47 protein-coding genes and 1 pseudogene (2 of these 48 only partly in view) are annotated in these 57671 nt (G+C 45.0%); 26 read left to right on the top strand and 22 right to left on the bottom strand.

Annotated elements, in window-relative coordinates; genetic code table 11:
• Positions 1 to 1848, bottom strand: partial view of a hypothetical protein gene (locus ABMY42_RS05105; protein WP_349266082.1) — the 5' portion only. It extends 387 nt beyond the left edge of the window; 1848 of the gene's 2235 nt are visible here — the first part of the coding sequence; its start codon is at positions 1846 to 1848; the stop codon falls past the left edge of the window.
• A gap of 628 nt (positions 1849 to 2476) precedes the next feature.
• On the opposite strand from ABMY42_RS05105, the gene ABMY42_RS05100 reads away from it, so the two are divergent.
• The 6 genes and pseudogenes from ABMY42_RS05100 (at position 2477) to ABMY42_RS05075 (ending at position 8251) form a co-directional block, all read left to right on the top strand.
• On the top strand, positions 2477 to 4369 hold the full coding sequence (locus ABMY42_RS05100; RefSeq protein WP_005450160.1) for a methyl-accepting chemotaxis protein: 1893 nt from the start codon (positions 2477 to 2479) through the stop codon (positions 4367 to 4369).
• A gap of 265 nt (positions 4370 to 4634) precedes the next feature.
• Positions 4635 to 5363, top strand: a complete 729-nt coding sequence (gene artP, locus ABMY42_RS05095; RefSeq protein ID WP_101905864.1) for an arginine ABC transporter ATP-binding protein ArtP — start codon at positions 4635 to 4637, stop codon at positions 5361 to 5363.
• An 88-nt stretch (positions 5364 to 5451) separates the two neighbouring features.
• Positions 5452 to 6183 (top strand): arginine ABC transporter substrate-binding protein, encoded by a 732-nt coding sequence (locus ABMY42_RS05090; RefSeq protein WP_005443853.1) that lies wholly within the window; start codon positions 5452 to 5454, stop codon positions 6181 to 6183.
• Between the two features lies 1 nt (position 6184).
• The gene (gene artQ, locus ABMY42_RS05085; protein WP_005388570.1) at positions 6185 to 6874 is read left to right on the top strand and encodes an arginine ABC transporter permease ArtQ; all 690 of its coding nucleotides are present in this window, start codon (positions 6185 to 6187) and stop codon (positions 6872 to 6874) included.
• Positions 6871 to 7539 carry an arginine ABC transporter permease ArtM gene (gene artM, locus ABMY42_RS05080; protein WP_009696340.1) on the top strand — a complete coding sequence of 223 codons (669 nt, stop codon included), beginning with the start codon at positions 6871 to 6873 and terminating at the stop codon, positions 7537 to 7539. Before artQ ends, artM begins: the two co-directional genes overlap by 4 nt.
• A gap of 138 nt (positions 7540 to 7677) precedes the next feature.
• Positions 7678 to 8251: pseudogene (locus tag ABMY42_RS05075) on the top strand (protocatechuate 3,4-dioxygenase).
• A 9-nt stretch (positions 8252 to 8260) separates the two neighbouring features.
• On the opposite strand, the gene ABMY42_RS05070 reads toward ABMY42_RS05075, so the two are convergent.
• Positions 8261 to 9091, bottom strand: a complete 831-nt coding sequence (locus ABMY42_RS05070; protein WP_017190893.1) for a LysR family transcriptional regulator — start codon at positions 9089 to 9091, stop codon at positions 8261 to 8263.
• A gap of 118 nt (positions 9092 to 9209) precedes the next feature.
• Here ABMY42_RS05070 and ABMY42_RS05065 point away from each other — a divergent pair, with 118 nt between their 5' ends.
• Positions 9210 to 9857 (top strand): glutathione S-transferase family protein, encoded by a 648-nt coding sequence (locus ABMY42_RS05065; RefSeq protein WP_050907141.1) that lies wholly within the window; start codon positions 9210 to 9212, stop codon positions 9855 to 9857.
• 88 nt (positions 9858 to 9945) lie between these two features.
• Here ABMY42_RS05065 and ABMY42_RS05060 read toward each other — a convergent pair whose 3' ends face one another.
• The 4 genes from ABMY42_RS05060 to ABMY42_RS05045 all read right to left on the bottom strand — a co-directional run bounded on the left by ABMY42_RS05060 (position 9946) and on the right by ABMY42_RS05045 (position 15145).
• Positions 9946 to 12216 carry a glycoside hydrolase gene (locus ABMY42_RS05060; protein ID WP_080992675.1) on the bottom strand — a complete coding sequence of 757 codons (2271 nt, stop codon included), beginning with the start codon at positions 12214 to 12216 and terminating at the stop codon, positions 9946 to 9948.
• Between the two features lie 73 nt (positions 12217 to 12289).
• Positions 12290 to 13114, bottom strand: a complete 825-nt coding sequence (locus ABMY42_RS05055; protein ID WP_050907140.1) for a DUF2861 family protein — start codon at positions 13112 to 13114, stop codon at positions 12290 to 12292.
• Positions 13111 to 13761, bottom strand: a complete 651-nt coding sequence (locus ABMY42_RS05050) for a response regulator transcription factor (protein ID WP_005531518.1) — start codon at positions 13759 to 13761, stop codon at positions 13111 to 13113. The genes ABMY42_RS05055 and ABMY42_RS05050 overlap by 4 nt, the downstream gene beginning before the upstream one ends.
• Positions 13739 to 15145 (bottom strand): DUF3404 domain-containing protein, encoded by a 1407-nt coding sequence (locus ABMY42_RS05045; protein WP_050907139.1) that lies wholly within the window; start codon positions 15143 to 15145, stop codon positions 13739 to 13741. Before ABMY42_RS05045 ends, ABMY42_RS05050 begins: the two co-directional genes overlap by 23 nt.
• Before the next feature lie 499 nt (positions 15146 to 15644).
• Between ABMY42_RS05045 and ABMY42_RS05040 the strand changes: the two genes are divergently transcribed.
• A complete protein-coding gene (locus tag ABMY42_RS05040; protein WP_050907138.1) occupies positions 15645 to 18659 on the top strand; it encodes a flavocytochrome c in 3015 nt (1004 codons plus the stop codon).
• A 95-nt stretch (positions 18660 to 18754) separates the two neighbouring features.
• Complete coding sequence (locus tag ABMY42_RS05035) at positions 18755 to 19726, top strand: FAD:protein FMN transferase (RefSeq protein ID WP_050907137.1); 972 nt, start codon at positions 18755 to 18757, stop codon at positions 19724 to 19726.
• 52 nt (positions 19727 to 19778) lie between these two features.
• Here the strand turns inward: ABMY42_RS05035 and ABMY42_RS05030 are convergent, their stop codons facing one another.
• Both ABMY42_RS05030 and ABMY42_RS05025 read right to left on the bottom strand, forming a co-directional pair.
• Entirely contained in the window at positions 19779 to 19946 is a 168-nt protein-coding gene (locus tag ABMY42_RS05030; protein ID WP_153303268.1) for a hypothetical protein, read from the bottom strand.
• A 145-nt stretch (positions 19947 to 20091) separates the two neighbouring features.
• The gene (locus ABMY42_RS05025; protein ID WP_349266081.1) at positions 20092 to 21753 is read right to left on the bottom strand and encodes an electron transfer flavoprotein-ubiquinone oxidoreductase; all 1662 of its coding nucleotides are present in this window, start codon (positions 21751 to 21753) and stop codon (positions 20092 to 20094) included.
• A 278-nt stretch (positions 21754 to 22031) separates the two neighbouring features.
• Here ABMY42_RS05025 and ABMY42_RS05020 point away from each other — a divergent pair, with 278 nt between their 5' ends.
• Both ABMY42_RS05020 and ABMY42_RS05015 read left to right on the top strand, forming a co-directional pair.
• Positions 22032 to 22781: an electron transfer flavoprotein subunit beta/FixA family protein gene (locus tag ABMY42_RS05020; protein WP_349266080.1), complete on the top strand. Its 750-nt coding sequence runs from the start codon at positions 22032 to 22034 to the stop codon at positions 22779 to 22781.
• 11 nt (positions 22782 to 22792) lie between these two features.
• On the top strand, positions 22793 to 23758 hold the full coding sequence (locus ABMY42_RS05015) for an FAD-binding protein (protein ID WP_349266079.1): 966 nt from the start codon (positions 22793 to 22795) through the stop codon (positions 23756 to 23758).
• 649 nt (positions 23759 to 24407) lie between these two features.
• On the opposite strand, the gene ABMY42_RS05010 is transcribed toward ABMY42_RS05015, so the two are convergent.
• The 3 genes from ABMY42_RS05010 to pdhA are packed head-to-tail and all read right to left on the bottom strand — an operon-like array spanning position 24408 to position 27617.
• Positions 24408 to 25550, bottom strand: coding sequence for a dihydrolipoamide acetyltransferase family protein (locus ABMY42_RS05010; RefSeq protein ID WP_029790719.1), 1143 nt, complete (start codon positions 25548 to 25550; stop codon positions 24408 to 24410).
• Positions 25547 to 26530 (bottom strand): alpha-ketoacid dehydrogenase subunit beta, encoded by a 984-nt coding sequence (locus ABMY42_RS05005; protein ID WP_349266078.1) that lies wholly within the window; start codon positions 26528 to 26530, stop codon positions 25547 to 25549. The genes ABMY42_RS05010 and ABMY42_RS05005 overlap by 4 nt, the downstream gene beginning before the upstream one ends.
• Positions 26523 to 27617 (bottom strand): pyruvate dehydrogenase (acetyl-transferring) E1 component subunit alpha, encoded by a 1095-nt coding sequence (pdhA, locus tag ABMY42_RS05000; RefSeq protein WP_349266077.1) that lies wholly within the window; start codon positions 27615 to 27617, stop codon positions 26523 to 26525. The genes ABMY42_RS05005 and pdhA overlap by 8 nt, the downstream gene beginning before the upstream one ends.
• Before the next feature lie 593 nt (positions 27618 to 28210).
• Here pdhA and ABMY42_RS04995 point away from each other — a divergent pair.
• The 3 genes from ABMY42_RS04995 (at position 28211) to yegD (ending at position 30833) form a co-directional block, all read left to right on the top strand.
• Complete coding sequence (locus ABMY42_RS04995) at positions 28211 to 28531, top strand: DOPA 4,5-dioxygenase family protein (RefSeq protein ID WP_005450131.1); 321 nt, start codon at positions 28211 to 28213, stop codon at positions 28529 to 28531.
• A 236-nt stretch (positions 28532 to 28767) separates the two neighbouring features.
• Positions 28768 to 29394, top strand: coding sequence for a hypothetical protein (locus ABMY42_RS04990; RefSeq protein WP_349266076.1), 627 nt, complete (start codon positions 28768 to 28770; stop codon positions 29392 to 29394).
• 86 nt (positions 29395 to 29480) lie between these two features.
• Positions 29481 to 30833 (top strand): molecular chaperone, encoded by a 1353-nt coding sequence (gene yegD, locus ABMY42_RS04985; protein WP_289881897.1) that lies wholly within the window; start codon positions 29481 to 29483, stop codon positions 30831 to 30833.
• Between the two features lie 134 nt (positions 30834 to 30967).
• Here the strand turns inward: yegD and ABMY42_RS04980 are convergent, their stop codons facing one another.
• Both ABMY42_RS04980 and ABMY42_RS04975 read right to left on the bottom strand, forming a co-directional pair.
• Positions 30968 to 31444: a copper chaperone PCu(A)C gene (locus ABMY42_RS04980; protein ID WP_349266075.1), complete on the bottom strand. Its 477-nt coding sequence runs from the start codon at positions 31442 to 31444 to the stop codon at positions 30968 to 30970.
• Between the two features lie 85 nt (positions 31445 to 31529).
• Positions 31530 to 31991, bottom strand: coding sequence for a hypothetical protein (locus ABMY42_RS04975; RefSeq protein ID WP_005450125.1), 462 nt, complete (start codon positions 31989 to 31991; stop codon positions 31530 to 31532).
• Between the two features lie 375 nt (positions 31992 to 32366).
• Here ABMY42_RS04975 and ABMY42_RS04970 point away from each other — a divergent pair, with 375 nt between their 5' ends.
• Positions 32367 to 33407, top strand: coding sequence for a Preprotein translocase subunit SecY (locus ABMY42_RS04970; RefSeq protein ID WP_349266074.1), 1041 nt, complete (start codon positions 32367 to 32369; stop codon positions 33405 to 33407).
• 96 nt (positions 33408 to 33503) lie between these two features.
• Here ABMY42_RS04970 and ABMY42_RS04965 read toward each other — a convergent pair whose 3' ends face one another.
• The 3 genes from ABMY42_RS04965 to ABMY42_RS04955 all read right to left on the bottom strand — a co-directional run bounded on the left by ABMY42_RS04965 (position 33504) and on the right by ABMY42_RS04955 (position 35604).
• Positions 33504 to 33800: a hypothetical protein gene (locus tag ABMY42_RS04965; protein ID WP_017190881.1), complete on the bottom strand. Its 297-nt coding sequence runs from the start codon at positions 33798 to 33800 to the stop codon at positions 33504 to 33506.
• A 117-nt stretch (positions 33801 to 33917) separates the two neighbouring features.
• Complete coding sequence (locus ABMY42_RS04960) at positions 33918 to 34253, bottom strand: hypothetical protein (protein WP_017190880.1); 336 nt, start codon at positions 34251 to 34253, stop codon at positions 33918 to 33920.
• A gap of 127 nt (positions 34254 to 34380) precedes the next feature.
• Positions 34381 to 35604, bottom strand: coding sequence for a DUF5666 domain-containing protein (locus ABMY42_RS04955; RefSeq protein WP_349266073.1), 1224 nt, complete (start codon positions 35602 to 35604; stop codon positions 34381 to 34383).
• Between the two features lie 88 nt (positions 35605 to 35692).
• On the opposite strand from ABMY42_RS04955, the gene ABMY42_RS04950 reads away from it, so the two are divergent.
• The 4 genes from ABMY42_RS04950 to ABMY42_RS04935 all read left to right on the top strand — a co-directional run bounded on the left by ABMY42_RS04950 (position 35693) and on the right by ABMY42_RS04935 (position 40115).
• Positions 35693 to 36361 carry a response regulator transcription factor gene (locus tag ABMY42_RS04950; RefSeq protein ID WP_005450120.1) on the top strand — a complete coding sequence of 223 codons (669 nt, stop codon included), beginning with the start codon at positions 35693 to 35695 and terminating at the stop codon, positions 36359 to 36361.
• On the top strand, positions 36333 to 37574 hold the full coding sequence (locus tag ABMY42_RS04945; RefSeq protein ID WP_029790727.1) for a HAMP domain-containing sensor histidine kinase: 1242 nt from the start codon (positions 36333 to 36335) through the stop codon (positions 37572 to 37574). Before ABMY42_RS04950 ends, ABMY42_RS04945 begins: the two co-directional genes overlap by 29 nt.
• A gap of 161 nt (positions 37575 to 37735) precedes the next feature.
• Positions 37736 to 38665, top strand: a complete 930-nt coding sequence (locus ABMY42_RS04940) for an SRPBCC family protein (protein ID WP_349266072.1) — start codon at positions 37736 to 37738, stop codon at positions 38663 to 38665.
• Between the two features lie 160 nt (positions 38666 to 38825).
• Entirely contained in the window at positions 38826 to 40115 is a 1290-nt protein-coding gene (locus ABMY42_RS04935; RefSeq protein ID WP_349266071.1) for an alkaline phosphatase, read from the top strand.
• 142 nt (positions 40116 to 40257) lie between these two features.
• On the opposite strand, the gene ABMY42_RS04930 is transcribed toward ABMY42_RS04935, so the two are convergent.
• The 6 genes from ABMY42_RS04930 to ABMY42_RS04905 form a co-directional block, all read right to left on the bottom strand.
• Positions 40258 to 40704 (bottom strand): hypothetical protein, encoded by a 447-nt coding sequence (locus ABMY42_RS04930; RefSeq protein WP_005450111.1) that lies wholly within the window; start codon positions 40702 to 40704, stop codon positions 40258 to 40260.
• Positions 40705 to 40716: 12 nt separating this feature from the next.
• Positions 40717 to 42495 carry a S8 family peptidase gene (locus tag ABMY42_RS04925; RefSeq protein ID WP_349266070.1) on the bottom strand — a complete coding sequence of 593 codons (1779 nt, stop codon included), beginning with the start codon at positions 42493 to 42495 and terminating at the stop codon, positions 40717 to 40719.
• A 255-nt stretch (positions 42496 to 42750) separates the two neighbouring features.
• Positions 42751 to 43086, bottom strand: a complete 336-nt coding sequence (locus tag ABMY42_RS04920; protein ID WP_005450107.1) for a hypothetical protein — start codon at positions 43084 to 43086, stop codon at positions 42751 to 42753.
• Positions 43087 to 43095: 9 nt separating this feature from the next.
• The gene (locus tag ABMY42_RS04915) at positions 43096 to 44871 is read right to left on the bottom strand and encodes a tetratricopeptide repeat-containing diguanylate cyclase (protein ID WP_009696314.1); all 1776 of its coding nucleotides are present in this window, start codon (positions 44869 to 44871) and stop codon (positions 43096 to 43098) included.
• Between the two features lie 768 nt (positions 44872 to 45639).
• Positions 45640 to 46896, bottom strand: coding sequence for an aromatic amino acid transport family protein (locus tag ABMY42_RS04910; protein ID WP_009696312.1), 1257 nt, complete (start codon positions 46894 to 46896; stop codon positions 45640 to 45642).
• A 220-nt stretch (positions 46897 to 47116) separates the two neighbouring features.
• The gene (locus ABMY42_RS04905; protein WP_349266069.1) at positions 47117 to 49333 is read right to left on the bottom strand and encodes an EAL domain-containing protein; all 2217 of its coding nucleotides are present in this window, start codon (positions 49331 to 49333) and stop codon (positions 47117 to 47119) included.
• 454 nt (positions 49334 to 49787) lie between these two features.
• Here ABMY42_RS04905 and ABMY42_RS04900 point away from each other — a divergent pair, with 454 nt between their 5' ends.
• The 7 genes from ABMY42_RS04900 to ABMY42_RS04870 all read left to right on the top strand — a co-directional run.
• The gene (locus tag ABMY42_RS04900) at positions 49788 to 50222 is read left to right on the top strand and encodes an N-acetyltransferase (RefSeq protein WP_349266068.1); all 435 of its coding nucleotides are present in this window, start codon (positions 49788 to 49790) and stop codon (positions 50220 to 50222) included.
• A 290-nt stretch (positions 50223 to 50512) separates the two neighbouring features.
• Complete coding sequence (locus ABMY42_RS04895; protein ID WP_349266067.1) at positions 50513 to 53176, top strand: molybdopterin-dependent oxidoreductase; 2664 nt, start codon at positions 50513 to 50515, stop codon at positions 53174 to 53176.
• 20 nt (positions 53177 to 53196) lie between these two features.
• Complete coding sequence (gene cobA / locus ABMY42_RS04890; protein ID WP_085319370.1) at positions 53197 to 54102, top strand: uroporphyrinogen-III C-methyltransferase; 906 nt, start codon at positions 53197 to 53199, stop codon at positions 54100 to 54102.
• Positions 54099 to 55052, top strand: a complete 954-nt coding sequence (locus tag ABMY42_RS04885) for a glycosyl transferase family protein (RefSeq protein WP_050908387.1) — start codon at positions 54099 to 54101, stop codon at positions 55050 to 55052. Before cobA ends, ABMY42_RS04885 begins: the two co-directional genes overlap by 4 nt.
• 257 nt (positions 55053 to 55309) lie before the next feature.
• Positions 55310 to 56227, top strand: coding sequence for a dienelactone hydrolase family protein (locus tag ABMY42_RS04880; protein WP_047515965.1), 918 nt, complete (start codon positions 55310 to 55312; stop codon positions 56225 to 56227).
• Between the two features lie 74 nt (positions 56228 to 56301).
• Complete coding sequence (locus ABMY42_RS04875) at positions 56302 to 56883, top strand: ANTAR domain-containing protein (protein WP_349266066.1); 582 nt, start codon at positions 56302 to 56304, stop codon at positions 56881 to 56883.
• 265 nt (positions 56884 to 57148) lie between these two features.
• A protein-coding gene (locus ABMY42_RS04870; RefSeq protein ID WP_349266065.1) for a CmpA/NrtA family ABC transporter substrate-binding protein crosses the window boundary here: on the top strand, positions 57149 to 57671 show its 5' end (the start). The gene runs 842 nt beyond the window's last position; only the first 523 of its 1365 coding nucleotides appear in the window; the start codon lies at positions 57149 to 57151; the stop codon falls past the right edge of the window.

Raw genomic sequence — 57671 nt, 5'->3', positions numbered from 1 at the left:
TGTATAGCCTTCTGGGATTTGATTTACTGGTTCGCCCAGATCAACGGCAAGTAATGTAGTTGGTTGATAAGCGATGTTTTTGGGTACTCCGGCTTTCCAGAAGTTGTCGACAGTGGTGTTGTTGCTGCCGTACAGATAACCGCTGTTCCATTGATTAAAATAGCTGTATCCCGAGTGGTGATTTAAGTAAAACGCTGCTAATGCAGAGTATTGATCCTGCTTCCAATTGTCTTCAGTGTTACCGAAGTACTGAACTCGACCATAACGTGTTGTTGCTTGGTAAATCACTTTCTGACCAGCTTTGGCGAGAGCGGCGTTATCCCAGAATTTAGCCAAGCCTGCATAGCCACTAAAGCCAGTAGAAGGGAATAGATAGTGCTCCCGTAAGTACAGAGAACCTGCTTTAACTAAGTGACTCTGTCCATTGCGACCATATAAGTTTGCCGTGCCTATGTTGAGACCAATTAGCGCATCCGGATCCAGCGTTGCCAGTTTGTTTAAAAATGCCGAAAACTGAGCTTTGTACGCATCATCAGCGGCTTGGCTTCCTGCAACCAAACCAAGTTCATCTACCATACCACCGGAATAGATGTAGAACTGATTTGCACCAAGCAGTTTGTTTGTATCGTCATTGTATGCACCGTTTAAGCCTTGTTTCGCCCATTCTGCTTGGTAATAGTGGTGAACTGCGTTGGCAAAGTTGGGATTGTCGAGATTGGTTAATGCCCACGAGGAGGTTTGGTTCCACATTCGCCCAAATGGAATGACTCGAGATTCCCAACGGAAACGAGCGGTCGCATTTTTGTTTGAGCGGTTTTTATATTCATTCCAAGAGAGATAATTGTCATGGTTAAGATCCGCAGATTTATCAAAGCCACGAATTTTACGCCAACGTTGAATCGTTTTTCCGTCTGGTGTTGCCGTTGGTGCATTCGTCAACTTAACGGTTGGAAAACTGTTTTTGAGCTTCACTTCTTTTAGGTGAGGGCGATTCTCAATATTGTCATCATGCCAAGTCACTCTCGCGACATACAAGCGACCACCATCTCGCAAGAAGGTCGAACCAAAGTACTGACCGCCGCCATAGGTTTGTCCACTGCCATCGTGCGTTGTGGCACGAACCCAATCTGAAGGAACAGACCAGTTTACAGTCTGGTTTTTGGTCATGCTCTCGGTTTTGTCTCTCTTAATATCGAAGCTTGTCCATTCCGTTACCTGACCGAACGAATCGACAGAAGAAGGGTATTCAATGGTGAAGCTGCCGCCTTGAGCGAATTGGGTGAACTTAAAAGCTAAGCGGTCGAACTTTTCTGAGTGATAAACATAGAGCGCCCCGCCATTATGAGCTTGACCGAATACGTCAGCGTCCCATGGCGGTGATTGATATAGCCAAAAACCGGCGTGGTCGGCGCTAGCGGTATAGCCAACGATCATCGGTTTTCGATTAAGCAGGGTATTTTCGCCATGAGTTTCGTCTACCTCGGCGATGATGGTGTCTTCGGCAAAATGGAGAAAGTAATCCTCGTAATCAATCCCATTCAGCTCTGCCTCGTTGCGAATATCGTTTTCTACCCATCCTGTATTGAGTTCAAGTTTTTGGTTGTACATGTAGCCAATGGCTTTGACGCGCTCGTTATCGGCTTTGTTTGGATACGTTCCAAAAACAACATCGGCATTCTCTAGCTCCCATTCAATCGCAGCAGCGGCTGAGATTGGGGTATCTTGCATATCAACGCCTTGTTCATGTAACCCTGGTAGAATGATTGCTGTCGCTGCCCATGTCATAGGCGCAGAAAGTAAGCTCAGAGCGCCCAAAGCTGAGAGCATAAAATGCATTGGCTTCATCATTGAGTTGTCCCAATCAAAAATGTTGATTACTCAAATTGCGAATCAAATTAAGAAGAAGTATTAGCGATAGGTATGACCAATTCAAGGAAGGGTGAGTGTGTCTTTTGGTTTATCACTCTTATATCGAATCAATAGTTGTCGCTATTCAGTAATTTATAAAATTAATATTTACTGTCTCAAAAATGAAACTTGAAGAATAAAAGTTTCGATATTTCTAGTTCTTTTCAAAATGAAAATTTACGTATTTACGATGGTATTTCATGAAGAGCTAAAATAAGCATCAGATTTTATATTTTAAAAGTGATCTTTGTTGAGTTATTCATCAAAATGATTATCAAAATAAACTCATAAAGGTAAAATAGAGTGGCAATATAGTTCGCCTCGCTGGGGTTCTTTCAGTTTTGGCATATAGAGCGTATAAATCCGAAGTTGTGCTAGATAGTCCTCACACGGCTAGCCGCCTTTTGTTTATTCAGTTCATTGCCACTTTCTTATATTGAAAGTGCATATGAAACTAACTTTTTTTGTCTATATACACTTATAAAAGTCAGATAGAAAAAATATAAGTATTTTATTTAATCGCTTGTTTACAATAAGTAAACATTTGACCCTTTTGGATAAATGTCGCATGAATGCAAAGAATAAACTTTTAGCATCAATAGGTATTTTAATAATTACGATCGTAACTATTATTTCAGTGTTGAGTTACAACCAAATTAACTCTTCTTCCACAAACTCTTACCAAACTAACCTTTCTACCAGTACACATTTAATAACGTCAGCTGTTGAACAAAAGATCCAAACTTACTTTACGAGCTTAGAAGCGACAGCGTCTGCCATTGAAGTCAACAACCAAACTGCATCTATTGATAACCGTATGGTGGAGATGTTGGTTCAAGGTACAAAGAGCCTAGGGGTTTCCAACTACTTTATCGCGCTTCCTGACGGAACTCTTTACGATTCAGATTCAAAAGGTCTGCATCCAACTTTTAATGCTAAAAAGCTGCAAAGGGAGTGGTATGTAAAGGCGATGTCTGGGCAGGACCAAGTCGTAACTAAGCCGTTTAAAGCGAGCACGGGACAGATGTCTATTTCTCTCGTTATTCCGGTAAAACGAAACGGTGAGGTCGTGGCGATTGTTGGTTTGAGTCTGCTGATGAACGATTTGACTCGCTTCATTAATGGGTTGGCGGAAGACAGCAATGTTTTTGTTGCTCGTGAAGATGGTTACTTGATGGCGGCGTATGAAGAGCAGCTTGTCGGCGAAGATTTGTTTGAGTTACGACCTTCATACAAGCAGTACGCGAGTGATGCATCTAGCTCACACTCTTACACGGTTCCAGACCGTGGTGAGTTTTACGTTGTATCTGAACGTTCGAAAGCGCTTGGTTGGACCGTTTGGGCTTTCGCGAGCTGGGAAGACATTAAAGCGACGTCTCGTGAAGCAGTGATCACCAACTTAGTTTCTGGTCTTGTGTTCATTATTATTGGCACGCTAGGTGCGTCATTGTTAATTCAAAAGTTGTTGTACAACCCAATTGGTGGCGAGCCGAAAGAGATTGAACGTCTAGTCGACAAGATTGCGAATGGTGATCTGACTGATATTCCAGCTGCAAAAGGCAGTGACATTGGTGTGTATCGTTCAACATTGTTAATGGCAGATAAGTTGAAGACTATGATCACCGACATCAATTTGTCTTCGGAAGAGCTTATTGAAGCGTCGAGCAAGCTGGAGCGTTCATCTATCAAAGTGGATGGCTCATCTAAATCTCAAATGATGCAACTGGAGCAAGTTGCAACAGCAATGAACGAGATGACAGCAACGGTGGCTGAGGTTGCCCAAAGTGCGGTTGAGGCATCAAGCTCATCAAGCGATGCAAATAACAGCTCAGAGCAAGGTTTGACGGTTGTTGCTCAAATGAACTCTGATATTACGACGCTTGTAAACGACATCAACCAGGTCCAACAGGTGATACGTAACGTTCATACTGAAACGGAAAATGTCGGCGGTATTCTGGATGTGATTCGTGGTATTGCTGATCAAACGAACCTGCTTGCACTGAATGCTGCTATTGAAGCTGCACGTGCTGGTGAGCATGGTCGCGGTTTTGCTGTAGTAGCGGATGAAGTTCGCTCTCTTGCGACGAAAACGCAACAAAGCACCAATGAGATCCAATCGATGATTGAAGTTCTGCAAGAGCAAGCGAACAAGTCGGTATTGCTGATGCAAGACAACTCGGACAGTGCAAAACGCACGCTTGATAAGGCAGAAGAGGCGACGTTATCTCTAGACCAGATTCGCCATGAAATCCAGCGAATCCAAGATATGAACCACCAAATTGCCACTGCGGCTGAAGAGCAATCTCAGGTGGCGCATGAGATCAACGAAAGCGTGATTAACGTGAATGATCTTGCACGTGATACGACGGTAGATGTTCAAGACAATGTGGATACATCAGAAGCCTTGATTGCGATGTCGAATAAGCTTCGTGATAGTGTCAGCATGTTTAAGTTGAACTAAGTTATATCGTTCAAGTTTAAGACTTAACACCAACGAAAGAGAGGCGCATGCCTCTCTTTTTATTGCCTTTCATTGACTTCCTTTCCATTAGGTTTTTCAACAAATCTCGTTAAAACCTAAACTCATTGCACCAGTCATATACTCTGCTATGTTGGTTGTTTATTATACAAAAAATTAACAATCTAAATTTTTATACATTTTTATTGCATAAAATCTCTTTCTTGCTAGTATAACTCCCAGATGACAATTAATGCAGTATGGCAGCATGAGTATTCAAGTTAAAAGTATCAATAAATCTTACGGCGATACCCAAGTTTTACACGATGTCAGTTTTAATTGTGAAAGCGGTGAAACGCTGGTGTTACTCGGTCCAAGTGGTGCAGGGAAGAGCTCTCTACTACGTGTTCTTAACCTTCTTGAAGGCGCGGATAATGGGCAATTAAACATCGCTGATGACGCATTCGACTTTTCAACTGAAATCAAAGAGAAACAAGGTTTAGCGCTTCGTCGTAAAGTGGGCATGGTTTTCCAACAGTACAATCTATGGCCACACATGACAGTGATGGAGAACCTGATTGAGGCTCCGGTAAAAGTCTCTGGCATGGATAAAGAACAAGCGAAGAAGCAGGCAATGCAAATTCTCGCAACGCTGCATTTGGCAGACAAAGCGGATGCATGGCCGATGCAACTTTCTGGTGGTCAGCAACAACGTGTGGCGATAGCCCGTGCGCTGATGATGAAACCAGAAGTATTACTTTTTGATGAGCCTACCGCAGCGCTTGACCCTGAAATTACGAATCAAGTGGTCAAGATTATTAATGATTTAAGCGAAACGGGAATTACACAAGTTGTTGTGACCCATGAGGTGGATTTCGCCAAGAAAATCGCTAGCCATGTTCTATACCTAGAAAAAGGGCACATCGTAGAGCACGGTACGCACGACGCATTTGTTAATCCGCAAACCACTCAGTTTGCCGATTACCTAAATCACTAAATTACGTTTTTAAAGTTCAGTCTATTTAACAGATAAGCTCGGCTGTCATTGCGAGTGTCAGCCCACTAAGTACACACGGAGTATTGCAATGAAAAAGATTCTACTAGCTTCACTAATCGGCCTTGTCTCAGCGAACGCAGCAGCACAAGAAGAGATCAAATTTGCGATGGAAGCGACTTACGCACCGTTCGAATACATGGATGAAAACAACCAAATCCAAGGTTTTGATGTGGATCTTGCGAACGCACTATGTAAAGAAATGGAAGCAAAATGTACCTTCCACAACCAGTCTTTTGACAGCCTGATCCCTGCATTAAAATTCAAGCGTTATGATGCGGCTATCTCTGCAATGGATATTACTGATGCACGTTTGGAGCAAGTGAACTTTTCTGACCCTTACTACGACAACTCAGCAGCGTTTGTTTCTATCAAAGAAAAAGTGGCTGATCAAAAAGCACTAGAAGGTAAGCGTGTTGGTGTTCAAAACGGTTCAACACACCAAAGTTACCTGATTGAGCAAATGCCGGGCGTAACCGCGGTTCCTTACTCAAGCTACCAAGACGCGTTCATCGATATGAAAAATGGCCGTATTGATTCTGTATTCGGTGACACAGCAGTCGTAGCAGAATGGTTCAAGAAAGAAGACAACCTAGCGTATGTGGGTGAGCACGTCACTAACCCTAAATACTTCGGTAACGGTTTCGGTATCGCAGTAAACAAAGGTAACGACGAGCTAGTGAACAAGCTGAACACGGCACTGAAAACAGTGAAAGCAAACGGCGAATACGACGTAATCTACAACAAGTACTTCGGTAAGTAATATGGCACTAACGGGTTACTCTTTATCGCTTGTTCAAGCTAGTTGGATGACTGTCCAGCTAGCCTTCACAAGCCTTTTAGTCGGTTTGATTCTGGCAGTGGTATTCGCCAGTGGTGAAATGTCTCGCCGTGTTTTCGTTAAATGGCCAATGACGGCGTTTGTGACGATTGTACGTGGCTTGCCAGAAATCCTTGTCGTGTTGTTCATCTATTTTGGTTCGACGCAGGTTCTGTTTTTAATCACCGGAGACTTTATAGAGGTTAGCCCGTTCTTGTCCGGCGTGGTGGCGTTGTCATTAATCTTCGCCTCTTATGCTTCTCAAACTCTACGTGGCGCATTGAAAGCCGTTGGAAGAGGGCAAAGAGAGGCAGCAAGTGCACTCGGCATCAGTCAAGCACACGCTTTTGTTCGCATTGTTTTGCCACAAGCGGTAAGACACGCGCTACCAGGTTTAACTAACCAATGGTTGGTTTTGCTGAAAGATACCGCGCTTGTATCACTGATTGGCGTAACGGATTTATTGAAGCAAGCGCAGCTAACATCTGCAGCGACGCATGAAGCGTTTACATGGTACGCAACTGCTGCGGCGATTTACTTAGGCATTACTTTGATTACGCAACGTGCCGTAAAACTGATTGATAAGAAGTTCTCAATTCAAGGCATGAGTATGGGACAGGAGGCTACCGCATGAACGAACAACACGTTTGGCAAATGCTGGATGGCTTAGGCACTAGCCTTCAATTGACCGCCGCTTCTTTGGTGGTGGGCTGTCTCTTAGCTTTGATGATGACGCTGACTCTGATCTTACGTACTCCGGGTTTGCATTGGTTAAGTCGTGGCATCATCACCTTGTTTACTGGTACACCTTTGTTGGTGCAGATCTTCTTGGTGTATTACGGTCCAGGTCAGTTTGATGTCGTAAGAGAAAGCGTATTCTGGACATGGTTAAGCCAACCTTGGTTCTGTGCGATGCTAGCACTAGCACTCAATACCGCTGCATACAGCACTCAGTTGTTCAAAGGAGCGTTTAACGCGATTCCTTCCGGTCAATGGCAAGCGTGTCGTGCATTAGGCATGAACAAAACAGCAACACTGAAAGTACTTCTGCCATACGCTATTCGTCGTGCTGTTCCGGCTTACTCGAACGAAGTGATTTTGGTCTTCAAAGGCACGTCACTAGCAAGCACGATTACGATCATGGATCTGATGGGTTACGCGCAGCGCATTAACGCACAAACCTACGATACGTTGACGGTATTTGGTATTGCAGGCGCATTTTATTTAACGGTAAATGGTGTGCTAACTCTCATTTTCCGTCAGGTAGAGAAGAAAGCATTGGCGTTCGAAGCCGCATAATCCTTCAATCAACACTCATCATTTAGTTCCACAGTGCCTCTGCGAATGGCTCTCTTGCAGGGGCATTTTTTATATTCGTCATGGCAAACTCCTCAAGTTCCACCAAACTTAATTCAACCCAATTGGATTGGTGGCATCATGGAAAGAAGACACTTTTTAGCACTGTGGACATTGTTGTTCGCCCCCTCTTTAAAAGCGAAAACGCCAATGCGACCGACGCCAGCGCAAACAGAAGGACCATTTTATCCAGTAGTGGATATTCCTCTTCGTCAAAACTTGATTCTGCAATCAGAAGGCTTGGTCGGTGAACCTATCGTGTTGCAAGGCAGAGTAGTAGATACATCGGGGAAACCCTGTCTCAGGCATCAAAGTAGAAATCTGGCAATGCGATGGGCAGGGGATTTACGATCATCCTAAGCAACCAGATAACGATAAGTTTGATGCTCACTTTGCTGGCTTTGGCGCAGTCGAAACTCAATCGGATGGTCGCTACTTGTTTCAGACCTTGTACCCTGTACCTTATGCTTCTCGCCCACCGCACATTCACGTTAAGTTGTGGCGAGATAATCAAGAACTTCTGGCCACTCAGTTGTACTTGAAAGGCAATACTGGCGATGAATGGTGGGGAGGCAAAGCCCGTGATTATCTGCAGTTTGAAACTATACGAATCGACGGGCGGTTAACAGGCGAATTTAACTTTGTGATTGGCTAGCTAATCCGGTTAAGCCATTAACTCAACCAATTGCGCCAAGCATTCTTTGTCCAGTATTGGATGAGGCTCAACACCCGTGACTAAAACGATATCCACGGAAGGCAGCGATGGCATATCGTTTAAGATCTCGAGATCATCGCTAACGCTAATACTGCCCATAGCACCGATAGCCATGCCTGAACGTACAATCGCTCTTTGTGCCGATGCTGTATTGCAACACGCCAGTAGTTGATAAGGGATACCACGTTTGGTTAATCCGTCTACCGCTGCCGCATGGTATTTGCAGTCGGTTTGGAAAAGGGCAAGAGGGAGAGGTTGGGCGGCCTCGATATTAAAATCAGGGTGAGCAATCCACACGCCTTTGTCGCTTGCTAGCCAATAACCTTCTTCACTGTCCGGTGCTCTAGTCACAATAGCGGCGTCTAGCTTTCCTTCATCCAGCTTTTCTCTCAAGGTGATGCTGGGCTCACTGAAGACTTGAATCGAACACGTGGGTTCAGATTGTTGTAATACACGAATGACTTTAGGCAGGATATTGTCGTTGTAATCTTCTGGACAACCTAAGCGAAGAGGACGCTTATTTTCATAGCGTTTCACCTGTTTCAGCGCTTGATTATGCAAGCTGACTAGTTGCTCTGCATGAGAGCGTAGTGCCAATCCCGCTTCACTTAAGACAAGATTGCGACCTTCTTTTTCAAATAAGCTGACACTGAGCTCGTCTTCCAACTTACGCATTTGTGCACTAAACGCTGATTGGGTGCGATTGATCTGCTTGGCAGCACGAGTGAAACTTCCCGTTTCTACAAAAGCAAGAAAGCTGCGCAACGCATCGATATCCATATCTAAAACTCATCCATCGTTTTTGTTGAAGTGTTCTATCAAAACTATCCGTTAGTCCCCTTAAATACAATCAGATATTGTGAATGGGTAATCAAAACACGAACCGCATGGAGGCGTCATGAAACTGTTTATTGCTAACCAAAACTACTCAAGCTGGTCACTTCGCGCATGGCTGATCTTTTCTCAATTCAAACTGGATGTGGAAGTCACCAAGCTCAAGTTATTCACGGAAGATTTTTATAAGACCTTGGAAGATATTACACCAACGGCGAAAGTACCGGTCTTGATGGATGGCGATGCAACAGTGTGGGATTCATTAGCGATTTTGGAATACGTAAACGAGCAATACTTGCAAGGTAGAGCATGGCCAAGCAACTCCGCAGTACGGGCTAAAGCACGCGCCATCGCTTCAGAAATGCATTCGGGTTTCTTTGATTTAAGAAACGAACTCCCAATGAATATCCGCGCGCGCAGAAAAGTCGATTTAACTGAAGGTGCACGTAAAGATATTGCTCGCATTGATGCTATTTGGGCAGAACAAGCCAAGCTGCATCCGAATGGTTGGCTATTTGGAGAATGGTCAATCGTCGATGCCATGTATGCACCAGTGGCATTGCGTTTCCAAACTTATGGCATTGAGTTATCGGAAGGTGCCAAAGCTTACCAACAGAAGGTGCTAGCAAGTGAATCTCTAAAGCAATGGTTGGAAGAGGCGAGTCAAGAAACGGATATCGTAGAAGAAGATGAAGCAGGGGTAGAGGTTTAAAGTCACCCCTCTACGGTGGTTGCTTAGTCTACGTCTAAGTAACCACTGTAGAGAAAGTGTCAGTAGAAATTAGATTGTTCCCTTTGGATTATTGCGCCTGACTGCACCAATTTATCTTTTGCCCATTACTTAGTTGTGCATAAATGCAACCTGCTTGTACGGCGATATTATTGTTGTCATAAGGAGAAGATGAGAAGTTAGCAATGATTTGGCTGCCATTCTCAAAGGTTGTCTGCTGGACCTTACCCTCAGAATCTAACCAAGAAAAATCCACTAACGCTTGGTTCCACAACTGTTGATGAATAGGAGCGAAGCCATCCTGATAGTGCTTTAGCGCTTGTATTCGTTTGCTTTGACCTGTCAGAGCTTCATCTCGAGTGAGATGTACCATCGCTGGGGTGTTGTACAACATCGCAGTTAGATCGCGCTCCATTTTTACATTGCTGAATTTTAGACTGTCAGTATGCCAATGATGAGAGTTAATCACTTCATCATGAAATACCGTTTGATAAAGGGGAACACGATATTGAGGTGCAAAGAGTAGTGAACGATAGGGCTCTTTTACTTTTGCAGATTTAAAGAAGTACTCTGGTTTTTGGTCTGGGTACCAACGACCGAGGTAATACTCAGATTGGCGATGTTTCGTCATGTCGGCGTCAATCCAACCAAAGCCAACCGTTTCTAAACCGTGAGCAAATGCAATGCCTTTAGTGGTTAACCCGTTGCCGTCTTCAGAGCCCAAAACAAGGTCGCTTTGTTTTGCCAACCAACCTAATCTTTGATTAAACGCGTCAAGCATGTCATTTTCGCCACTGTTGTCGCGGTAATCCTCTCTTGCCATTGCGGTCGCATCGACATCCAAGAAAAGACTATTAAAGTGACCATATTTAACAATATCTAACATCCGACGCTTTACATAGTCCAAGTGACAGTTCGGGTTAAGATAATATCCATTCCCTCGAAAGCCAGATTTCTTTTTTCCGCTAGCGAGTTCAATTGCGCACCCTATGCGCATTTCTTCAGGCAAGTTTGCCGTTAACCAACCGTCGTTACTGCCTTTGTGAATCGCAGTGTTATAAGAATCGTATACGCCAACTAAATAGTCTTGTTGTTTCGCGGTATCTATAAGTTGTGGGTTATAGAAGCTTGGCATCCAATTATCAAAACCAAGCCAAAGATGATCTAATCCCGCTTTGTGAAAGTTATCGAGCATGCCAGATGAAAGCGCTTGTCCCCAAGTATTTGTGCCATTCAAATAGCGACCAGCATGCGTTGCTAAGTAGGTCTTAATAGATTGAGCCGCGCGGTACTGATCTTGGATAGTATTGTTGTCTAAGGTTGGATAAGAGACAGGGAACTTTATCGTTAACGAGTCAATAATTGAATCGAGCAGCAGTTGCTTGTGATACTGGCTAAACCATTTTTGCTGTTTTTTTAGTGCGTCTAGCTCTTGTTTTGCGGAGCTTGGCACTGTCAAATTGGATTGTGTCAAATACCAATTCTTCAGACCCCACCAGTCTTTTACATCACTAATGCTAAGTGGACCTTTACCAAACAAATACACGTGGCTTGCTCCAATCAGTTTCTTTACATTGGCATTGCGTTTTGCTTTTGCACTGAGAGGATCGCTGAATCCTTCATGTTGGCGCCATAGGCGATATGCTTTTGCTCCGCTCAACTGCGTGTCATCAATCGATACTTGCAACTTAAAGGGGGCATCTTTATTAAGTTGCGTAAATTGATGGCTCGCAGACATGTTAATTCGTCCATTGACGCGTTCGAAGTTGAGCAGGTTATTGGTTGGCGTTGTAATGAGATAGTTGATGTACTTGCCGTTTTGTTCGACTGTCCAAAATGGCATTTTGAGATCTTGTGTCGTGTTTGAACCCGAATAGTTATCTTCGAGGAACGCAGCCCATTGCGCGTTAGAGATAGGAATTCGCATTCCCTCGCTAAGGGGTAATAGAAGCGTTTGGCTTCGATTTTCATTGAGATCAAACCAATTCAGAGACATTGGTTTTTGGCGAGAAACGGTCGTGTTTGATCCAGAGTCAAAGGAAAGGTCGAGCGTAGAGTCTGATAATCTTGCTGTGACTTCTATTTGGCTAGGAATAAGCTTCCAAGAAACAAGATTCTTTGCCATTTTAAGAATCTCATAACTTTGTTGCTTCTGTTTGTCGACGGTTAATGAGGCTTCGTTTATGGATAATGTATTCCAACGAATTTCCAGTGTTTGCGGTGCAATATAGATTTGGTTGTTTTGATCGTGAAGATGTATAGGTCGGGCAAAACTTGGTCTGATTGCGATAAGACTAATACTACTAAGAAAAAGAAACAGTAAAACTTTTTTGGGTGACATAATTAAACTCCAATTAACGATAATGTCATTTAATCGAAGTGCGATATTGCGCTTGTCACCTATATGTCTCTATTTATCGATAGGGGATGGCTAATCGCTGGATATACTCAATTTGCACGCCATTTTGAAACTCAACTAATTCAACACTTGCAGTCAAATGTTCTGCTTTGTCCTCGGTGAACGGTTGTTTAGGAATGCCTTCAAGAGAATGGGTAAATGGGATCGTACTGCCTAGCAAATTGTAGTTCTTATCAAACCATTGCCACGTTGCCATGGCTTTTGGGCAAGATGAGACGCTACTTGGCAAAGTTGTTTCGACTATTCTGTGCCCTTCTTTATTTTCCAGAGATAACCATGGTGCACCTTCCGGAATTGCAATCAGTAAATCGATTTTCTGGTTTCCAAGAGATAAGGTGTAAATTCCCGAGACTGGTTTTTGCAGCAGGTCAATGCTCTCGATTTCTTGATACTGTGGGTTGGCAATCAAGTTACCTTTAAGTAATACAACACCATTTGGCGATGTGAGTGTAACGGATTGATTTTTCGTGTATTGCTCAACAGAAAGGCGGATTTGATAACCTTGAGAGGTGAGCCCAAATCGCCTAATCACACCAAGCGTGAGTTGTGAAGTCAATTTCTTCCCTGAACTCAGCTCCGTTCCACAAGCGGTTTGGGATAGGAGTTCATTCTTGATAGGAACCCAGTATTTGCTACTGATTTCATTCTGACGTAGAGCGAGAAAAAGTTCTTGCCAAGCCAACTGAGGCTGATGAGTCAACGTGGCTTGATAAGTATGTTCCAGCGGAGAGGCTGTAAATAGGTTTACGTGAGCATAAGTCGACAAAACCGTCCCCGCACCGGCTAAAGCGAATAGGAGCCTTTTGCATACTCGTGTCATTTTTGTTCCTCACGAAGTCGATAGCCTACACCGCGATGCGTTTCAATGTTCAAGCTTGGCAGTTTTTGTCTCAAGTGCAATATGTGGTTGTCTACGGTACGAGTGCTGGGAAAGGCTTCATACCCCCAAATTTTGTTCAGCAATTCATCTCGGTGAAAAACTCGCCCTTGGTTTTGAACTAACAGCAATAGTAACTGGAATTCTTTCGGTTTTAGCGCAATGTTCTGCTGTTTAACTCGCGCTACTCTTTGCCCTAAATCCAATTCGATATTCTCGTACGTCAACAAACTAGAACCAAGAGGGCGCAATTGAGTGAGTACTCTTGCAAGTAACTCCTCGCTAGAAAATGGTTTAGTAACGTAATCTTTTGCGCCAGCCATTAGTCCTTCAATACGTTGCTCAACCTCTATTTTTGCCGTTAAAACGATAACAGGTACTGCTTTCAGCAATAGCCACTGAGCTAAGTGTTGTAAACTATCTCCGTCATTTAGCTGACGATCTAAAATTATCACATCTGCTTTATACCAGAGTTTGTTGGCTTGTTCGGCATTGGTCGCCCACAAACACTTGAACTGATGAGATGTGAAAAAGGCAACCAAGCCTTGACCGAGTAGTTCATCATCTTCAATCAGCAGAATGGTCTTCATAAGGTAGCTCCAATATACAACGAGTAGGGTTACGAAGAATGATGAGTTTTCCATTCGCCATCTTCATTAAATGTTTCACAATATCTAAACCAATTCCCATGTTGTTTGAATGAGCCGCTTTTGAAGGAAATAACCGTTGCCAATAAGAAGGGAACTGACCTTCATCTTGCACTTCTATCGTCAGTGTCTGAGAAACGTGAACATGCACAGTGATGGCTCCGGCTCCATGCTGTTGAGCGTTTTTGACTAAGTTTTCAAGACAAATCGTTAACCAGTAATAAGGTAAGCTAAGTTGCTTTTCTTGGTTGAGTTGATATCTCACATTATTTTTCTCACAACAGTAGGTTAGCCACTCTTCTAGTGATGCGGTTTGATACAACAACTTATCTGATGTTGAGGTGCTCAAATAGGTCTTACTGTTCTCAGTAAGTTGCGAAAGGCGCTGATAATCTGAAACCAAACGCCAAAACGTATCTTGTAATGTCTCGTCCATATCATCAAATTGATGGCGAAATATATCTACAGTTAGCCCTAAGCTAGTGATAGGGGTTCGAAGTTCATGAGTGAGCAACTGTAAAATAAAACGTTTTTCTCGACGTTGTTTATGCTTTAAAAAGCTCAGTCGAGCAATAAAAGCTAAGCAAATGCCTCCTAAAAGAGTAAGCACGATCTGCCATGAAATTGTCGATGTGTTTCTTTCTGCGATGCATAAATTACTGTAAGTAAAAGCGCAATTCTCACCTTGTAAAGACAGATTGGCTTTTTGAGCTAGCGGCTGCCAAACCGAAGCAGACACCGCTTTTAAGCCACTTTCATTCCCAAGCCATAGGGTATCAGCCTCTAACCATGCTCGATAACCATTTAGCAGGGCATCTCGTCCTTGCGGAGAAAGGGAACCCAGTTTCCGATGTAAGGGGTTAATTGGGTTGGAAATTGTGGTGAATGGTGCAATTGCCATTAATGATTGTGGCTCAATGTTATTATATTTTTTGAGGTATCGATCGGCATAACTACCGCCTGCTGGGTGCATGACATTGTTTGAGCTAAACCAGTCCGGCTTTAATTGTTTTCCTCTACAAAGTGCAAGTTCAAACTCTATCGCTCGGTTAAGTTTGGCGTTATCTGACTTTATGCTTTGGCAATGGGTCGCGGCGGCGTTTAAGAGTCGCAAATCATGCCAAGTAAACGTTTTGAAGTCGGGATAGAGTGCACTACTTTTTAATAAGGCTGGTGGATAACGACTCAATTCGTTCTGTGTAAGGGCATATGGAGTGTTTTGCCATGTATTTTGGTAGAGCTCTTGCCAGCGATTTTGCAAGGTTTCTCCATGCGCCAAGCATGACAGTAAACTGCCAAACAATAAGAAAGATATGCGCTCAAACATGACAAACCTTGGTTTCAAATAGACCCTCGAATTCTAGAGCTATTTCACTGAGTTTTGTAACCCTACTGTCAACAATAGTACCGAAACATAAAAATACGGAGTACAGATAACGGCGATAATACGTACCTCGTAGGCTTGTTGAGTCGCTTAGTACTCGTCTAGTTACCCAATTCACTTTTACCTTTTCTTCGTAAGTTAGCACTTAAATTACTCGTTATATTCCAGTTCAGAAAAGGCTTAGCGCCTAACTAAACATTAAGGCGTCGCACTTCATCTCCTGCCTTTTTTACCATTCAAATCAAACCACTTAGCCTTTAATTAATGCGCTTCAATCATAGCTAAAATGCAAAGTATTCATTTTACTCATACGGTCAAATCAATAATATTTTTGTGGTTATCGAATGAGGGCGTTGGTTTTCATATCAAAAACACTTGTGGTGCGTTGGTCGAACTGGAGGTGCCTTTGATATGAGAATTAATCTGTTAAAGGAAACTATTTATGGCTCAGTTAGTCGATGAAATTGCATTTCAATCAGGGGTCAAACTGCATAATCGTATCGTGATGGCACCGATGACGATTCAGTCTGCATTCTTTGATGGCGGCGTAACGCAAGAGATGATCAACTACTATGCAGCTCGTTCCGGTGATGCAGGGGCGATCATTGTCGAGAGTGCGTTTGTAGAGAATTACGGTCGTGCTTTCCCAGGTGCGCTTGGTATTGATACCGACAGCAAAATCGCAGGTTTAACCAAGCTTGCCGATGCGATTAAAGCCAAAGGCTCTAAAGCGATTCTGCAGATCTACCATGCCGGTCGTATGGCAAACCCTGAGTTCAATGGCGGACACCAACCGATTTCTGCAAGTCCTGTCGCTGCGCTACGTGACAATGCTGAAACACCACTTGAAATGACCAAAGAGCAAATCGAAGAGATGATCGATCGCTTTGGTGATGCAGTAAATCGTGCAATTCTTGCTGGTTTCGATGGCGTTGAAATCCACGGCGCAAACACATACCTGATTCAGCAATTCTTCTCGCCACACTCAAACCGTCGTAACGATAAATGGGGTGGTAACATTGAAAGACGTACTTCCTTCCCATTAGCTGTACTTGCAAAAACTAAGCAAGTGGCTGAGCAACATAACAAATCTGATTTCATCATCGGTTACCGCTTCTCTCCTGAAGAGATTGAACAACCGGGCATCCGCTTTGATGACACCATGTTCCTGCTAGATAAGCTTGCGACTCACGGCTTGGATTACTTCCATTTCTCAATGGGTAGCTGGTTACGTAACTCAATCGTTACGCCAGAAGACCAAGAGCCGCTAATCGACAAATACCGTAAGCTTCAATCTGAAAGTGTTGCGAAAGTACCAGTGATTGGTGTTGGTGGTATTGCTCAACGCAAAGATGCAGAAAATGCACTAGAGCAAGGTTACGACATGGTCAGTGTCGGTAAAGGTTATTTGGTTGAACCTACTTGGGCAAACAAAGCGCTTAACGATGAAACCTGTGCCGAGTTCACGGACATCGCGCAACAAGAAGCACTGCAAATTCCAACGCCACTTTGGGAAATCATGGATTACATGATTGTGGACAGCGCAGCAGAAGCATTGAAGCACCAACGCATCAAAGAGCTGCAGAACGTTCCAATCAAATTCAACTCAGGTGAATACACGGCGTATGGTCGCGGTCACAATGGTGACTTGCCGGTTACCGTTACTTTCTCTGAAGATAAGATCCTCGACATTGTGGTGGACTCATCAAAAGAATCGGACGGCATCGCAAACCCAGCGTTTGAACGTATTCCTCAACAAATTCTTGATGGTCAAACACTGAACATCGACGTGATTTCAGGCGCGACAGTCAGCAGCCAAGCAGTACTGGACGGCGTATCGAACGCGGTTGATCTGGCGGGCGGTAACTCAGAAGCACTGCGCTGCAAAGCCAAAGAAGCGGTGGCATGGTCATCGAAAACCATCGAAGAAACCGTGGATATCGTGGTTGTTGGTGGCGGCGGTGCCGGCTTGAGTGCAACGTTAACGGCGCTAGACAAAGGCAAGTCGGTTATTTTGCTTGAGAAGTTCCCTGCAATCGGTGGTAACACAGTGCGTACTGGCGGTTGGGTGAACGCGGCAGAACCAAAATGGCAAGGTGATTTCCCAGCACTTCCTGGCGAAAAAGAAACCTTGATGCTGCTAGCGAAAACAGCGGAATCCGAGTTTGCGGGTGAGTACCTTGAAGACTTCAAAGTGCTTAAAGCGCAACTGGACGGTTACTTTACAGATCTTGAGAACGGCAAGCAGTACTTGTTTGATTCTGTCGAATTACACCGCATTCAAACCTACCTTGGCGGTAAACGTACCGACCTGAACGGTGAATCGATTTATGGTCAATACGATTTGGTTGAAACCCTAACATCTCGCTCTATGGAATCCATTGATTGGTTGAGTGAAAAGGGCATTGATTTTGACCGTAGCGTTGTTGAGATCCCAGTTGGTGCCTTGTGGCGTCGTGCACACAAACCTAAACGTCCAAAAGGTGTGGAGTTTGTCGACAAACTATCAAAACGCATTCAAGAACAAAACGGTCGCATCATTACTGACACACGTGCAACGGATTTGATGGTTGATAACGGTAAAGTGGTGGGCATCAAAGCGGTTCAAGCGGACGGTACAGAACTTATCCTTCATGTGAATCATGGTGTGGTGTTGGCTTCTGGTGGTTTCGGCGCAAACACTCAGATGATCAAAAAGTACAACACATACTGGAAAGAAATCGCGGACGACATCAAGACCACAAACTCACCAGCATTGGTTGGTGACGGCATCGAAATTGGTGAGAAAGCGGGCGCAGAATTAGTCGGCATGGGCTTTGTGCAATTAATGCCAGTTGGTGACCCTAAATCAGGTGCGTTGCTAACCGGTCTGATTGTGCCACCAGAGAACTTTGTATTCGTGAACAAGCAAGGTAAGCGCTTTGTTGATGAGTGTGGTAGCCGTGACGTGCTTTCTGAGGCGTTCTTCGATAACGGTGGTCTGATTTACATGATTGCGGACGAGAACATTCGTCAAACCGCAGCGAATACATCAGATGAAACCATCGAGCGCGAAATCAAAGAAGGCATCATTATTCAAGCTGATACGCTAGGAGAGTTGGCAGAGAAAATTGGCGTTCCGACGCAAGAGCTAACTAACACCATCGCACAATACAACGCTTGTGTGGATGCGGGGCAGGATCCTGAATTCCATAAGAGTGTCTTCGGTTTGAAAGTGGAAAAAGCACCGTTCTACGCAACGCCACGTCGGCCTTCGGTTCACCATACAATGGGCGGCTTGAAGATTGATACTAAGGCGCGCGTGATTGGTAAAGATGGCGAAGTTATTCAAGGTCTATACGCAGCAGGCGAAGTAACGGGGGGGATCCACGCGGGCAACCGTCTCGGTGGTAACGCGCTGATCGATATCTTCACTTATGGTCGTATCGCTGGTGAGAGTGCATCTGATCTTGTTTAAGCACTCATTCAAGAGCGAAACAGAGCAAGATAAGTAATCAATAAGAGGGGAGTGATGCTTCCCTCTTTTTCCGTATTAAGCGTTTGGAGAAATCGATGAGCACCAATAAATACAGCGCCAGATTTCAGATGATGGGTACCTTCATCGATGTGGTGGTGTATCACTCGAACGGTGAGCAACTGATCAGAGAAGCCTACGCGCAACTCGCCGATTACGCAGAGCGATTTACGGTCAATCAATCCGACTCTGAGCTGATGCGCGTCAACCAAAATGCGGGTATTACACCTGTTGCGGTAGCGCAGGATCTATTTGACCTGATTAAGCTAGCTAAACAGCACAGTGAAGACACAAGAAATCCTTTTAATGTTGCACTCGGTCCGCTTGTAAAAGCTTGGCGAATTGGTTTTAAGGATGCCAAGGTGCCGTCTCATGACGTGATTACCGGCAAGTTATCCTTGGTCGATCCGACCAAGATCATTTTGAACGAAGACGACCACTCGGTGTTCTTAAGTCAAAAGGGGATGGAGATAGACTTGGGTGCGATTGCTAAAGGTTACTTTGCCGATCAGGTAAAGCACAAACTGGTTGAAGCAGGCGTGCAAAGCGGGTTTATCAGTTTAGGTGGGAACGTGCTGACCATCGGTCATTCGCCAGATAACAGCAACAAAGCATGGAATGTGGGCATTCAGAACCCATTATCAGAGCGTGGTGACGTCGTTCGCGTCGTACCTTTACAAGGCATGTCGATGGTGACATCGGGTATCAATGAGCGATTTTTTGAATCCAACGGGCAGCGTTATCATCACTTGTTGGATGCCAAAACAGGGATGCCAATCTCAACCGATATCGCCAGTTTGACGATTATCTCTCACCTGTCTGTCGATGGTGAAATTTGGAGTACCGCTGGCTTTTTACCAAGCGTAGAAGAATCGATGTCGTACCTAAATCAGCAACAGGGTATCGAGGCAGTGGTTGTTTCAAAGCAAGGTGAAGTGCACGTCACACAAGGGCTGATGGATTATAAAGGCTGTATTTTATTGCGCGAAGAGCCAGTTCTGGAAGAGTAAGATGAGGCAGAGATTCAAACCTGCCTCGTATCATTAACTTATCGCGTTAGGGTTAATCATCCGCACCGCATTTAGCGCACTCTTCGTACGTGCGTTCGCCTTCACTGATCACAACATAGCTACCTACACATTGGTCACATAGCGCCAGTTTTGGGTAGGCAATTTTCTCTTTCTTAGACGTCGTGTCGCCTTCAGTTACGTAGTATTTTCGCATTGTCATGATTCATCAGCTGGAACAAGGGCGGTATTATATCCGTAATTGAAATTCGCTGGTGGATTTCTTCGTATCGAAGGCAAATTTTTCTGCATAAAAACAGCAGTTGGATTGTTTATCTATTTGTTAGATCGTAAACATACTAACGTTTCTACATGTTTTGATAGCTTGGTCCGCCGCCACCCTCAGGTGCTTTCCATGTGATATTTTGCGAAGGATCTTTGATGTCACAGGTTTTGCAATGCACACAGTTTGCGGCATTAATTTGAAATGTTCGCTCGCCTTCGACTTCTACCACTTCATACACGCCAGCAGGGCAGTAGCGCTGGCTTGGCTCATCAAACTTCTTCAAATGGACTTGAATCGGAATATGAGGATAGGCGAGTTGCAAGTGGCAAGGCTGATTTTCTTCGTGTTGTGTACCAGACAAAAATACTGATGAGGGTTTATCGAAGCTGATTACACCATCTGGTTTCGAGTATTGAATAGGTTGGCATTCATCAATTGGTTTCAGCTGTTCATGATCGTGCGAAGGATCAGTGATTGTCCATGGTATTGGTTTCTTAACCAGAGGCTGCCACAGATTGTGTTCGAAGGTGGAAAGTGCTCCGCCTAGTACGCTGCCGAATTTGTGAATGTTCGCACCAAAGTTGCGTGTGTCACTAAGCTCTTCATACAACCATGAATCTTCAAACTTGGTTTGGTAATCCGGTTCAGAATTGGATTGTGTGATTGCTTCAGCAATGGCTTCTGCGGCTAACAAACCGGATTTCATCGCAGTATGGCTGCCTTTGATTTTGGCGACGTTTAAGGTGCCCGCATCACAACCAATCAATAAACCGCCGGGGAATTGCTGTCTCGGTAGAGAAGACAACCCACCTTTCGCAATGGCTCTTGCACCGTAAGCGATGCGTTGAGCGCCTTTCAAATGTTGTTCGATTGCAGGGTGGTGTTTAAAGCGTTGAAATTCGTCAAACGGACTCAAGTAAGGATTGCTGTAATTCAAGTCGACAATAAGCCCGACAGCGATTTGGTTGTTCTCTATGTGGTAGAGAAAACCGCCGCCAGTGGTGTTGGATTCACTCAGTGGATACCCGGCAGAGTGAATCACGCTGCCTGATTGATCTTTGGCATTGGCAGGTAACTCCCAAATCTCTTTAAGTCCAAGCGCATAATGTTGCGGTTGTTTATCATCGTCTAAACCAAATCGTTGGATGAGCTCTTTACCTAAATGACCTCGGCACCCCTCGGCGAATACGGTGTATTTGGCTTTTAGCTCAATACCGGCTTCAAAGTTGGGTTTGGCTTCTCCTTTTTTGTCCAAGCCCATATCGCTGGTGTTTACCCCTGTAACTGCGCCAAATGCATCGTAGTTAATTGTGGATGCGGCGAAACCGGGATAGACCTCAACACCAAGTGATTCTGCTTGTTCTGCTAACCAACGACACAAGTTCGCCAAACTGATGACGTAGTTGTTTTCATCATTGCGCATTGGGTTGGGGGTAAGAAAGTGGGGAACACGAACGTGATTAAGTTCTGTGGTTAGGTATAAGAAGGCATCGTTTTTTACAGCGGCGGAAAGCGGCGCGCCCATGCTTTGCCAATCAGGAAAGAGTTCACCTAATGCGCGCGTTTCGAAAACCGCGCCAGATAAGATGTGTGCACCAACTTCTGAACCTTTCTCTACTATACAAATAGATAGTGGTTCACCTTCACGCTCTTGGTTGAGTTGCGCTAAGCGGCATGCTGCACTCAAACCTGCAGGTCCGGCGCCGACTATCACCACATCAAATTCCATGCATTCTCTTTCCATCTTCTTGCTTCCTTTATGCGAAACCTTTCTTTGTTTTTCAGGTGCTTCTTCTATTACGCAGTGCTCGTATAAAGAACTATAGTCCAGTTGACGTAAACGTAAACTAAACTAAGCTCAAATGGTAACGTCATAAGGCGTGATAAAGATTTTGAGTGACAATGTCACAATGAGTTTTTTGTTAGCAAGGTAATGAAAAAACTGAGCTTTAACACAAATCTTTGTCACGCATGACCCAATTGCTAGGACGCGTATCGCTTTGCGATCTGCTAGGAGGGAATGTGAAAGTACTGGTTGCAATTAAACGTGTAATTGACCCTTACGTTAAAGTAAGAGTGAAATCTGATGGTTCCGGCGTGGAAACTAACAACGTGAAGATGACGATGAACCCATTCTGTGAAATTGCGGTGGAAGAGGCAGTACGCCTTAAAGAAGCTGGGGTAGCAGAGGAGGTGTTGGTGGTGTCGATTGGTGACACCAGCTGTCAGGAACAATTGCGCTCAGCGCTCGCATTAGGTGCGGATCGTGCGATTCATATTGATGTTGAACAGTCACCAGAACCGCTTGCGGTCGCGAAGTTACTCAAAGTCGTGATGGAGCAAGAGCAGGCTCAGTTGGTGCTTCTGGGTAAACAGTCAATCGATACGGATAACAACCAAGTCGCACAAATGTTGGCAGCACTGACGAATCGTCCGCAGGGGACATTTGCTTCGGAAGTGAAAGTAGAAGGGGAAACGGTTCTGGTTACGCGAGAGATCGACGGTGGCTTAGAGACGCTCAAACTGGATTTGCCTGCGATCATCAGTACGGATTTACGTTTGAATGAACCGCGTTACGCCTCGCTACCGAATATCATGAAAGCGAAGAAGAAGCCGCTATCGGTAATGACGCCAGACTTCTTTGGTGTGAGTGTTGAGCGCTCTCAGCAAGTGCTGGAAGTCATGACGCCGCCTGCCCGTAAAGCCGGTGAGATGGTTGGCAGTGTGAGCGAGTTAGTCGACAAGCTCAAAAATGAAGCGAAAGTGATTTAGGAGGCATAACCATGGAAAACAAACCGTTAGCAACCTTGGTCGTTGTGGAGCACGATGACCGATCACTTTCTGCAGATACATTACGCACGTTGAGCGCGGCTTCTCAAGTTCAACAAGACGGCGCCTCTTTGCCTGTCACCGCCTTGTTAGTCGGGCATCAGTGCGGCTCAGCATTGAATGAGTTGAAGTGTGTGCAAGGTATCTCACAGATCATTGCGATTGATGCTGCCGAATATCAACATGCATTGGCAGAAAACTTGTCTACCTTGATCGCCGAAGTTGGTCGGGATTATTCGCATATTCTAGCTCCCGCGAGTACCTTCGGTAAGAACTTGATGCCCCGAGTCGCTGCCTTATTGGATGTCGGGCAGTTGTCAGATGTGATTGCAATTGAATCGCTCGATACGGTTGTTCGTCCTATCTATGCCGGTAATGCGTTAGCGAGAGTTCGTTCGGACGATGCTACCAAAGTGATGACGGTTCGAAGTTCAGCGTTTGACGCAATTGCTGTGTCTGATTCACCAGTAGTGGAGAATGTCGTGGCGTTAGAAACGGTCATTAAGGCAGAACACAGTGAGTTTGTTTCACAGCAAAAAGCAGAAAGCGAAAGACCAGAACTACCGGCGGCAAACGTTGTTGTCTCGGGTGGTCGAGGGTTAGGCAGCAAAGAGAATTTCGCGCTGGTGGAACAACTTGCTGACAAGCTTGGTGGTGCAATTGGTGCATCACGCGCTGCGGTAGACGCAGGCTTTGTGTCTAACGATTTGCAAGTCGGGCAGACAGGCAAGATTGTCGCGCCTCAACTGTACATTGCTGTGGGTATTTCTGGGGCGATTCAGCATTTGGCAGGGATGAAAGATTCCAAGGTAATTGTGGCGATCAACAGTGATCCAGAAGCGCCAATCTTCCAAGTCGCAGACTATGGCTTGGTCGGTGATTTGTTTGAGATTATGCCGGAGTTGCTGGAGAAGGTTTAAGTTCGGTATTTCGGGCATTATTCCCTAGAGTGAAGAATGAGCGAGTAGGGAATCCCTTCTTGCTCACTACTTTAAGTCGTCATTCTGAACAGCGAGGAACGAGCGTGATTCAGAATCCGCTATCAAAGTGCGCTGTGGGTTCTTGCTACGAAAGACCTTCGGTGTTCGTTGTTCTTAGATTCCTAGTCGCGCTTAGGCTTGCAGGAATGACGCGCTAGAGTTTCCTTATGAAAATCAGATTCTTGAGGCGATTCTTGTTGAGTGAAAACCAAACAACGTAATTCCTTAGAATGGAGAATGAACGGGCAGGAAATCTCTTTCTTGCTTACTACTTTAAGTCGTCATTCTGAACAGCGAGGTACGAGCGTGATTTAGAATCTATTGTCAAAGTGCACGGTTGGAATATCGCCATGAAAGCCCTTCAGTGCATTTTGCGATTAGATTCCTAGTCGCGCTTAGGCTTGCGGGAATGACGCGCTAGAGTTTCTTCCTAAGAATCAAGTTTTTAGTACGCTTTTTGCTGAGTGAAAACCAAACAACGTCATTCCCTAGAGTGAAGAATGAGCGAGTAGGGAATCTCTCTTTAAATTCACCCTCAAAACAAAGGGCTTCCAATCGGAAGCCCTTTATTATTCATGACAAACGTTCTCTAAACACTCGGTTTTCTCAAGTGCTCTGCCAGTACTTTTGTGAACCTTGCCGCTTCGCCGCCGGTACATGCTCGGTGGTCAAACGTAATCGACAGCGGCATGGCTTTCACTGCCACAGCTTGCCCGTCTCGAATTACAACCTTCTCAATGATTCGACCTGCACCGACAATCGCAACTTGTGGCGGCGTGACTACAGGCGTTGCGTAAATGCCTGCAATTGCGCCAAAGTTTGAAAGCGTAATGGTGGCGTGTTGCAACTGCTCACGACCAATCTTGCGTTCACGTATGCCTTGCACAGTTTGGTCTAACCAACGACGTACCTCTTGAGGCTCATATTCGTCGGCATGTCGTAGAACAGGCACGTACAAGCCGTGTCGGCTGTCTACGGCAATACCAATATTCACCGTGCTGTGGACACAGCGCGTCATGGTTTCGGCATCAAACCAGGCATTCATAGCAGGCTCTTCCTGACACGCATGCACGATCGCTTGAACCAGGCGAATACTGATGTCTTCACCTTGCTTCCAGCCTTCCAAGACGGCTTCCTCAGTAATGGTAACTGCCGCGACATTGTGATGGGATTCCGCCATGGTTGATACCATGGTTCGGCGTGCGCCTTTAAGTACTTCTGTACCGGGGCGTTGTTTGCCCGCTTCATCGTAGATATCGGCATCGACGATCAAACCATCCGGACCACTGCCTTTGACCAAATCTAAATCCACACCCAGTTTCTTCGCTAATAGGCGAGCAGAAGGAAGCGCAGTAATGAGGTTATCGGGTGATGGATTGTGTTCGCCACCAATCCAGAAATCATCCACATTCACGCTGTGCGCGTGTTGGGAGACATTACCGACCACGGTTGCTGCATCGGCAGTTTGTTTCTGCTCTGAGACGGTTTGCTCTGCTCCCGTTTCATCGATTTCCAGAAGTAGAGCACCAATGTTGATTACATCGCCTTCTTCGCCATGACGACTCACGATACGACCACCATAAGGCGCAGGGACGTCCACGGTCGCTTTTGCGGTTTCGACAGTAAGCACCACTTGATCCAGCTTGACCATATCGCCGACACTAATATGCCATTTCACAATTTCTGACTCAGCGAGACCTTCGCCGAGATCGGGTAAGTTAAACGTCTTCATTTCCAATCCTCCACGAGTTCGCGCGCGGCAAGCACAATGTCTTCTTCCTGAATCATGTAATAATCTTCGTTGCGGTAGTACGGCATGATGGTATCCATGCCCGTGACGCGTTTTGGTGGCGCTTTGAGTAGGCACATCGCATGTTCTGCGGTTCTGGCTAGCAGTTCTGAGCCGACACCACAGGTTTTGCTGGCTTCATGTACCACCAAGAGGCGTCCGGTTTTCTCAAGTGAACGGAAGATGGTCGCGGTATCAATGGGTTTGATGCTGGCTAAATCAATCACCTCAACTTCGATGCCTTGATTGGACAGCGTTTGAGCCGCTTGCAGTGATTCGACAACACACGCTCCCCAAGTCACTAACGTAATGTCGCGACCTTTGCGAAGGGTAAAGCAAGTGTCGAGAGGTAGCGCTTCGCCGTTATCCACCACTTCAGATTTCACAGTGCGATAGATACGTTTCGGCTCGAAGAACATTACCGGATCGTTGCTACGGATGGCTGCTAGGAGCAAACCATAAGCGCGTTGCGGTGATGAAGGAATCACAACCTTAAAACCTGCAGTGTGAGCAAACAAAGCTTCCACACTTTCAGAATGGTGCTCTGGTGCATGAATACCGCCACCAAAGGGCGCGCGGAATACGGCAGGGCAGGTGAGTCGACCACGAGTACGGTTACGCATTCGCGCCGCGTGGCACATTAAATGTTCTAATGCAGGAAAGACAAAGCCTTGGAATTGAAACTCTGCTACAGGTCGTAGACCTTGCGTTGCCATACCGACAGCGACACCGCCAATAAGCGCTTCAGCAAGAGGTGTGTCTATAACGCGCTTAAGACCGTATTTTTGTTTGAGTCCTACAGTGGCGCGGAATACACCGCCGTTGTCACCCACGTCTTCGCCAAGGACGATAACATTCGGATCGTGTTCCATTTCATGGTGCAGTGCGAGGTTCACTGCTTCAACTAACGTGAGTTCAGCCATGTTTCCCTCCCTGCATTCGCATTGCTTTGTTGATTAGCTCATCCCTTTGCGCATGAAGCTCTTGGGGTAGGGATTCATAAAGGAAATCGAAGCCCGTTTCAGGTGCTTGATTTGGCATGTTGAGATAACTTTCAACGGCGAGTTCTACTTGTTCTTTACAGTGGGCTTGCCACTCTTGTTCTTTCTCGTTACTCCAAACACCTTGATTAGTGAGAAAGGCTTTAAGTCGACGAACGGGTTCATATTGCCAAGCAGTTTGAACCTCATCCTCGTTACGATAACGGGTCGCGTCGTCGGCGGTGGTGTGGTCGCTCAAGCGGTAACTTACTGCTTCAATTAACGTTGCGCCTTTGCCTTTTCTGGCTCGTTCAAGAGCGGTCATTGTTGCATCAAACACCGCGACGACATCGTTGCCATCCACCGTAATACCAGGGATACCTGCGCCTTTGGCTTTTTCTGAGAGAAATTCTGCAGCACATTGCAAACTGCGCGGCACGGAAATCGCCCATTGGTTATTGTTCACCACAAAAACTAATGGGATGTTCCATGCGCCCGCACAGTTAATGGATTCAAGGAAGTCGCCTTTGGAAGTGCCGCCATCGCCGCACATCACCAAAGCCGCATCGTGATTGCCTTGGATTTTCAGTGCTGCTGCCACACCAACGGCATGGGTGCACTGAGTAGCGATTGGGACACAGAAGGGGAGGTCTTTGCTAGGAAAAGGGCTGCCTTCAGGAGCGAAGTCGCTGCCGCGTTCATCGCCCCCCCAGTATTGCAGGTTCTTTTCCATTCCTATACCACGACACCACATGGCGGGCATATCGCGATAGTAAGGAACAAACACATCACTGGCTTTCAGCGCTCTGCCTACCGCTATCCCAACGGCTTCCGAGCCAAGGTGTGATGGGTAGGTACCTAATTTACCAGTGCGTTGCAGGGCAACGGCTTTGTTATCGTAGGTGCGAGTTAATACCATGTCTTGGTAAAACCCGACCAATGTATCGAGATCAGCCCAGTTGGGTAGTTGGCTGACGAGGTTCCCATCATGGTCGATAAACCGATGCATGGGTAATGCCTGAACGTTCATCTCAAGCTCCTTTTGACGCTGCGGGTCTTTTGGACTGCAGCTGCTCATTGTTTCGATCTCAGCCTGTATGGGTACTCAGGCTTTGATATCAGCGCAAAAGGTCATACCTAGGATTGCAGTTGTTTTGATAGTTATCGACGCTTTTGGTGCTCGTCTCTCTAACAAAAGTGTGTTCTGGTAAAACACAAGGCGTCATTTATTACTGCTGTTTACACCGCCTAATCCAGTGATGAATCTTGGTATAACCAGATACAGTAAGTGTAAACAAATTGTTAAATTATGCTTTAATTTGAGTTGTAACCCACAGTAAAGTTTCGCTTACACCGTACTTTTCTAGGATAAAACACTGCTTTTTTGAATTGTACGTTTTCGAAGTTGAAGGGAATCACTGAGTTTGACAGGAAATTTGTAATAAAATTATGCTGTAAAATTCGACAGGTTGAGTGATTTATCAACCATATTCGCGCAGATCCAGTAACACGTTAATCTCTCCGTCACGCTTTGACGATAGATTTGAATTTGTCGCTTCCCTCGATAGTTGAATGCAGGTAGTGTGGCGACTAATGAAAGTCAGTGATACGCATGGAGAAGTTATGTACCACATTCATGTTTACTTCCCGCTTCAGCAGCAGGATAAAGCTCAAGCCTTGAATGAGATCATTCGTCAAGAACGCCAAGATGTTTTGCGCGTTTTCCCTTTAGTGTGCAAGTTGGTTGGTCCACATAAGATGCCGATGTTTGAGCTGCATGTTGAATCGATAAGTGATGAGTTTATCGCATGGCTTGATACCATTCGTGGTGGTTTTTCGGTTTTGATTCATCCAGTCAGTGACAACGAGCTGCGTGATCATACCGAGCGTGCGATTTGGTTAGGTCGTGAGCTTGGCGTGTTTGAAGAAAAGCTCGAAGCATAATTCGTTTGGGTAGACCGTTTCTTTCCCTCCTATTTGGTCTATCCAGATTCAGCAATTCCGTCCATCGTGTGCTAAACCTTAATAACGGTAGTGATAAAGTAGTCACTGCCGTTTTGAGTACATTTATGATGTTTAACAATGCATTAAAACAAGATTAAGCACAAAAACAGGGAAGTGCAGTTTACGACCCCAACGCCATTGGCAGTGGAAAAGGACATTTCTGGAGGGGAAAGGGTATGCTTACAATACTCTTAGTCGCACTTGCGCTGTATATTTTCTGGTTGTTGTTTCGTAACGGTCCTGCGTTTGCAGAGCGAGTGCCGAACAAAAAACGTAACTGGGTGGGACCCACGTCAAATCAAAAAGAATGGCAGGGCTATTGCTCCGAGGTCTTTCAGCCATTTAGCTCTCAAACCACTTTTTATGCTATCGCTTATTTTGCCAATTTTGTTGCTGCGGCAAACGCCATATCATGGTCGATAGTGTACGAGGGCGATTACTCCGTCATCATCAGTCGTTTTGGCAGCTACTTCATTCTCAACACGCACGATGCCTTGGTGGTCTCTGGGTTTGTCGCACTAGCGTGTTTCATCATTAACTGGCAAATGGCGGTGCACTGCGCGGGGATCATGAGCCAGTATTTGGTGCGAATCTTAATCATCAATCGTACGCGCTTCGTTGCGATTAGTTTGGTGTTCTGTAGTTACTTTGCTTACTTGCTGACTGTCGGCATTTTCTGGTTGTTCCACGACGGATACTCCATTTGGCACGGGCTTACGCTCACTCCGGTATTTCTGCTTTTGGCTTTGTTGCTCGCGGTTGTGTTGCCATCAATGAAGAAAGAACCTGTCGAGAAAGAGTAAGCGCCACTTATTTCATTGAGTTGCGGTAGTAATTCCACTGAGGTTGAGGTAGGATTGCCGACCTTTTTTCGTCAGTGGGAGGACTTATGTATATCGGCTTTGACTACGGCACCGCGAACTGTTCGGTGGCGAAAATGGAACAAGGTGAACCGCAACTTTTAAACCTTGAAGGGAATAGCCCTTACATTCCTTCCACCCTTGCTGCACCAACGCGTGAGTCGGTGTCTGAACACTTGTTCCGCCATCGCAGCATCAAACCTTTCGATCAGGTTGGTGAGCAGGTTTTGCGTCGCGCGATCAACCTTAATCGTGAAGAAAGCATTGAACTTGAGCCAGAAGACATGGCGTTTGGTCAAGCGGCATTAAATCGCTACTTGGAAGATCCTCGCGATATCTATTACGTGAAGTCACCAAAGTCTTTCCTCGGTGCTTCTGGTCTGCGTGATGTTCAGCTGAGTTTCTTTGAAGATCTGGTTTGCGCCATGATGGACAACATCAAAGTGCAAGCAGAGAACAGCGCACAGCAAATCATTACTGATGCGGTGATTGGTCGTCCGATCAACTTCCACGGTCGTGGCGGTGAGACGGCGAACATTCAAGCTGAAGGCATTCTTTTAAGAGCAGCAAAACGCGCTGGTTTTCAGAACATCGAATTCCAATTTGAACCGGTAGCCGCAGGTCTGGAATACGAAGCAACGCTAACCGAAGATAAAACCATTCTGGTGGTTGATATCGGTGGTGGTACGACAGACTGTTCTTTGATTCAGATGGGACCATCTTGGCGAGGTAAAGCTGACCGTACCGCAAGTCTGTTGGCGCACAGTGGTCAACGTATTGGTGGTAACGATTTGGATATCGCGTTGGCGTTCAAACAACTGATGTTCCCATTCGGTATGGAGAGCAAGATGGAATCGGGCATCATGATGCCAACCACGCAGTTCTGGAACCCAATTGCGATCAACAATGTGGAAGCGCAAAGCGATTTCTACTCACGTGAAAACTTATCGGCGTTGAAACTGCTGCACAAGCAAGCGCAAGAGCCTGAGAAACTGGCTCGTTTGTTAGAGGTTTACCACGAGTCGCTAGGCTACAACATCGTGCGTCGCGCAGAAGAAGCCAAAGTCGCGTTGTCTGACCAAGCATCTTACCGTGCGGGCATTAACTTGTTGTCTGAGTTGATTGAAGTCGATGTTCAACGTGATGAGATGATTGAAGCGATTGAATCACCGAAGAATAAGATGACTGCTTTGGTTACTGAAGCAGTAGAGCAAGCGGGCGTAAAACCGGATGCGATCTTTATGACTGGTGGTTCGGCACGTTCACCTATTTTGCGTGATGCAGTGCAGACAGTATTGCCAAACATTCCAGTGGTGAGTGGCAACTACTTTGGTTCGGTCACCGCAGGTCTAGCGCGCTGGGCAGAGGTTTGCTTTAAGTAAGACTGAGCGAGGAACGAGCGAGTAGGGAATCTCTAAAGTGCACATCAGTACAACCAAATGTGCACACGGCTAGAATCATACTTACCAAAAGAAAAAGAGCCCGCTGAAGTAGCGGGCTCTTTTCGTACAAGCGATTAATGATGGTGCGTGTGCTTTTCCATGTGGTCTTTCTTCTCAACCGCCATTTCTACTTCCACTTTACCTGCTTTTTTGAACGTCAAAGTCACAGGGAAACGGTCACCTTCTTTTAGCGTTTGGGTTGAGTTGAAGATCATGAGATGGAAGCTGCCTGGCTTGAATTCCACTTTCTGCTGAGGCTCTACCACGACTTCATCAATCTTAATCATCTTCATCATGCCGTCTTCTTTCGTGTGAGTATGAATTTCCACACGGTCAGCAATCGGTGTTGAAGCCGCAATCAACGCGTCATCAGCGTCACCTAGGTTACTTAGCTGGAAGAAACCGCCAATTACTGGTGCATTTGGTGGCGCTTCACGGCTCCAAGGATGATCGATGTGAATCTTGCCTGCTTCGTATTCGTGAGCAAGGCTGAGTGGACTTGCCAGTAAAGCGACAAGAGCGATAGCTGTGGTTTTGATTGTTTTAAGCATTAGTGTTTTCCTTATGAAATTTGGCTTCTCCGGTTCGAAAGTTCGATCGGCTTAATAGTTGTTTTCGTGTGCCACATGCAGAGCATTAGGCGAGGAAAGCACAAGGCGGTGATTGTTTTGGTGCGACGTGTTTATAGACTTGTTTGCCACAAATCGCGAATTGGTAATGTATGAGCGTGTTCTTAGTGCGCCTTAACCAAGAAAGCGTAGCAAGGTAAAGTCCTAGCGCGATAGAAATAAAGAATTGCGCTGCTTGCAATAACGGACACTCAAATTGAAATCCATCATGCAGATTAAGGTCTTGAACAAATTCAGAATTGGGCAGTGCGTTGGCTTCAATCAGTTCGTTAATATCCACCCATTTAAAGCCATCAGCGGTACACAGCAACACCTTTTCATCTTGAACTTGGTTTAGCCAATTTTCGCTGTGGATTTGCGTAGGGTTCAGTGCCGCAGTCGACGTTAGGTACAGCTGAAACAGCACAGCGATAATGATCGTGATAGCGCTTAGTGTCTGTTTTCCTTGCTGTATTCTGAGTATATCCATGCGACTCGGTAGTGAGATTTTTAACGCGGCGATACTAACAAACGAACAATAATTTGTAACTATAAGTTTATAAAATGGTGATGTGAGTGTGTTTTATTTGTTTTGTGGTTATTTGTTCTGAGAACCGAAATCGCAAATGTCGTTATCTAGTAGCCTTCTAAATCCATTAGTAGGCTGAATTTTAGGAATTTTGTTGGTGATTTTACGTGCTAGAATCGAACTGATTCAATTCAAACTGATTATCTATTCCTCACTTGTTTTCCATTAACGGAATTATGACAGTAATTTAATAAAGGATACGGTATTCTCCGCACCTTTGTAGTTGCTTGAAGCGCCCGTCACATAAGGGCTGCGGAATCTTAAGAAATTTCTCCAATGAAATACGAACAACAGATCGGATATCGATATCCTAAAGGTCGATTTGCTATGGTGAGCGTGTACGCGTTTACTGGCGCTGCGATTTTAGCATCGACTATTTTTTCTCTTTTACTGTTTTTGTCGATTGACGAAAACCCAATGATGCAGGCGCTATTTGGCGGTCTGGCAATCATCTTTGAAGCGGGCAAGTTTTACGCTTGGTATGAATACGGTGAGCGTCGTGCACACAGAAACTACACCGGAGCCCTAACGGCGTTAGTGTTCTATCTGGTGCTTGCCGCTATCTCTATCGGCGGTAGTATCGGTGGCATCAACAGTGCGACCAACAGCGCCCAAAGTCATATCTCGGTAGAACAAGCGAAAGTGGAAGCGTATAACCGTCAGATTGCATCAATCGATAAGCAGATTGAACTGAACAATATGGCGGCGCAAAAATACATCGAGATGGAGCGTATCGCAACTGGCGTAACGCGCATTCAAGAGCAGAACAAGAAGCTACGTGAAGAGCAGCAACGTTTAGCAACAGAGCGTGATAGCTTACCGCCAGTGGCGCAAGGTTCGGTGATTGGTCTTATCGACAGCTTAGCGAAAGCGTTTGGAACGACATCTTCTCAGGCGCAGCTGGGCTTGGTGGTGTTCTTATCTATCTTGTTGGATTTCTTTGCTGCTTTCTTTGTGGGTTTGATTGGTGAAGAGAATCGCTTCCGCCATTTCTTCCGTCGTAACGACGGGATAACGTTAGCAAACATCCGAGATATTGACCCAGAGCCAGCGGGATACTTGCCTCATATCAAAGAGGAAGCCGAGCCTGAAGCGCAACAAGAGCTTGAACCAGAAGAGTCAAAAACGTTATTAGAGCAGGTGAGTAACGCATTAAAAGGTCACCAAATTACTTGCACCAAAAAAGCGGTGGCGAAGCAGTTTAGGCTCTCGGCAGAAGAAGTCGACAAAGTATTTGAAGAACTAGCTAAACTTGGTTTAGTCGGTAAGAAAGCCAACCATCATTACCACTGGATTGGTCTGACCGAAGTGGCTTAAGCATCGCGAACGAAAAACAAAGGAGCGTCCAGATGGACGCTCTTTTCATTTACTCTAAACCCATATTTCACCAATCGACTCACTTCAGGCTGACGATTAATCAGTGATGATCTTCTTGGTTGTGTTTTTAATAGGTTTCTTCTCTTTCTCTGGCATTGCAGCGTCGACGGCCTTACCTGCAAGTCCTTCCTCGGGTAGCGCGTCTTTACCGGCTTCCACCGTGCTGTCTTTTAAGGCTTCTTTTGGTGTGCATCGACCACCGACTCCCACTACCGCTTTAGTGGCTGTTGCTTTGGCTGCTTTTTCTGCGTCACAGTCTGGGTCCAATACGCCAGCGTCCGCAGAGGTTGTGCCAAATAGGAGGAGAAGTAGGGCAAGGTTACGTTTGCTCATTACAGTTACCGTCTTCATGTCAACATGGATTAAGTGTAACTGAGTGATATGAGTTTGCAGGAAAAGAAAAGTGCCGCAGACGCGACACTTGTGAGTTTCTGTTGTAATTTCGGAGCCTTAGTCGTTCGCGACCTCGATTTCTCTTGCGATATTTTGATCGTTTACAACTACACCATCAACTTCAATAGTCGCACCGTCTAAGTTCGCTTCTTGTACGCCATTAAGCTGAGTATTGGTATCAATCACAACCGTTTTGGTTTGGAATTCTGGTCCATGATCGTTTTGGCAAGCAAGCACGAAAGTTCGGGAGTTTGCGTCGTAACTGTTTACTAAGCCTGTGCACTCAAAAGACTCTAATCGCTCTGATGTATTATCGTTGTTTGTTGCCGCGAAACTGCTTGCTGAAATACAAGCACCGAAAAGCATAATTAGAGGTAGTGTCATTTTACGCATTATTAATCCCTCATTTGGTCATACGTATCTGTTGTAAAAATTGAAAAGAAAAGACGATACGAGAGAGGGAAGAAGCACCACTGCGGAGTCGGTGCTTCTTAGTTGTGTTTGTTGTATTTATATTGACTTAGTCGTCAGATTCCCAAGGCTCAATCTCAAGTGCAACATTTGTGTTATTGATGATAGTACCTTCCACTTCTACATGTTTATTAGCGATGTTTGAAAATGACAGACCATCTTCAAACATTGTTTTGCTATTTACGACCACGCTAGAGTTATCGATAGTTTGGTTTAAATCATTCCAACAATGATCGATGTCGAAAGTTGCGGTGTCCACGCCGTTAATTTTGTGGTTTGCTACCCAGCCAGAACATTCGAGCTCATTAACGTTCCAATCTTCTTCGTTATCATCTGCCCAGTCTGGCTTTTCAAACTCGACATGAGTTGCAACCGGGGTGTTCAATGTTCCCATGACAGAAGTCACTTCAACTTCAGAGCCGACGGCTAGATTGGCGATCAACGCTGGGTTACAAGGTGCGTCATCATCATTTTGGAAGCAAGTTTTGCCATCAATGATAAATGTTCCGCGGTAGTTAAGCTCGAAGGCGCTCTGGTCTTGGTTTACCCAAGTGACGATGCCTTCAACATCATTTTCTCCTTGTAGTTGGTTGTAGCTTTCAACTTCAACTAACGAGGCATGAAAAACGTTGCCATTGAAAGAGCCTTCTGCTTCCACCCATTGACCCACTTGTAGATCCGCAATGCGGTCATAAGCGACAGTCACATTTGCACCAAGTTTGAATTCTTTCTTATTAAGGTCAATGCTTGAAATTCGACCTTCAACTTCATCTTGATCAGACAAGCTGGTTTCAAATTTTACGACTGAAAGTACTTTGTATTGGTTGTTCGCCCCAGGTAGAGACGACACCATTACCCAGTCACCACTGTCAATATCAGAGTTAATGAGTTCTGGATAGACAAGTTCAAAACCATTGATGGTGAACTTGCCCGCGTTTTTGTCGATGATCTTAATGTGACCAGTCATGGTTGGTTCTAGTGTTACAACAACGGGTGCACTAGACGATTTTTCCTGACCAGAACCAACTTGAACCATCATGTTAGGCTTCACAGAAGCAAGGTTGGTTTGTTTACCACCATACATAACTTCTGATACTCGGTAAGTGTAGCCATTTACTGTGATTGAACTGTTTTCACTACTTACAGACTCTACGGTACCGATAGCTGCACTTGGTTTCGCTACAGGTTGAGTTGTAGAGTTATCGCTACCTCCAGACCCACCACAACCTGATAATGCCAAACCCACTGCCGCTACAAGCGCTAATTTTTTCATGATATCGACCTATTTTGAAAGCTTATTTATGAATTTGGTTGTATCTTATGGCGCTTATCGTGAAGTGTTCGTGAAGAAACGTGAGCCTATGAAAATATTAATTGTCGATGATAATCACAATGTTTCAGAAACTATTGCGGATTATCTAGAGCTCGAAGGAATGACGATAGATTGCGCTTACCATGGAGAGGCTGCGCTAAATTTAATTCAAGAAAATCATTATGATGTCATCATTATGGACATCATGATGCCAAAACTTGATGGCATCAGTACAGTCGAGAAACTCCGTCGTGAGCAACTTTGTGGTACCCCAATCTTGTTCTTGACTGCCAAAGATACTCTCGATGATAAAGTCGCGGCATTCAATGCTGGTGGTGATGACTATTTGATGAAGCCATTTGCCATGCAAGAACTTAGCTTGAGAGTACATGCATTAGCCAATCGAGGTCCAAGGCAAGATATTGGCACGTTAAAGTTTGCAGACATAAGCTTAGATGTGAGAACCGATGAAGTGACTCGCAATGGTAAACACATCAAACTCAGCCGCATTCAAACTAAAATTCTAAAGCTGCTTTTAAAGCGCGCGCCTGCAGCGGTGTCTCGTACCGAAGTAATTGATAATGTATGGGGTGATGAGCCTCCAGGCAGCGATGCATTGAGAAGCCATATCTATGGTTTAAGAACGGCGCTCGACAAGGGTTTTGATGATTCCAGACTAGAGACGATTCATGGACAAGGTTACCGACTCAAAGCATAAAGAATACCCAAGTATTTATCGCAAGATCCGCTGGGGATTCGGTTTAATGACCTTTGCGATGTTTACCTTATTTTGGTCGTTAATTTATGTAGCGGAGAACAAACTCGAAGTACTGAGCTTACACCACTGGTTGGATACAGAGGTAGAGCTGTACCAAGAGAACTTCCAAAACATGGGGTGGGATGCGCCGCTTCCTAACGTTCTAGAATTTGATTCTTATTGGAGTGAAGCACCAACGCCGGAGTGGCTGTTGTCTTTCAAGTTTCCCGGTTTCTATGAATACCTTTTAGGCGAGGAGGATAAGCATTTTGTCGTGTTTGATCACCCGTCTGGTAAAGGCTTGATGTACATTGTCTTTCAAGATGACTCGGATGACTACTTGGATGAATACGAAAGCTCGCTGCACCAATTCACATTCTTTTTAGGTGGATTGTTTTCTTTGATCATGGTTGGCTACGGTGTCTATATGGTCCGCATTTTGTCGCGTCCACTTGCCAAGATTGAAGACAAAATAGGGCGAATGCCACCTGACCAACCGGGTTTTGATGTGGATACCAAATTCAGCGAGACTCGTCATATTGAACAGACTCTGTTAGATAGTAAAAATGAAATCGCAGGGTATTTTCGTCGTGAGCAAGAGTTTAGTCGCTTTGCTTCTCACGAACTGCGCACGCCCATTATGGTTATTAAAGGCTCAACAGACATTTTGGCTCGCGTACCGGATCAACCGCCCATTGCTCACAAAGCTATCACACGTATGCAATCGGCTTGTGAGGAAATGAGAGTGTTAACGGAAGCCTTCTTACTATTGGGTAAAGAGAAGGTAGAGCCGCAACACTATGCCGATCATGCGTTAACCACATACTTAAAACAGCAGTTAGCTGAGCTTGCACCTCTATTTGCTAAACAGGGAGCAGAATACAACCTGAGCGAAAATGAGAGTGGGCTCGTTCATGCCCCAGAGAGCTTTGTGACGATTGTAATTAATAACCTGATCAAAAACGCGTTTAGCTACAGTATTGGCGATATTGAAATCGTGTTGATAGGCACGCAACTTACTATTGTTAATCGGCACGATGGTAATGAAACCTACAATGCAGGTTATGGTTGTGGCTTAGTTATTGTCGAACGTATTTGTGAGCGCATGAGTTGGCCATTTGAACTGGATGATGATGGCGTAAGGTTTACCGCTACGGTTGATTTTCGATCGTAAAGTCATCAGATTATTAAATTCCGGTAACACACCCATAAACGGTTAGTTGTAAAGCCAGAGCCTCGACTCTGGCTTTTTTGTTCCTAACTGCCAGTGAAACAAGAAAAAATCTCGATTTGAATTAGACTCATAAGAGTAAAAATGAAACCCAAGGAATGGTTATGCTCTCTTATCAGGTCAGCCGAAGTATCGAAATCGAAAAGACGCAAAGTGAAATCATCGATTATCTGAAAGATTTTACCCATTGGCCCGAATGGTCACCATGGATAATTTTGGAACCGGATTGCGAACTTACGTACAGCGAAGAACAAGGAAAAGTTGGCTCAGGATATCAATGGAATGGTAAACGTATAGGTACAGGGGCAGTGGTACTGGAAAGTACACAAGAGCATCGCCTTGATATGGAGTTACACTTCTTTCGACCATTTAAAAGTCAGGCGAAAGTGACATTGGTTGTGACGCCGTCACAGAAGGGGTGTGCAGTAGAATGGATGATGCAATCCCGTGTACCTTGGTTTTTATTCTTCCTTAAGGGGGTGTTTAAGTCCATGATTGAAATGGATTATGACCGCGGTTTACGTATGCTAAAAAGCCAGTTGGAAACCGGGCAAGTCTTATCTCAACTTAAAGACCTCGGTTCCCGGAAACAAAACGAAGTCAGCTACATTGGCTTGGCTGGGGCAGGAACTATTTCAGAGATTGGTCCTGTTATGCAGCAGCATGTCGAACGCTTGTTTGAAATGGCAGAAAAAGAAAACCTCCCCGTTACTGGAGAGTTGTTTTGCTACTACCTTTCGATGGACATGAAGCGTGGTTATTTTGAGTTTATCACGTGCTTACCAGTACAAGCAGGAGTCGTGGCGAGTGGCGAGTTTGTTGCTGGAACTATCCCCGCCAGTGATACTTATGTCGTTGAACATAAGGGCGAATACTGGTTCTTAGGTAACGCGTGGTCATTGGTGATGAACCTAACGCGACAAAATGGCATTAAAGTAAAAACCAAGCCGTTAGGGATCGAACGCTATATGAACAACCCCAATGAGACAGAGAAAGCAGATTTGTTGACCGAGGTAATTGTCTTCAAGAAATGATGTGCGTTGTAAAAGTATGAAGAAACACCATGTTTCAATCCAACTGCATGATAATATTGATTAATCAATTAGAACGATAACCAAGTTGATGAGTGCGATGCTCAAGTACCTCTCAGTTACTTGGATAAATAGCACCATCGCATTATGTCATGGATGAGATATGAAACTTAAATATTCCCTAATTACTGCCTGCTTATTTGCGTCTACTTCTTATGCGGATGAAGCCCCTAAAAACATCATCTACATGATTGGTGATGGCATGGGACCTGCTTTTACGACTGCATATCGTTACTACAACGATGATCCAAGTACAGAAGAAATAGAACCAACAGTATTTGACTCAATTTTAGTTGGTATGGCGAAAACCTATCCAGACGATGCTACTTATGTCACTGACAGCGCTGCGAGTGCAACGGCATTGAGTACAGGGGTCAAAAGCTACAATGGTGCGATTGCGGTTGATGCTGAGAAGAAGCCAATTAAGACAATGTTAGAGATGGCAAAAGAGCAGGGTATGACGACGGGGCTTGTCGCAACCTCGCAGATCAATCACGCTACCCCAGCGAGTTTTGCCGCACATAACGAATCACGCCGAAACTATGATGAAATCGCCAATGATTACGTCGACAATAAAGTGGATGATCAACTGCCAGTCGACTTGTTACTCGGAGGTGGTGTCCGTTATTTCGAACGAGATGACCGTAACTTAGTTGAAGAGTTTAAAGAACAAGGGTATCAGTATATTACGGACTTCAAACAACTTCCGGCGTTGCAAACCTTGCCTGCTCTTGGCTTGTTTGCAGATAAAGCATTTCCGTTCGCATTGGATGAAAACCCAACTCGATTGCAAGTGATGACCAACAAGGCGTTATCCTTACTTCAACGCCAAGATAACGGCTTTTTCGTCATGATTGAAGGCAGTCAAATAGATTGGTGTGGTCATGCGAACGATATTGCATGTGCGATGGCAGAAATGGATGACTTTGCAAAATCAATTGAACTGGCAAAAGCTTATGTTGATGCTCACCCAGATACGCTTTTAGTCGTTACGGCGGACCACTCCACGGGTGGTTTAACCCTCGGTGCTAATGGTCAGTATTTATGGGATACAGAAGCGATTAAGGGCGTTCATACTACAGCGTGGCCGTTGGCGATGTCTTTGGCCAAATCTCACGATATGATCGCGACGTGGAATGAGTCCGTAGATTGGGCATTAACTAAAGATCAAAGCCGACAACTGGCATACGCGAAGTTGAGTGAAGAGCCAGCTAAAGCGCTTTACAAAGAAGTGAAGGATATTATCAATAAGAAGAGTTATACCGGCTGGACGACGAAAGGACATACCGCAGTCGATGTTCAGGTCTTCGCTTATGGTAAAGGCTCTGAGCAGTTTATTGGTTCGCAAAACAATACCGATATCGCTAAGAAACTAATCAACTTTATTCAATAATGAATGGGTGTCGATTGATAGCTTCTCGGGAGCGAACTTGTTGTAAAGTCGTTAGTTTTACGTGCTTCTTCATTTCTTAAAAAAATACCTCAGCGATTGCTGAGGTATTTTTGATTAAAAGCCAACTTCTCTTGCTAGAGAATTATTGTGCACGGTATTTACCGCTGTTTAATTCAATTTTAGACGCTTTTACGCGACTGTCAGCATTCAGATAGTCACTGATGCCCAAAAGGTCTTGTCCTTCAGAAGCTTTGAATACCGCTGATTCGCCCTGAGCGAAAACAACTTCAAGTTTGAGTTCTTTTGCTACTGCTTTAGCATCTGCTGGATTTTTTACCGTGACAAAGATAAGGCCGGTTGCTTTTGATACATTGCTAAATGCATTCTTAAACACCTCGTCACCTGCATGCAATTCAGCGGCTTCTGAAAGGTTGTCGACAGACAGTTTACGGTAATCTTGACCGTTAATTTCTACTGCATCAGACGCGATGAACAAGTCTGGTGTTGGTTGCTCCGCTAATTGTTGCTCTGCTTGTACGGCAGTTGCCAACGTTGATAGAGCCAAAATCGAAAATGTCATAAATTTCATGTGAATGACTCCTTAGTGACCAAAGATACGCATAGACCAGTTCTTGATAACGCCTGGCTTAGCATTGTTCGCCATCGGTACATCATAGATAGCTGAAGAATTGAAATATGCAATGAATGAGAACACTTCATCACCATTAGTATCGATAGCGCGTAGCGTCCATTCACCTTTCGCGTTTTCACCATAGAAGTGGTTCGAAAGCATCAGTTGGTTCTCGTAACCCGCAATGCTTGGATCCAGTGATTGTCCAACCAGACCGTTGCGAGGCGTTTGTAGAACAGAGCGAGTGCCTGATGGAGAGATCAGCTCGATTGCCAAATCTGGTAGACGTGAGTGCTCCAGTGTTAGCTTTACTTGAACCGATTCAACCGTAATGTCATCAGTAACAGCAATGGCTGATGCTCCGCCCGCTAGACTTGCGTCTGGAACACTGACTTCTGTGGAGTTGCTTGCCCAAGGCGTAATGATTTGTGCTGGCAGAACATTGTTTGTCATGCGTGCACGTTTCATTGCTTCGTCTAGGTTTACAGCACCAAAGCCATAGAACGTATGGAAATTAACGCCAGCTGCGTTCGTCTGCCATGGAGAAATCGCTTCATAGCTAACAACTTCGCCTTGATTATTAACGAACTCAAGTGGAACTCCTGGGTGATCTTCGTCTGTTACACTTGCTGTTTCTGCAAGTAACGCACGAACGTCACGAGCAGTCAGTGCGTGGTTAGTTGACATGATGGCAGCAATGGCACCTGAAGTGTTTGGCGCTGCAGATGAGGTGCCATTCATTGTGCTGGTGTAGTTACAGTTTGGATCTTGCTCCGTACCACCATGGAGACCGTTAATACCAAGGTCAGCACTGGTGTTTTGACCTTGTTCACAACCCATCAAGTCGGTGGTGACCATTGCTGGGAAATCTTGACCGTATTCACCAGCAGGCGCTGCAACCCAAACGTTTGAACCCACTGAAGAGTAACTTGCGCGGGTACCATCAGCACGCAAAGCGCTGGTTACTAAGTTGTAGTAATTTGAGTTGTCATAAGACTGCACTGCGTTGTGCATAGGTAGCCCTTTGTTGCCACCGCCAGCAAAGAAGTCACCCGGTAATACAAAGAATCGACCCGTATTGAAGTAACGATAGCCGTTACCTGCTGATTTTACGAACACGGCTCCGCGACCCCAAGAGTTATTCTCGCTGACGTCTTTCATCACATCCACTTCCAATTTGAACTGTGGATCGTTTTCATCGAAAGCAATTGGGGAAAGAGGACTAAAGCCGTAGCTTTGGTTGAATACACGAACATCGCTTGTTGACGCATCTGCACCGTGAGAAATCAACCAACCTTCAAGAGTTTGGTTTGCGAGCCAGTTAAAGCCCATAAGAGAAGAGCGAGAAGCGACACCGCGAACCCCTTCGCCATTGTTACCAACGGCACTGATCAAACCGGCAACTGCGGTACCGTGACCATTTGCGTCTACCGGATAATCTGATGGGAAAGGAGAGTCTTCGATGAAGTTTCGGCTACCTGTGACTACGTTACCTGCAAGATCTGGGTGATCGATCTGTACGCCTGAGTCAATGACCGCAACCTTAACGCCAACACCAGCAATGCCCATTGCTTGAGTGAGTGTTGTGTTTAGGTCGTTACCGGCAACCGCAGGGTTCGCTGCAAACGCAGTTTGTCCGGTGTTGTTTAGGTGCCATTGCTCAGAATAGAGCGGATCGTATGCCGAGACGGCAGGTGAAATGCCTACTGCTAGCATCGCAGCGAATAGGCGATTAATGCGTGTTTCCATTTGTGACCTCATGTCTTTGTTTGGAATTTTTCTTCCTGTTCGGTACTCCTTTAAACAGGTCTAAACAAAGCTAGCGGTTAAAAATGGAGACGAAAACTGTTTACATCTTATTTACTTTTGTTTTTCGACGCACGACAGTATCTTAGTGTTAACCACTTGAAGGTACGTAAGATTCTAGATATTTGGTGAAAATATAGCGTGTTTGAAAAGCAGGAATATTAGTGTAATTTCCTGCTTTTTATGGAATGGGGTGATTTATATGGCAGGTTGTATGGTTGCCTCAGGTTCTGTAGGGGCTTTCTCTTTACGAGACAACAGACCGTCAACCACTTTCTCAATGTAGAGTTGCTTATATTGTTGGTCACACCAACGCTTGTTCAAACCTCGACGGTTGAACTCAGCACCAATCGCAACACGTGTTTGGTTTGAAGCGCGATTGTAATACAAGGTCTCACACAACTGCATGTTACTCATCTGTTGAGCGTATACGTTGACGCTGCTGCTTCTCATCCCAAGTTGTGCAGCTTGTTGGTTGCTGCATGCTGCTAAAAACAAAGGCGCAATCGCAGCAAAAATCCATGTTTTCTTCATTGTTCTGCTCTATGACGTCGAGTGAATCTTGTACTGGTTACGACCAGCTTGCTTTGCATCATACAGAGCTTGGTCAGCAGCGAAAAACCACTTATCCCACTCTTGTTTGATAGTTTGCGCGCTTAATTCATTAACCGCGCCAAGAGAGATTGTCGCGCCCATGGAGTCAGAGTCAACCTCTAGGTTGTTGTTTTCAACCGCAAGTCTCAAACGGTCCAATGTTTTTGCACAGTCGTCGGCATGGCTAATTTCGAAGAGAAGCACAAACTCTTCACCGCCCCAGCGAACCAGCAAGTCGCCAGAACGTGTCGCTTCATCGAGTATTCGTGCCACATGCATCAACATTTTGTCGCCCAAATCATGACCATATTGGTCGTTGAACACTTTAAAGTAATCAATATCGATGATCGCGAGAGCAAATCGACGACTTGGGCTTCTGCGCGCCATATTATCGAGCCAGTTCGGTAAGAAGCGGCGATTGTGTACCTTAGTTAATGGGTCCGTTGTGTTCTCTTGTGCAAGTACTTCATTGATTCGGTTCATCTGCCTGATATAACGGAACAACCAAAAACCAATGACGGCGACAACAAAGAAGTAGAAGATTTCGCGATAACGCTGCGACTCTAGTTCAGAAGCTTGCAAAGCATTCTTAGCCTCTAAAAGAGTCAGTTCTTTTTGTGCCAGTTTTGCTTCCAAATCGAGTTTGATATTAATCATCTCGTCGCCATGAATGTGATTTTCAAAGCTCTTTTCTAGATTGCGTAGAAGCTCTAATGCGTTGAATGCTTCTTCGAAATGCTTAAGCTGTTGGTTTGCTCGGATAAGAACTAAATACAGATCCATTTTTTGTTTGGTCTCTGCACTTGCTGTTTCACTTAACCCTTCTAGGGCGAGATTTGCACTCTTTATCGCTTGCTCGAACTTACCATCTTGAAGATAAGCTTCTGAAAATGCTTCATAGCATGCTGCTTTCATGCCTTTTAGGTTTTGTGGATTGGGTAAATCTAAACAAGCTTGCGCCAACTGATAGGATTCTTCCATTTTCCCAAGCGTGCTGAGTAGCTGGGATAGGTTCGATACCGAGTTATGCTTAATTCTAACTGACCCTGTCGCCATTGATAGTTTGGCTGCTTCTTCGAAGTAACGCTCAGATTCCTCGTACTTTTCCATCCCAAAGTTAATGACACTCAAGTTTGCGTACATAATGGCTAAGAAAAGGCTATTGTCGTACTTCTCTTGGCTGTTTAAATAGCCTTTTAATGCTTGGTCTAGATAAGTCTTTGCACGATCCCAATCTGATAATTCCATATACAGAGAGGCAATGTTGTTGAGCGTCATCGCGATTTGAATTTCGAACTCTGAATTTTCCAACAAGTCATAAGCAGTTAGATAGTGTTTTAGACTTGTTTGGACCTGAGAGCGTTGAACTTCGGCATTTCCCAACCAACGGTAGGCGCGTCCCTGAAGGGAGTTATAGCCAATTTTTCGAGAGATATTAATAACGTCATGAAGAAGAAGTTCACCTTGCCAGACTTCATCGGCCTCCACCAATTCTACTGCTTGATTCAGTTTTGCCTCGGCAATAACCCACTGCAAATTATGAATGGTACCGAATTCGACTAGGTTTGGGATTTTAGGTAGAGGAACACCTTCATAACGCTCAAGATAAATACGAGCAAAATAATACAGAGCTTGTGATTCTGGTGAGGCGTCTTTAGGTAGTGAAAGTTCACTGGATTTAATTGATCGCGGTTTGCCGATGGAGTCAAAATAGAACTCAAGCATCGGATAATCGTCTTTAGCGATATGGTGCCTTAGGTAACTCTCTTTGTTTGGTTGTTCAGAGGCAAAGCTAGAAGACAGACAAAGTGTACTCAGGACAATCGGAAAAATAGTTCGTAACGTTTTAAGCGGGAAAAGCATTAGTTTGGTGATAAGAGCTGACTCTTATAATTGAAACACATGTGAAGTCTATCACTTATTCTGAGTGATTACCCATAGATTTAGGCAGTCTATCTATGCTTGTAAAACCTTTATCAGATCAATGTTTGTAGAGGGTTGACATTACGGGAATTTAAAAAACGAAGGACTTTGGAGAAAGGAGAGAGTCGGCTGATGAACCCTAACCAGATACAAACGAACTGAAGTTGTTAGAAGCTTAAAAGAGGAGAGTGAGTTAGCAAACAAAGAGAGGGATCTGCATTAAAAAAAACGGTTGATCTCTAAAATTTCATCTCGTTGTCATAAATATTTAATATTGCTATGTCTTGTGGAAAAAGGCGTTTTTAGACATAGTGTTATTAAGCCATGAAAAACTGGCTGTTCCCATCAAAAAGGAGATTGCCTATGCACAACGAAATGATTCAACCTTCTCGCTTCGGTATTATCGGTCGTACTTGTATTGCTTCAGTACTGATGATCGCAGGTGTTTTCACTCTCATTCAATGAGACAGTAACGAATCATCACTGATAAGAAAACCATAGCAAAATTCAGGGAATTACCTTAATAAAAAATAAGGTATTCCCCTGAAAATCTCGCCTAAATCTCTTTTCTTAACTCAACAAGCTAAAAACCAACGCACTTACTGCAACAATACCTGTCATTAGTACAAAGTATGTAGATGCTTTCCCACGATACTTCTGCAGCCCTTTCACTTTATATACCGCTAACATCGGCATAATAAATAAGATCATGGCAATGACTGGACCTGATAGAGCTTCCATCATGCCTAGTATGCTTGGGTTCATGATTGCTGCAATCCAAATAGACACAAACAGTACGACTACACTGATGTGATCAACACGTCGTTTTGGCATATCAGAATGCTTAGTGATCAAACCATTCAGGCTTTCGCGCGCGCCAAGGAAGTGACCAAGGAATGAAGAAGTAATGGCAACGAAGGCGACAAGTGGCCCCAAAGTTGCAATGAATGGGTTTTCTGTTGCGTTAGCTAAGTAAGACAATACCGATACGTTTTGTGCTTTTGCTTCTGCCAATTGCTCCGGGGAAAGAGCAAGCACGCATGAGAAGACAAAAAGCAGCACAAATGCGATCAGCATAATGCTTGTGCGGCGCAAGATCAGCTCTGATTTTACATCGGCACCTTCTTCATAGTGTCGGCGTTGTACATTCGCAAAACTTGAGATCGCCGCAGCGTGGCTAAATGAGAAGATGACGACTGGAATCGCCAGCCACATTGTGCTTGCGAAAGATGACATTTCTGGTGCATCCATCACTGGCATGCTCCAGTTTGGCATTAGATAAAATGAAAGAAACGCCAGAATCGCAACCAACGGGTAAACCATGATAGCGAACGCACGTAGCATCACTTTTTCACCCGCCATCATGATAGCAATCAAACTGAATACTAATACGCCAGATAGTAGGGCACGTGGCAGTGGCTCCATACCCGCTTGGTTGACCATAAAGCTGTCAACGGTGTTGGTAATACCTACGCCATAGATAAGTAGAATCGGGAAGATAGAAAGAAAATACAGCAGCGAAATCGAACGACCAGCTTTCGCTCCGAAGTGCTCTTCTACAACATCTGTAAAGTCTGCATTTTTGATTTTGGATGACAGCACAAAGCGAGCAAGACCTCGGTGCGCTAAGTAAGTCATTGGATAAGCGAGGATCGCCATAACAACCAAGGGCCAGAAACCACCGATGCCTAGATTAATAGGAAGAAATAGAATGCCGGCACCCACGGCAGTACCAAACAAGCTTAATACCCAGTGAGTATCATGTTTTGTCCAATTATTTGTTGTGTTTAATTCACTAAAATTTAACGTTTCTCGAGATTCTTTCACTTAAAACTCGCCTTTATAAAAATAATAATCGCGCGGATGTTATATGTTTTAGTGATTGTTATCACATTGGTGGAGTGGTGAATCATGCTGGTGAAAAGGCAGTGGTGTAAATTATCGAACCATGAAAATTTGCAAAAAGCGATATATAGTTTCAATTTTACATATTAAAACTGAAACTATATCGTGAAATTTAACGATTTTTTGGTTTTAGATGTTGTGGTTAAGCTTTGTTCGATAACTTTGTAAGGTAGTCATGTAAGGGAAGTGGCTTAGCAACACCAAACCCTTGAGCAAACTGAATATTTAGCGACTCTAGGGTGTCAATATGTGCTTGTGACTCCACAAATTCGGCAACGGTTACTAATTTCATGCTGGTGGCAACTTGGCTGATGGCTTGAACGATAATTCGGTCGTTTTCACTATCAACGATATTTTTTACAAAAGAGCCATCAACTTTGAGCACATCCAGTGGGAGGCGACGTAAATAGTCAAAACTGGCGTATCCGGTACCAAAGTCGTCCAATGCGATGGTCGACCCCGATGCGCGAAGAAGGTCGAGATTGTGAATAGCGATGGGTTCATTGCGCAGCGCATCCGACTCGGTTATCTCAAAGCACAGTTTATCCATTGGTATATGATGCAACCTAGCTTCTGCCTGTATGTCTTCCGCCATCCCTTCATAATTGAGTGCCTTAGCGGTCAAGTTGATGGCACAGCGTCCAACAAGATTCCAATCTTCCACTTGCGCCTTTAGTGCGCTGAACGTGTGTTCAATAACCCACTGATCTAATTCTAATTCGAGTCCAAACTCATTGATCAACGGGAAGAACTCAGCAGGTGACATGAGCTCACCTTGGCTTGGCTTTAACCTCAGAAGGATTTCGAAATGCGCGGCTTGAGGTGTTAGCGTCAGGGCGCGATACGGCTGACAATAGAGCTCAAACTGATTCTCACGAAAGCACTGTTGGATAAAGCTGAGTTGATTGAGTGTGTTAGATTGCTGGTGGTTGTGAGTTACCCAACTCACACAGCTTTGCTGATGAGCTTGTTGCTCACACAGTTTAGAGATAAGTGGATCAAGGTTACTATTGCCAAAGATTGAAGCGCACTGAATCGTTCGTTTTACGAGACTAATAGCTTTGTCGTCGAAGTAAAAATAGAAGCTATCTAGTAGGCTAATCAGAGTATCGAGCTCTTTTCCCATGTTTGGTAAGCGGGGCGCGATGCAGAGTAAACCACTCGCAAAAGGAGGCAGGTAGGCGCGCTGTAAGTGCTCAGTATTTGATGCGAGATATTGACTGAGCTGTTTCATTAATTGCGCTCTACCATGATGCCCTAGACCACTTAGCTTTGACAACGTAGGCTCAAGGTCTATGTAAATCAAAGTAGCATTCGTGTGCTTTGCGACATCGTCTTTAAGTTGCGCGAGATTGTACAACCCCGTGAAGCTGTCGATACGCTCTTTACGAATGGCATTGCGTGTGGTGACGTAGTTTTTAATCGTGTGAGCGCCAAGCATAAACGTAAGCATGGTGAGAACAAACAACACCAAAAGCATGGCGTAAACTTGCTCTCTAGAGAGAATATCCGCGTTGAAGCGTTTTATGATGCTTTCGATACAAATCAATAAAGTGGCGGCGCCTACCAACATTGGTCGCACCAAGCCAAACTTGCCTAACGCCATGCCTACCAGACAAAGCAAAATTAAACTCAAGGTGTTGAGTGTTAGTGGGTTAGTCGTTGATATAGCCGCCACAAGGAAAAGCGCACAAATCATCAGCCAGAGTCTGAAATGCAAAGGGCTGGAATGGGCGTCCATCATGGCGCGGTCGAGCTTTAAATAGGGCGCATTATCACCATCGAGCACGTAGCTCAGTCCTAGGCTTAATAAAGGGGTCAGTACCATTTGCGTTAAAATCGCGCTCAAAACTGAATAGGCGATAAACTCAAAAGAAAAATCTGGCGCTCCTCCAAGAAGTGCACTGATCAGAAGCAAAAGTGCGGTGTTCGCTATTGGGTAAAGAATGCCGATTAAAATGGCGAAGTAACCTAACTTTAGTGTGAAGTTGTAAGCCAGTACACGCTTCAATGCAGCGCGATAAAGTTGGCAAAATAGTAATGGCAGGGTGGGCAAAAAGAAGGCAAATAATAGCGCCATCTCCCAAGGACGTTGGGAGAAGACGGTATAGTAAAATAGCAGGCTCGCGACAATGGTCGGCAATACTCGCCAACTGTATCTTAAGGTCACAGCAACGACAAAAGCGGCTGTGAAAGAGAGTACATGGACACGATCTTGCGAGATAACATAGAAATTAGACAGGCTATAACTGACTTGTATCGCGCAAAAAATTAGGGTTTGAATGCCTAAAAACTGCCACCACTTTTTATTTTTATAATCGAGCAAAGGGTTGATTTGCTCGAATCCAGACATCGACATTATTCAACTCTAATTATGACAACTTAATTGAAGCGCTGACGTAAACGCTAGCGGTACATTTTCGTAATGAATCGCTTGCTAATGAGCCTGATTGCTCAATAAGGACGACTGTTTTCGTCTCGTTATTATTATTTTTGTATATAAGAGCGGCGATTATTCAACAAAAAACGACCAACAATCAAATAAAAACTGGTATGACGTTCCATTAGTTAAAACTGGCTCTCATCATCAAGAATTGGTCTGACCAAAGCAAAAAGAAGTATACCCAAGGAGACTCGCCCTTCGGGAGCATGTCATTGAGTTGATTTCTGCGTCACCCAACTTGATGACAACGCTCTGAACCCTGCATCTTGAAGTTGCTTGGGTATATCAATGTTAACTGCATGAAATTGTTAGGTTTTATCGCACTTTGCAACTATATTCACTCGGAGAGTTTTATAAGGAAACATTGCCAATGCAGATCACCTCAGCAGATAAAAATGATTTAGCAGCTCTATATACACTGGAGCACAAGTTATTTGGTCATCACGCTTACCCTCAATTTTTCTTTCGACAAGCATTTGATTGTTGGTCTCAAGGTTTGTTGGTAGCCAAAGAAGAAGGACAAATAGCTGGTTATGTGCTGATGGCGACAAGTGATGAACAAAATACGCAATGGATTCTGTCATTCGCGGTAGATGCGACACACAGAGGCAAGGGGGTTGCGCGTTTGCTAGTGGATAAGGTGCTAAGTAAAGTTGAAACAGGCTCAGTAGTGAAGCTAACCGTTGATCCTGACAATATACCTGCCTTCAAACTGTACTCATCGCTTGGCTTTGTTGTGGTCGCGGAAGAGGATAACTATTTTGGCGATCAAGAACCGCGCTTGGTGATGCAATTCGCTCGCTAGTGCTGCACTTCTGTGAAACAAATCCGCACCTAATCAGTGCACAACCAAATATAAAGAGAAAACGGATCTTTATAACTTATTGAAAATGAATGGTATTCATAGTTGGCATTGGGATTGCAAATTAGATTGTGTTCATCGTTAACTCGATGCGCCGCTTTCCCTTAGCAGGCGGTTAAGCGGATAGGGTATTACTTTTTTGAGCTTTTATAGGCAATGCAGCCTCTCTCGTTTCGGGAGAGGTTTTTTTTCGCTTGTAGCTCGTCATTCTAAGGAAAGAATCAGGGGGCGGAATGTCGCAAGGATGCAAAAAAACCACTTGTCCCTATTGTGGTGTTGGATGTGGTGTCGAGGTCAATGCGAAAGGAATTGTTGGGGATGCGTGTCATCCGGCGAATGCGGGTTCATTGTGCGTAAAGGGTGTGGCATTGGCGGAAAGTTTAAATATGCCGTCACGGTTGTTGTATCCGAAATTTGTAAGTCAGGAGCGACCCCAGGGTAAGGAAGTACAGTGGCAGCAGGCGACAGATCTGATTGCAGAAAAGATCCACCAAGCAAAGGCGGAGTTTGGACCTGATTCCGTCGCAATGTACGTTTCTGGTCAGTTGCTGACAGAGGACTACTATATCGCCAACAAATTGATGAAAGGTTACGTCGGCAGCGCGAATATTGATACTAACTCGCGTTTGTGTATGTCTTCGGCGGTTGCGGCTCATGTACGAGCATTTGGTGAAGATGTCGTTCCCGTCAATTACGATGACATTGATAATACCGAACTATTGATCATTTGCGGTGCCAATACCGCATGGACACACCCTGTGTTATTCCGCCGAATCCAACAAGCGAGAGAGAACAATTCAAATTTAAAATTGGTGGTGATTGACCCTCGTAAAACGGTCACCGCGCAGCAAGCCGATTTGCATCTACCGATTAAAAACGATGGGGATGTATCACTTTTTAATGGGTTGCTTAAGTTTCTTATTGAGCAGCAATACATTGATTCTCAATACATAAACTCCTATACCGACGGGTTTGAGGCGCTTGCAGAAGAAGTTTCTGATTTGCGTTACGATGTCACTAATCTATCGTCTTCCATTGGTATTTCGGAAGAAAAGCTCACGACATTCTTCCAATGGTTCGCACAAAGCCCAACCGCAATCACGCTGTTTTGCCAAGGCGTGAACCAAGCTGAAAATGGTGTCGATAAAGGCAATGCCATTATTAATGCACACTTGGCGACAGGTAAGATTGGGAAAGCTGGTTGCGGTCCTTTTTCTATAACTGGTCAGCCGAATGCGATGGGTGGGCGAGAAGTCGGTGGATTGGCAAACCAGTTAGCGGTTCATCGCGCTTTTGACGCAGAGTCTATCAAGCAAGTGCAGGCGTTTTGGGATTCACCGGAGATTGCCACTAAGCCCGGATTAAAAGCCGTCGAGCTGTTTGAGGCGGTAGAGCGCGGTGAGATTAAAGTTCTTTGGATCATGGCAACCAATCCCGTTGTCTCTTTACCAGATAACCAATTGGTAAAACGTGCGCTAGAGATTTGTCCATTTGTGATTGTTTCAGATATCACAGCGGATTCGGATGTAGCGCATTACGCGAACCTGTTGTTGCCCGCCGCCGGGTGGGGGGAAAAGCAAGGCATGGTGACCAACTCTGAGCGTCGACTTTCAAGGCAGCGTCAGTTTCAAACACTTCCCGGTGAAGCAAAATCGGATTGGTGGGCGATAAACCAAGTTGGGCAAGCTTTGTGTGAACTAGAGAAGACCAAGAATGGTTTTGCATTTACCTCAGAACATGCGGTATTCAGGGAGTATGCGGCGATGACAGGCATGAATGCAGATTCGCCGTTGAAGCTAGATCTTTCTCAACACGCGAACTTAACCGAGCAAGAATACGAAGCCTGGAAGCCTACTCAATGGGGAGGAGTACGCCCTTTTTCTGATGGCGTCTATTCACACCCAGATGGAAAAGCGCGTTTTGTCGTGACCAGCGAATTGCCTCAACGCTTAGAGAGAACAAAAGGCTGGTGGCTAAATACGGGTAGGCAACGCGATCAATGGCATACCATGACGCGCACAGGGCATATCGCACACCTTGCTGCCTCTGAGCTAGAACCAACCGTGTACATGAACACACTCTCTGCTACTCAAAATCGCTTAAAAGCAGGACAACTCACCAAGCTGTTCCAGCCCACTTCAAACACCAGTATTTATGCCAAAGTTGCCATTGATGAAGGTTTAGGTTTTCAAGAGTTGTTTATGTCAATGCACTGGGCGGGTCGATATGGTGGTGAAAGCAGTGTTAACGTGATAGTAAACAGCGCAAAAGACCCTATTTCTGGGCAGCCTGCGTTTAAGTCGTCTTATGTTGAGGTGCAAGATGCAGCGGTAAAAACCTACGGTATGTTCATCGGTACACAGTTTGATTCTGGCAAGTTTCTCTACAGCGCATTTCAAGCAGAAAGTAATTTGGGCATCTGGCGCTTTGCACACGATAAAAGACCAAAGAAGCAGAGTTTTTGTCGAACGGAAAAGAGCCGCAGGATTACGATAGATATTGCCCAGGGTTGGCTAGCGGTGGATTACGACCTTGTTGGAGACGTTCGTATCATTCGCTCTGTTTTAGTGGTGTCTAGTGAACCAATTCAAACCGACTACACCTACTTTACTGGCTTGATTGGCAAACCTATGGAGCTATCGCAACTGCTTACCATCACTCAATCGCAGAGCAGTGCCAAACTGGTCTGTAGTTGTTTCCGCGTCACCGATAAACAAATACATGACGCGATGGAGAAACAGGGCTGCACGTCAGTGACCCAACTTCAAAACAAACTAAAATGCGGTACTAACTGTGGCTCGTGCGTCTCTCAAATCAAACAAATGGTCGACAGCCATCAGCATCAAAAGGGCAAGCAGCAAGCGAACCAGCAAAGTCTGGCAATTCAAATAAAGTAAGTCACAAAGAGGATAAGCACATGGAAGCGCCTTATCAAAATTCTTGGTTTAAGAAGGGACAAGTGAGTCAGAAACAAGAACGTTCGTCTCGCTTTTCTAAGCATGACCAAGCAAGCAAACTGAACCAACTTTTAGAAGACCATTCAGTAGATCTAGATGCGAACCACAAAGGTTTTGTCTCGATTGTCGGAGCAGGGCCGCACGATCCAGACTTGCTAACGGTAAAGGCTGTGAAAGCGATTATGTCGGCAGAGGTTCTGCTGTACGACCGTTTGGTTAACAAAGATATTTTGGAGTTGGCTTCGCCACAAGCTGATTGGATTTACGTGGGTAAAAGATGCGGACAACCTAGTATTGGTCAGGAAGAAATTTGTGATTTGATAGTATCGCTCGCTCAACAAGGAAAGCGAGTTGTACGCTTAAAAGGGGGAGATCCATTCGTATTTGGTCGTGGAGGCGAAGAGGCGTTAGCGCTCGTTAAACACTCAATCGCTTACGAAGTTATCCCCGGCATTACCGCTGCGATTGGTTGTTCAGCAAACAGCTTGATTCCGCTGACTCATCGTGGCGTTGCTCGCAGCGTTACCTTTGTTACGGGGCAAGTGGTAACAGGTGCATTTGAGGCGTGGAGCCAATTGATGCAAAGCGGACAAACGTTAGTCTTCTATATGGGGTTAGAAAAGTCATCGCAAATACAAACGGGTTTAATAGGCTCTGGTTTGAGAGAAGATTTCCCAGTCGCGATAATCACTCATGGTTGCAGCCCTCAACAACAAGTGCACGCTACACAACTCAATCAGCTCAATGATTTATCGATTACACTTAAAGGCGTGAGCCCAGCATTGATTGTGATGGGAGAAGTTGTCAAACTGCGCGAACAACTAATAGAAACCGTACAGTCAGTGACGGAATACGAGGGAATATGAGCAGCATTTTGGAATGTATTAGAACAGTCGGTCGTGGCGAACGTGGTAGAAAACCACTGAACTTTGACCAAGCGTTTCGAGTTATGGATGAATACCTAAACGGTGAGTGCGATGATGATCAGATGGCGATGTTATTGATGCTGATCCGCGTACAGAACGAGACTCAACAAGAAATCGCTGGCTTTGTGAAAGCATTCCAATCCCGCATGCCGACTATTGGTGCAGATATTGATTGGCCATGTTATGCGGGCAAACGTGAAGCGGCAGGTCAGCCTTGGCATCTTTTGGCAGCGAAGATCCTTGCCGATAATGGCCATAAAGTGCTGATGCACGGCTATCATGACCGTCAATCTGGTCGTTTACACGCTGAAGACTACCTCGACAAATTTGCTATCAAGAAAGCGGAATCAGCAGAAGACGCAAAGCGTGTATTAGAAACACAAAACATTGTGTATCTGCCGCTAAGTGCGTTTGTACCCCAAGCAGAAACCATGATCGGTTGGAAGAATCGTTATGGGCTTAGAACGCCGATTAATACCGTGGTTCGAGCATTGAATCCGGGGCAGGCGACGGTTGGTATTCGTGGTAGCTTCCATCCGGGATTCCAACAACTTCATGCTGAAGTCGAATACGAGATTGGTCAAACCGCTCATGCCGTTGTTTCATTTAAAGGGCAATCTGGTGAGTCAGAATACAACCCGAAAGTAAGCCAAACAGTGTGGTTAAGCCAAACAAGCGGTGTGACATCGCATTACTGGACGGAGCAAATGCTATCTGAGGTGCCAATGCCTGCGAACTGCCCATTTGGGACGTCAGAAGATGACATGAACCAAATGGCAAATACGGTTCTCGCTACGATGACAGTGGTCTTGTTTGCACAAATGCATGATCGAGAAAAAGCCTTTGAACGTGCCTTTAGTTATTGGCAGACGTACTGTCATTACGAGTAATTTTGAGTTGATTGGCTAAACCAAAGTATTGGTTTTAGACAAATCCACTCAAAACAAACAACGCAAAGTTGTTGAATCTGAATCCATTATCTATTGTTTGAAGAAGGTTAAAGATCCTAGCTCACCAGTGATGTGTTTCACCACCTTGCCCGTATCAGAGAGGTGAAACTGCAGTTTTGACCTCAATTGCGCTCATTCTTTGCTTCGCGTTTGAGAATTAGAAATTCCCATATGGTAAGACACAGAGGACATGGATAATGGTTCTAAAGCATACCACTCCCACTAAAAAGGCTTCTCATCCTATCCCGCAAGAAGCCTTCGATTGGTACGATGAATACGCACACGGAAAGATCTCACGCCGCGAGTTCCTCAATCGACTCGGTGGGCTCGCAGTGCTGGGTTTTAGCATGACGGCACTGGTCGATGCGCTAACCCCGAATTACGCACTCGCAGAACAAGTTTCGTTTAACGATCCTGACATCAAAGCAACTTACGAAACCTTTCCATCTCCAAATGGGCATGGAGAAGGGCGTGGTTATTTGGTGATGCCACAGAAGAAGACCCTGAAATCGCCGACCGTGTTAGTTATTCATGAAAATCGCGGATTGAACCCTTATATCAAAGACGTGGCTAGGCGACTCGCCAAAGACGGTTTTATTGCTTTTGCTCCAGATGCGCTATACCCACTTGGTGGCTACCCGGGGAATGATGATGAGGGTCGCGCCATGCAGAAAGAGATGGACAGAGCCAAGATCGAACAAGACTTTATTGCCGCAGCTAATTTCCTCAAACAGCACGAGGATGGGAACGGTAGGTTGGGGGCGGTCGGGTTCTGCTTCGGTGGATACATCGTCAATATGCTTGCAGCGGTAATGCCAGAAGAGTTGGATGCAGGTGTGCCTTTCTATGGAACACCCGCGGCGCAAGAGATCCAAAAGCAAGTCAAAGGACCGTTGATGATTCACTTTGCAGGGCTCGATAAGCGTGTTAACGACACATGGCCTGCTTATGAACAGCAATTGATTGCAACCGACGCACAGTATCAAGCGCTAATGTATGAGAACGTCAACCACGGCTTCCATAACGACTCAACAGCCCGCTATGCGCCAGAAGAAGCGGCGCTCGCTTGGGAACGCACACTAGGATTCTTCCAACAACATCTCGCTTCCAGTTAATAACGCTTCAAGTTTAGTTGGCACAGTCCTTGTTATGTCTCTCTTAGTGAGTGAGATATAAACAAGGAATGTGCATGACTCAATCAACGTCAAAAACACCCATCATAGTATGCTGTGATAGCCTCCAAGAGCAGGCTCGATTATCGAGCTTATTGAGCAAAGATTACGACGACATCATCGGTTGCCAATTGGCACAGCTAGAAACGCTTATGCAGCGAGAGCCGTCAGCAAGCGTTGTGGTTGGATGGCAGCAACCAACCGCAGAACTGCGTTTGATCGTCGATTTCTGCCGCAGAAAATCGGCACCACTTCTTATCGTCTTAAAGCAGTTATCATCTAATGATATCAATCGGTTATCAGAAAAAATGGACTATGTTCTTATGCCGCACGATAGTGAGTTTGCACTTCAACCTTGGATTGAACATGCGACATTAGTGAGAGCGAAATTCGAAAGTATGCAATCGGAAATTGAATTACTGACCAATAAGATTGAAGAGCGCAAGCTGGTGGAAAAAGCGAAAGGTCTGCTGATGAAGATGCACAGCGTTGATGAAGAACAGGCTTATAAAGCGCTTAGAAATTCGGCCATGCAATCGAGCCAAACGCTCGCACAAGTTGCCAAGAATTTGATAACAACTTTGGAAGTGTTGGATTAGTTGCTCTACCACTTTGGGGTTAGGGTGCGTTTTCTAACGTGGTGCGTGTTGCACTATCAGCAAGCAATAACAGGGAATTAGAAACGGTAGAATAAACTAATTCATTGTATTTAAAGTGAAAAATAAGTTGGCACAGTAATTGGATTAGTAGATTTGGGTTTATTGTTGAATCGCTTATCTCAATTATCAACGGCGGTAATTGTAGACTTAGCAACGGCGCTACTGCTCTTCGGAGTAGTGGCGCTTTTTTTATGGGAGCAAACCAATGAAATGGAGTTCGATGCTGAAAGTGTCAGCAATTTCGTTATCGGTATTCACCACGGTCAGCGTAAAGGCAGAGTTGGGTGAGCCAGAAATTGAAGACCTGAAGTTTGGTTTTATTAAGTTAACCGATATGGCACCGCTTGCGGTTGCTTATGAGAAAGGCTTTTTTGAAGACGAAGGCTTGTACGTCACTTTAGAAGCGCAAGCAAACTGGAAGGTGCTTTTAGACCGAGTCATCGATGGTGAGCTTGCTGGCGCGCACATGCTTGCTGGTCAGCCATTGGGCGCAACGATTGGTGTCGGCACAAAAGCAGAAGTGATTACCGCGTTCAGTATGGATTTGAACGGCAACGCAATCACGGTTTCCAATGATACTTGGGAACAGATGAAGCAGTACATTCCAAAGCAACCAGATGGCAAACCAGTTCACCCAATCAAAGCGGATGCGCTGAAGCCTGTGGTCGACAGCTATCTGGAGAAAGGCAAACCGTTCAACATGGGCATGGTGTTCCCTGTATCGACGC

It is taken from the genome of Vibrio sp. SSH13-20 (assembly GCF_040104475.1).
Lineage (GTDB): Bacteria > Pseudomonadota > Gammaproteobacteria > Enterobacterales > Vibrionaceae > Vibrio > Vibrio harveyi.
Note: the sequence above shows the minus strand (reverse complement) of the source record. Positions and strands in the feature narration are given on the sequence as shown.

Excerpts from the sequence above, each read along its gene's own strand:
- ABMY42_RS05100 (WP_005450160.1), top strand. The coding sequence starts at position 2,477 with ATGAATGCAAAGAATAAACTTTTAGCATCAATAGGTATTTTAATAATT.
- artP (WP_101905864.1), top strand. The coding sequence starts at position 4,635 with ATGAGTATTCAAGTTAAAAGTATCAATAAATCTTACGGCGATACCCAA.
- ABMY42_RS05090 (WP_005443853.1), top strand. The coding sequence starts at position 5,452 with ATGAAAAAGATTCTACTAGCTTCACTAATCGGCCTTGTCTCAGCGAAC.
- artQ (WP_005388570.1), top strand. The coding sequence starts at position 6,185 with ATGGCACTAACGGGTTACTCTTTATCGCTTGTTCAAGCTAGTTGGATG.
- artM (WP_009696340.1), top strand. The coding sequence starts at position 6,871 with ATGAACGAACAACACGTTTGGCAAATGCTGGATGGCTTAGGCACTAGC.
- ABMY42_RS05070 (WP_017190893.1), bottom strand. The coding sequence starts at position 9,091 with ATGGATATCGATGCGTTGCGCAGCTTTCTTGCTTTTGTAGAAACGGGA.
- ABMY42_RS05065 (WP_050907141.1), top strand. The coding sequence starts at position 9,210 with ATGAAACTGTTTATTGCTAACCAAAACTACTCAAGCTGGTCACTTCGC.
- ABMY42_RS05060 (WP_080992675.1), bottom strand. The coding sequence starts at position 12,216 with ATGTCACCCAAAAAAGTTTTACTGTTTCTTTTTCTTAGTAGTATTAGT.
- ABMY42_RS05055 (WP_050907140.1), bottom strand. The coding sequence starts at position 13,114 with ATGACACGAGTATGCAAAAGGCTCCTATTCGCTTTAGCCGGTGCGGGG.
- ABMY42_RS05050 (WP_005531518.1), bottom strand. The coding sequence starts at position 13,761 with ATGAAGACCATTCTGCTGATTGAAGATGATGAACTACTCGGTCAAGGC.
- ABMY42_RS05045 (WP_050907139.1), bottom strand. The coding sequence starts at position 15,145 with ATGTTTGAGCGCATATCTTTCTTATTGTTTGGCAGTTTACTGTCATGC.
- ABMY42_RS05040 (WP_050907138.1), top strand. The coding sequence starts at position 15,645 with ATGGCTCAGTTAGTCGATGAAATTGCATTTCAATCAGGGGTCAAACTG.
- ABMY42_RS05035 (WP_050907137.1), top strand. The coding sequence starts at position 18,755 with ATGAGCACCAATAAATACAGCGCCAGATTTCAGATGATGGGTACCTTC.
- ABMY42_RS05030 (WP_153303268.1), bottom strand. The coding sequence starts at position 19,946 with ATGACAATGCGAAAATACTACGTAACTGAAGGCGACACGACGTCTAAG.
- ABMY42_RS05025 (WP_349266081.1), bottom strand. The coding sequence starts at position 21,753 with ATGGAAAGAGAATGCATGGAATTTGATGTGGTGATAGTCGGCGCCGGA.
- ABMY42_RS05015 (WP_349266079.1), top strand. The coding sequence starts at position 22,793 with ATGGAAAACAAACCGTTAGCAACCTTGGTCGTTGTGGAGCACGATGAC.
- ABMY42_RS05010 (WP_029790719.1), bottom strand. The coding sequence starts at position 25,550 with ATGAAGACGTTTAACTTACCCGATCTCGGCGAAGGTCTCGCTGAGTCA.
- ABMY42_RS05005 (WP_349266078.1), bottom strand. The coding sequence starts at position 26,530 with ATGGCTGAACTCACGTTAGTTGAAGCAGTGAACCTCGCACTGCACCAT.
- pdhA (WP_349266077.1), bottom strand. The coding sequence starts at position 27,617 with ATGAACGTTCAGGCATTACCCATGCATCGGTTTATCGACCATGATGGG.
- ABMY42_RS04995 (WP_005450131.1), top strand. The coding sequence starts at position 28,211 with ATGTACCACATTCATGTTTACTTCCCGCTTCAGCAGCAGGATAAAGCT.
- ABMY42_RS04990 (WP_349266076.1), top strand. The coding sequence starts at position 28,768 with ATGCTTACAATACTCTTAGTCGCACTTGCGCTGTATATTTTCTGGTTG.
- yegD (WP_289881897.1), top strand. The coding sequence starts at position 29,481 with ATGTATATCGGCTTTGACTACGGCACCGCGAACTGTTCGGTGGCGAAA.
- ABMY42_RS04980 (WP_349266075.1), bottom strand. The coding sequence starts at position 31,444 with ATGCTTAAAACAATCAAAACCACAGCTATCGCTCTTGTCGCTTTACTG.
- ABMY42_RS04975 (WP_005450125.1), bottom strand. The coding sequence starts at position 31,991 with ATGGATATACTCAGAATACAGCAAGGAAAACAGACACTAAGCGCTATC.
- ABMY42_RS04970 (WP_349266074.1), top strand. The coding sequence starts at position 32,367 with ATGAAATACGAACAACAGATCGGATATCGATATCCTAAAGGTCGATTT.
- ABMY42_RS04965 (WP_017190881.1), bottom strand. The coding sequence starts at position 33,800 with ATGAGCAAACGTAACCTTGCCCTACTTCTCCTCCTATTTGGCACAACC.
- ABMY42_RS04960 (WP_017190880.1), bottom strand. The coding sequence starts at position 34,253 with ATGCGTAAAATGACACTACCTCTAATTATGCTTTTCGGTGCTTGTATT.
- ABMY42_RS04955 (WP_349266073.1), bottom strand. The coding sequence starts at position 35,604 with ATGAAAAAATTAGCGCTTGTAGCGGCAGTGGGTTTGGCATTATCAGGT.
- ABMY42_RS04950 (WP_005450120.1), top strand. The coding sequence starts at position 35,693 with ATGAAAATATTAATTGTCGATGATAATCACAATGTTTCAGAAACTATT.
- ABMY42_RS04945 (WP_029790727.1), top strand. The coding sequence starts at position 36,333 with ATGGACAAGGTTACCGACTCAAAGCATAAAGAATACCCAAGTATTTAT.
- ABMY42_RS04940 (WP_349266072.1), top strand. The coding sequence starts at position 37,736 with ATGCTCTCTTATCAGGTCAGCCGAAGTATCGAAATCGAAAAGACGCAA.
- ABMY42_RS04935 (WP_349266071.1), top strand. The coding sequence starts at position 38,826 with ATGAAACTTAAATATTCCCTAATTACTGCCTGCTTATTTGCGTCTACT.
- ABMY42_RS04930 (WP_005450111.1), bottom strand. The coding sequence starts at position 40,704 with ATGAAATTTATGACATTTTCGATTTTGGCTCTATCAACGTTGGCAACT.
- ABMY42_RS04925 (WP_349266070.1), bottom strand. The coding sequence starts at position 42,495 with ATGGAAACACGCATTAATCGCCTATTCGCTGCGATGCTAGCAGTAGGC.
- ABMY42_RS04920 (WP_005450107.1), bottom strand. The coding sequence starts at position 43,086 with ATGAAGAAAACATGGATTTTTGCTGCGATTGCGCCTTTGTTTTTAGCA.
- ABMY42_RS04915 (WP_009696314.1), bottom strand. The coding sequence starts at position 44,871 with ATGCTTGAGTTCTATTTTGACTCCATCGGCAAACCGCGATCAATTAAA.
- ABMY42_RS04905 (WP_349266069.1), bottom strand. The coding sequence starts at position 49,333 with ATGTCGATGTCTGGATTCGAGCAAATCAACCCTTTGCTCGATTATAAA.
- ABMY42_RS04900 (WP_349266068.1), top strand. The coding sequence starts at position 49,788 with ATGCAGATCACCTCAGCAGATAAAAATGATTTAGCAGCTCTATATACA.
- ABMY42_RS04895 (WP_349266067.1), top strand. The coding sequence starts at position 50,513 with ATGTCGCAAGGATGCAAAAAAACCACTTGTCCCTATTGTGGTGTTGGA.
- cobA (WP_085319370.1), top strand. The coding sequence starts at position 53,197 with ATGGAAGCGCCTTATCAAAATTCTTGGTTTAAGAAGGGACAAGTGAGT.
- ABMY42_RS04885 (WP_050908387.1), top strand. The coding sequence starts at position 54,099 with ATGAGCAGCATTTTGGAATGTATTAGAACAGTCGGTCGTGGCGAACGT.
- ABMY42_RS04880 (WP_047515965.1), top strand. The coding sequence starts at position 55,310 with ATGGTTCTAAAGCATACCACTCCCACTAAAAAGGCTTCTCATCCTATC.
- ABMY42_RS04875 (WP_349266066.1), top strand. The coding sequence starts at position 56,302 with ATGACTCAATCAACGTCAAAAACACCCATCATAGTATGCTGTGATAGC.